At 70.0% G+C, this 56,886-nt stretch carries 49 protein-coding genes, 1 pseudogene and 1 riboswitch (2 of these 51 only partly in view); of the genes and pseudogenes, 28 read left to right on the plus strand and 22 right to left on the minus strand.

The genetic code is table 11. From position 1 onward, the window contains the following. Positions 1–155, plus strand: partial view of a geranylgeranyl reductase family protein gene (locus ACTMVF_RS33095; RefSeq protein WP_441274773.1) — the 3' portion only. The gene continues 1,165 nt to the left of window position 1, outside the view; only the last 155 of its 1,320 coding nucleotides appear in the window; its start codon lies off the left edge, out of view; the stop codon is at positions 153–155. Positions 156–166: 11 nt separating this feature from the next. Here ACTMVF_RS33095 and def read toward each other — a convergent pair whose 3' ends face one another. Next, the gene (def, locus tag ACTMVF_RS33100) at positions 167–793 is read right to left on the minus strand and encodes a peptide deformylase (RefSeq protein WP_441274774.1); all 627 of its coding nucleotides are present in this window, start codon (positions 791–793) and stop codon (positions 167–169) included. Between the two features lie 121 nt (positions 794–914). Here def and ACTMVF_RS33105 point away from each other — a divergent pair, with 121 nt between their 5' ends. Then, positions 915–2,741, plus strand: a complete 1,827-nt coding sequence (locus ACTMVF_RS33105; protein WP_441274775.1) for a hydroxysqualene dehydroxylase — start codon at positions 915–917, stop codon at positions 2,739–2,741. 97 nt (positions 2,742–2,838) lie between these two features. Here ACTMVF_RS33105 and ACTMVF_RS33110 read toward each other — a convergent pair whose 3' ends face one another. Continuing rightward, positions 2,839–3,672 (minus strand): C40 family peptidase, encoded by an 834-nt coding sequence (locus tag ACTMVF_RS33110; protein ID WP_441274776.1) that lies wholly within the window; start codon positions 3,670–3,672, stop codon positions 2,839–2,841. 711 nt (positions 3,673–4,383) lie between these two features. Here ACTMVF_RS33110 and ACTMVF_RS33115 point away from each other — a divergent pair. The 15 genes from ACTMVF_RS33115 (at position 4,384) to recQ (ending at position 22,708) form a co-directional block, all read left to right on the plus strand. Then, positions 4,384–4,743 (plus strand): NADH-quinone oxidoreductase subunit A, encoded by a 360-nt coding sequence (locus ACTMVF_RS33115; RefSeq protein WP_003974383.1) that lies wholly within the window; start codon positions 4,384–4,386, stop codon positions 4,741–4,743. Between the two features lie 13 nt (positions 4,744–4,756). Further along, positions 4,757–5,311 carry a NuoB/complex I 20 kDa subunit family protein gene (locus tag ACTMVF_RS33120; RefSeq protein ID WP_003998928.1) on the plus strand — a complete coding sequence of 185 codons (555 nt, stop codon included), beginning with the start codon at positions 4,757–4,759 and terminating at the stop codon, positions 5,309–5,311. Continuing rightward, positions 5,308–6,069 (plus strand): NADH-quinone oxidoreductase subunit C, encoded by a 762-nt coding sequence (locus ACTMVF_RS33125; RefSeq protein WP_441274777.1) that lies wholly within the window; start codon positions 5,308–5,310, stop codon positions 6,067–6,069. Before ACTMVF_RS33120 ends, ACTMVF_RS33125 begins: the two co-directional genes overlap by 4 nt. Beyond that, a complete protein-coding gene (locus ACTMVF_RS33130; RefSeq protein ID WP_356572273.1) occupies positions 6,066–7,388 on the plus strand; it encodes an NADH-quinone oxidoreductase subunit D in 1,323 nt (440 codons plus the stop codon). Before ACTMVF_RS33125 ends, ACTMVF_RS33130 begins: the two co-directional genes overlap by 4 nt. Beyond that, positions 7,385–8,257, plus strand: coding sequence for an NADH-quinone oxidoreductase subunit NuoE (gene nuoE, locus ACTMVF_RS33135; RefSeq protein WP_441274778.1), 873 nt, complete (start codon positions 7,385–7,387; stop codon positions 8,255–8,257). Before ACTMVF_RS33130 ends, nuoE begins: the two co-directional genes overlap by 4 nt. Beyond that, complete coding sequence (gene nuoF, locus ACTMVF_RS33140; RefSeq protein ID WP_403339129.1) at positions 8,257–9,606, plus strand: NADH-quinone oxidoreductase subunit NuoF; 1,350 nt, start codon at positions 8,257–8,259, stop codon at positions 9,604–9,606. Before nuoE ends, nuoF begins: the two co-directional genes overlap by 1 nt. Continuing rightward, complete coding sequence (locus ACTMVF_RS33145) at positions 9,603–12,107, plus strand: NADH-quinone oxidoreductase subunit G (protein ID WP_441274779.1); 2,505 nt, start codon at positions 9,603–9,605, stop codon at positions 12,105–12,107. Before nuoF ends, ACTMVF_RS33145 begins: the two co-directional genes overlap by 4 nt. After that, on the plus strand, positions 12,104–13,468 hold the full coding sequence (nuoH, locus tag ACTMVF_RS33150; protein WP_441274780.1) for an NADH-quinone oxidoreductase subunit NuoH: 1,365 nt from the start codon (positions 12,104–12,106) through the stop codon (positions 13,466–13,468). The genes ACTMVF_RS33145 and nuoH overlap by 4 nt, the downstream gene beginning before the upstream one ends. After that, the gene (nuoI, locus tag ACTMVF_RS33155; protein WP_128432956.1) at positions 13,461–14,102 is read left to right on the plus strand and encodes an NADH-quinone oxidoreductase subunit NuoI; all 642 of its coding nucleotides are present in this window, start codon (positions 13,461–13,463) and stop codon (positions 14,100–14,102) included. The genes nuoH and nuoI overlap by 8 nt, the downstream gene beginning before the upstream one ends. Then, positions 14,099–14,941 carry an NADH-quinone oxidoreductase subunit J gene (locus ACTMVF_RS33160; RefSeq protein WP_441274781.1) on the plus strand — a complete coding sequence of 281 codons (843 nt, stop codon included), beginning with the start codon at positions 14,099–14,101 and terminating at the stop codon, positions 14,939–14,941. The genes nuoI and ACTMVF_RS33160 overlap by 4 nt, the downstream gene beginning before the upstream one ends. Next, on the plus strand, positions 14,938–15,237 hold the full coding sequence (nuoK, locus tag ACTMVF_RS33165; protein WP_003998919.1) for an NADH-quinone oxidoreductase subunit NuoK: 300 nt from the start codon (positions 14,938–14,940) through the stop codon (positions 15,235–15,237). Before ACTMVF_RS33160 ends, nuoK begins: the two co-directional genes overlap by 4 nt. 15 nt (positions 15,238–15,252) lie before the next feature. Beyond that, positions 15,253–17,217, plus strand: coding sequence for an NADH-quinone oxidoreductase subunit L (gene nuoL, locus ACTMVF_RS33170; protein ID WP_441274782.1), 1,965 nt, complete (start codon positions 15,253–15,255; stop codon positions 17,215–17,217). Between the two features lie 5 nt (positions 17,218–17,222). Next, the gene (locus tag ACTMVF_RS33175; protein ID WP_441274783.1) at positions 17,223–18,794 is read left to right on the plus strand and encodes an NADH-quinone oxidoreductase subunit M; all 1,572 of its coding nucleotides are present in this window, start codon (positions 17,223–17,225) and stop codon (positions 18,792–18,794) included. Then, entirely contained in the window at positions 18,791–20,440 is a 1,650-nt protein-coding gene (gene nuoN, locus ACTMVF_RS33180) for an NADH-quinone oxidoreductase subunit NuoN (RefSeq protein WP_441274784.1), read from the plus strand. Before ACTMVF_RS33175 ends, nuoN begins: the two co-directional genes overlap by 4 nt. Before the next feature lie 222 nt (positions 20,441–20,662). Next, a complete protein-coding gene (gene recQ / locus ACTMVF_RS33185) occupies positions 20,663–22,708 on the plus strand; it encodes a DNA helicase RecQ (RefSeq protein ID WP_441274872.1) in 2,046 nt (681 codons plus the stop codon). Between the two features lie 105 nt (positions 22,709–22,813). On the opposite strand, the gene ACTMVF_RS33190 is transcribed toward recQ, so the two are convergent. The 4 genes from ACTMVF_RS33190 to fahA form a co-directional block, all read right to left on the minus strand. Further along, a complete protein-coding gene (locus ACTMVF_RS33190; protein WP_441274785.1) occupies positions 22,814–23,752 on the minus strand; it encodes a M56 family metallopeptidase in 939 nt (312 codons plus the stop codon). A 205-nt stretch (positions 23,753–23,957) separates the two neighbouring features. After that, complete coding sequence (locus tag ACTMVF_RS33195) at positions 23,958–24,335, minus strand: GntR family transcriptional regulator (protein ID WP_441274786.1); 378 nt, start codon at positions 24,333–24,335, stop codon at positions 23,958–23,960. Next, positions 24,332–25,129, minus strand: coding sequence for a hypothetical protein (locus tag ACTMVF_RS33200; RefSeq protein ID WP_441274787.1), 798 nt, complete (start codon positions 25,127–25,129; stop codon positions 24,332–24,334). Before ACTMVF_RS33200 ends, ACTMVF_RS33195 begins: the two co-directional genes overlap by 4 nt. A gap of 124 nt (positions 25,130–25,253) precedes the next feature. Then, positions 25,254–26,477: a fumarylacetoacetase gene (gene fahA, locus ACTMVF_RS33205; protein ID WP_441274788.1), complete on the minus strand. Its 1,224-nt coding sequence runs from the start codon at positions 26,475–26,477 to the stop codon at positions 25,254–25,256. A 345-nt stretch (positions 26,478–26,822) separates the two neighbouring features. Here fahA and ACTMVF_RS33210 point away from each other — a divergent pair, with 345 nt between their 5' ends. Then, positions 26,823–27,653 (plus strand): HAD family hydrolase, encoded by an 831-nt coding sequence (locus ACTMVF_RS33210; RefSeq protein ID WP_441274789.1) that lies wholly within the window; start codon positions 26,823–26,825, stop codon positions 27,651–27,653. Positions 27,654–27,672: 19 nt separating this feature from the next. On the opposite strand, the gene ACTMVF_RS33215 is transcribed toward ACTMVF_RS33210, so the two are convergent. The 4 genes and pseudogenes from ACTMVF_RS33215 to ACTMVF_RS33230 form a co-directional block, all read right to left on the minus strand. Further along, positions 27,673–28,443: a LysM peptidoglycan-binding domain-containing protein gene (locus ACTMVF_RS33215; protein ID WP_441274790.1), complete on the minus strand. Its 771-nt coding sequence runs from the start codon at positions 28,441–28,443 to the stop codon at positions 27,673–27,675. A gap of 5 nt (positions 28,444–28,448) precedes the next feature. After that, positions 28,449–28,624: riboswitch (cyclic di-AMP (ydaO/yuaA leader) on the minus strand. A 415-nt stretch (positions 28,625–29,039) separates the two neighbouring features. Then, complete coding sequence (locus ACTMVF_RS33220; protein ID WP_441274791.1) at positions 29,040–30,071, minus strand: CocE/NonD family hydrolase C-terminal non-catalytic domain-containing protein; 1,032 nt, start codon at positions 30,069–30,071, stop codon at positions 29,040–29,042. Then, positions 30,055–30,948: a CocE/NonD family hydrolase gene (locus ACTMVF_RS33225; protein WP_441274792.1), complete on the minus strand. Its 894-nt coding sequence runs from the start codon at positions 30,946–30,948 to the stop codon at positions 30,055–30,057. Before ACTMVF_RS33225 ends, ACTMVF_RS33220 begins: the two co-directional genes overlap by 17 nt. Before the next feature lie 136 nt (positions 30,949–31,084). Continuing rightward, positions 31,085–32,610: pseudogene (locus ACTMVF_RS33230) on the minus strand (peptide MFS transporter). A 207-nt stretch (positions 32,611–32,817) separates the two neighbouring features. Between ACTMVF_RS33230 and ACTMVF_RS33235 the strand changes: the two are divergent. The 4 genes from ACTMVF_RS33235 (at position 32,818) to ACTMVF_RS33250 (ending at position 37,660) form a co-directional block, all read left to right on the plus strand. Beyond that, positions 32,818–33,828 carry a polyprenyl synthetase family protein gene (locus tag ACTMVF_RS33235; RefSeq protein ID WP_441274793.1) on the plus strand — a complete coding sequence of 337 codons (1,011 nt, stop codon included), beginning with the start codon at positions 32,818–32,820 and terminating at the stop codon, positions 33,826–33,828. 597 nt (positions 33,829–34,425) lie between these two features. Beyond that, on the plus strand, positions 34,426–35,727 hold the full coding sequence (locus ACTMVF_RS33240; RefSeq protein WP_441274794.1) for a LolA family protein: 1,302 nt from the start codon (positions 34,426–34,428) through the stop codon (positions 35,725–35,727). Positions 35,728–35,799: 72 nt separating this feature from the next. Further along, positions 35,800–36,774, plus strand: a complete 975-nt coding sequence (locus ACTMVF_RS33245; protein WP_441274795.1) for an ABC transporter ATP-binding protein — start codon at positions 35,800–35,802, stop codon at positions 36,772–36,774. Continuing rightward, entirely contained in the window at positions 36,761–37,660 is a 900-nt protein-coding gene (locus ACTMVF_RS33250) for an ABC transporter permease (protein ID WP_441274796.1), read from the plus strand. The genes ACTMVF_RS33245 and ACTMVF_RS33250 overlap by 14 nt, the downstream gene beginning before the upstream one ends. A 16-nt stretch (positions 37,661–37,676) precedes the next feature. On the opposite strand, the gene ACTMVF_RS33255 is transcribed toward ACTMVF_RS33250, so the two are convergent. The 3 genes from ACTMVF_RS33255 to ACTMVF_RS33265 form a co-directional block, all read right to left on the minus strand. Next, positions 37,677–38,264 (minus strand): flavodoxin family protein, encoded by a 588-nt coding sequence (locus ACTMVF_RS33255; RefSeq protein WP_441274797.1) that lies wholly within the window; start codon positions 38,262–38,264, stop codon positions 37,677–37,679. A gap of 163 nt (positions 38,265–38,427) precedes the next feature. Beyond that, positions 38,428–39,669, minus strand: a complete 1,242-nt coding sequence (locus ACTMVF_RS33260) for an amidase (RefSeq protein ID WP_441274798.1) — start codon at positions 39,667–39,669, stop codon at positions 38,428–38,430. A gap of 52 nt (positions 39,670–39,721) precedes the next feature. Then, positions 39,722–40,240 (minus strand): DUF6668 family protein, encoded by a 519-nt coding sequence (locus tag ACTMVF_RS33265; RefSeq protein ID WP_441274799.1) that lies wholly within the window; start codon positions 40,238–40,240, stop codon positions 39,722–39,724. A gap of 270 nt (positions 40,241–40,510) precedes the next feature. Between ACTMVF_RS33265 and ACTMVF_RS33270 the strand changes: the two genes are divergently transcribed. Beyond that, positions 40,511–41,788, plus strand: a complete 1,278-nt coding sequence (locus ACTMVF_RS33270) for a tetratricopeptide repeat protein (RefSeq protein ID WP_441274800.1) — start codon at positions 40,511–40,513, stop codon at positions 41,786–41,788. A gap of 11 nt (positions 41,789–41,799) precedes the next feature. On the opposite strand, the gene ACTMVF_RS33275 is transcribed toward ACTMVF_RS33270, so the two are convergent. The 4 genes from ACTMVF_RS33275 to ACTMVF_RS33290 form a co-directional block, all read right to left on the minus strand. Then, positions 41,800–42,750: a M28 family metallopeptidase gene (locus tag ACTMVF_RS33275; RefSeq protein ID WP_441274801.1), complete on the minus strand. Its 951-nt coding sequence runs from the start codon at positions 42,748–42,750 to the stop codon at positions 41,800–41,802. Between the two features lie 152 nt (positions 42,751–42,902). Further along, a complete protein-coding gene (locus ACTMVF_RS33280) occupies positions 42,903–43,397 on the minus strand; it encodes a VOC family protein (protein ID WP_441274802.1) in 495 nt (164 codons plus the stop codon). A 167-nt stretch (positions 43,398–43,564) separates the two neighbouring features. Beyond that, positions 43,565–44,518 carry an EamA family transporter RarD gene (rarD, locus tag ACTMVF_RS33285; RefSeq protein ID WP_441274803.1) on the minus strand — a complete coding sequence of 318 codons (954 nt, stop codon included), beginning with the start codon at positions 44,516–44,518 and terminating at the stop codon, positions 43,565–43,567. A gap of 167 nt (positions 44,519–44,685) precedes the next feature. Then, positions 44,686–45,540 (minus strand): SDR family oxidoreductase, encoded by an 855-nt coding sequence (locus ACTMVF_RS33290; protein ID WP_441274804.1) that lies wholly within the window; start codon positions 45,538–45,540, stop codon positions 44,686–44,688. 89 nt (positions 45,541–45,629) lie between these two features. On the opposite strand from ACTMVF_RS33290, the gene ACTMVF_RS33295 reads away from it, so the two are divergent. After that, positions 45,630–46,025 (plus strand): winged helix-turn-helix transcriptional regulator, encoded by a 396-nt coding sequence (locus ACTMVF_RS33295; protein ID WP_441274805.1) that lies wholly within the window; start codon positions 45,630–45,632, stop codon positions 46,023–46,025. A gap of 58 nt (positions 46,026–46,083) precedes the next feature. Here ACTMVF_RS33295 and ACTMVF_RS33300 read toward each other — a convergent pair whose 3' ends face one another. The 5 genes from ACTMVF_RS33300 to ACTMVF_RS33320 form a co-directional block, all read right to left on the minus strand. Then, a complete protein-coding gene (locus tag ACTMVF_RS33300) occupies positions 46,084–47,163 on the minus strand; it encodes a 2-oxoacid:ferredoxin oxidoreductase subunit beta (protein ID WP_441274806.1) in 1,080 nt (359 codons plus the stop codon). Next, a complete protein-coding gene (locus ACTMVF_RS33305; protein ID WP_441274807.1) occupies positions 47,156–49,084 on the minus strand; it encodes a 2-oxoacid:acceptor oxidoreductase subunit alpha in 1,929 nt (642 codons plus the stop codon). The genes ACTMVF_RS33300 and ACTMVF_RS33305 overlap by 8 nt, the downstream gene beginning before the upstream one ends. A gap of 314 nt (positions 49,085–49,398) precedes the next feature. Next, the gene (locus ACTMVF_RS33310) at positions 49,399–50,097 is read right to left on the minus strand and encodes a response regulator transcription factor (protein WP_301997759.1); all 699 of its coding nucleotides are present in this window, start codon (positions 50,095–50,097) and stop codon (positions 49,399–49,401) included. Between the two features lie 343 nt (positions 50,098–50,440). Next, on the minus strand, positions 50,441–51,805 hold the full coding sequence (locus ACTMVF_RS33315; RefSeq protein WP_441274808.1) for a sensor histidine kinase: 1,365 nt from the start codon (positions 51,803–51,805) through the stop codon (positions 50,441–50,443). A gap of 143 nt (positions 51,806–51,948) precedes the next feature. Further along, on the minus strand, positions 51,949–53,157 hold the full coding sequence (locus ACTMVF_RS33320; protein WP_441274809.1) for a sensor histidine kinase: 1,209 nt from the start codon (positions 53,155–53,157) through the stop codon (positions 51,949–51,951). Positions 53,158–53,505: 348 nt separating this feature from the next. Here ACTMVF_RS33320 and ACTMVF_RS33325 point away from each other — a divergent pair, with 348 nt between their 5' ends. The 4 genes in view from ACTMVF_RS33325 to ACTMVF_RS33340 are tightly spaced (each overlapping or abutting the next) and all read left to right on the plus strand, a layout consistent with a single transcriptional unit that may run on beyond the window. Continuing rightward, a complete protein-coding gene (locus ACTMVF_RS33325) occupies positions 53,506–53,928 on the plus strand; it encodes an NADH-quinone oxidoreductase subunit A (protein WP_441274810.1) in 423 nt (140 codons plus the stop codon). Next, on the plus strand, positions 53,919–54,569 hold the full coding sequence (locus tag ACTMVF_RS33330) for an NADH-quinone oxidoreductase subunit B (RefSeq protein ID WP_441274811.1): 651 nt from the start codon (positions 53,919–53,921) through the stop codon (positions 54,567–54,569). Before ACTMVF_RS33325 ends, ACTMVF_RS33330 begins: the two co-directional genes overlap by 10 nt. After that, the gene (locus ACTMVF_RS33335; RefSeq protein ID WP_441274812.1) at positions 54,566–56,200 is read left to right on the plus strand and encodes an NADH-quinone oxidoreductase subunit C; all 1,635 of its coding nucleotides are present in this window, start codon (positions 54,566–54,568) and stop codon (positions 56,198–56,200) included. The genes ACTMVF_RS33330 and ACTMVF_RS33335 overlap by 4 nt, the downstream gene beginning before the upstream one ends. After that, positions 56,197–56,886, plus strand: partial view of a complex I subunit 1/NuoH family protein gene (locus ACTMVF_RS33340; protein ID WP_441274813.1) — the 5' portion only. It continues 279 nt past the right edge of the window; 690 of the gene's 969 nt are visible here — the first part of the coding sequence; its start codon is at positions 56,197–56,199; its stop codon lies off the right edge, out of view. Before ACTMVF_RS33335 ends, ACTMVF_RS33340 begins: the two co-directional genes overlap by 4 nt.

Genomic DNA, 56,886 nt, shown 5'->3' on the forward strand with positions numbered 1-56,886 from the left:
CGAAGGTCATGAAGATCGCGGCCCAGCGCGGCCTGACCCACCCGCTGCTGATGAAGTTCACCCTGAAGCTCCTGGCCAACCTCACCGACCCGACGGGCGGCGACGCGATGGACCGGATCATCAACGGGCTGAGCAAGGTGGCACCGAAGGCCTGACCCGGCGGCGACTAGCCGTTGAGGGCCTCGATGTTGGCGGCCCGGCGTGCGAAGACCTTCTCCCGCCGGTCCGCCACCTGCCGCAGCGCGTCCTTGCGTTCGCGCTTGGAGAGCCGGTCCAGGTAGACATGGCCGCTGACGTGGTCGGTCTCATGGGCGAGGCAGCGGGCGAAGTACCCCGTGCCCTCGATCACCAGCGGCTCGCCGTCCTTGTCGTACCCGCGCACCACGGCCCGGTCCGGACGCGGGACCTCCATCACCGCGCCCGGCACGGAGAGGCAGCCCTCGCTGTCGTCGAGCAGCCTGCGCCCGGCCGGGTCGAGCGGCTCCAGCACCGGGTTCACGATGTGCCCGACATGCCGGACTCCGTCGTCGTCCGGGCAGTCGTACACGAACAGCCGCAGATCGACGCCGACCTGGTTCGCCGCCAGTCCCGCCCCGTCGGCGATGTACATCGTCAGGAACATGTCGTCGATGAGCGCGGCGAGATCGGGCCCGAACTCGGTGACATCCCGGCACGGCTTGTGCAGGACCTCTTCCCCCACTTCGGTGATCCTGCGCACCGACCCGCGCCGGGCCTCGGGCGCGAGCGGCGGATACGACTCGACGGGCCTGCCTTGCACGAAAACGCTGGGCATCGCTGTTTCCTTGTTGGCCTAGTCCTGGTTGTCCTAGTGCTGTTGCGCGTTGTGAGGATGCTGTAGCCGGCGAAGAAACGGGCTTCCGACCTCCGCGGACCCTCCCTACGCTCACGGACTCATGACAACAGAACACACGCAGGAGCCCCAGGAGAAGACAGGTCACTCGCGATCCGGCCACTCCCGCAGACGCTTTCTGGCCGGTGCCGGGGGAGTCGCCGGCGCCCTCGCCTTATGGTCGGCGGGAAGCGCCAAGGCGGCGTCGGGCAAGAGCGTCGCCGTCCTCGGCGGCGGAGTCTCCGGCCTGAGCGCCGCCCACGAACTCGCCGAACGCGGCTACACGGTCACCGTCTACGAGTACTACGACACCCTCGGCGGCAAGGCCCGCTCGATGCCCGTCCCCGGCACGGCGGCCGGCGGCCGTGCGGACCTCCCCGCCGAGCACGGCTTCCGTTTCTTCCCCGGCTTCTACCGGAACCTGCCGGACACCATGCGCCGCATCCCCGTCCCCGGCAACGCGAACGGCGTCCACGACAACCTCCGCAGCGGCACCGAGGCCCTGTTCGCTCGCTCCGGCGGCCGCCCCGACCTGCACTTCCCGCTCCGCCGCGCCACCACCCCACCCCGCCCCGGCGACCTCACCCTCAGCTGGATCCGCGACCAGCTCCTCTCGGTGCTGGACCTGGGCACCCGCCTCCCCGCCCACGAGGCCGCCTACTTCGCCGACCGGCTCCTGGTCCACCTCACCAGCTGCGACGCCCGCCGTGAGGAGGTGTGGGAGAAAGTGGCGTGGTGGGACTTCATCCGCGCCGAGGAGATGAGCGAGGAGTACCGGACCGTCCTCGGCATCGGCCAGACCCGCAATCTGGTCGCCACCCGCGCGGAGGTGGCGTCCACCCGAACCGTCGGCCGCGTCATCATCGAGGCCCTGCTCCTGTGGGGCCTGCTCGGCCGCGGCATGGACGGCGACGCCGACATCGACCGCATCCTCAACGCCCCCACCAGCGAGGCCTGGATCGACCCCTGGGAGGCCCATCTGCGCTCCCTCGGCGTCCGATTCGTCCTCGGTACCCAGGCCCACGAGGTCCTCTACGACGGCGGCCGGGTGACCGGCGTCCGCGTCTCGGCCCGCGACGGCTCCGACGAACGGACGGTCACCGCCGACCACTACATCTGCGCGCTGCCCGTCGAGCACGCGCGCGTGACATGGGGCCCCGCCCTGCGCGCGGCCGACCCGCAGCTCGCGAAGTGCGACGCGCTGCAGACGGACTGGATGACCGGCGTGATGTTCTACCTGCGCACGCCCACACCCGTCGTGCACGGCCACATCAACTGCCTCGACTCACCTTGGTCGGTGACCGGCATCGGCCAGGCCCAGTTCTGGGACGGACGGGACTTCTCGCGCGACTACGGCGACGGCCGGGCCCACGACTGCCTCTCCGCGATCATCTCGGAATGGGACAAGCCCGGCATCCTGTACGGCAAGACGGCCAAGGAGTGCACCAAGGAGGAGGTCGTCGCCGAACTCTGGGCCCAGCTGAAGGACGGCCTGAACGACGCCGGCAAGACCACACTCCGGGACGAGGACCGCCTCGGCTGGTTCATGGACCCGGCGGTGACGGGCCTGGGCGGCCCCGACCCGCAGAACCGCGAGCAGCTCCTCATCCACCCCACGGGCACTCTCTACAACCGCCCCACGGCCCGCACCAAGGTCCCGAACTTCTTCCTCGCGGGCGACTACGTCCGCACGGACGTCGACCTGGCGACGATGGAGGGCGCCAACGAATCCGCCCGCCTGGCCGTCAACGCCCTCCTGGAAGCGGACGATTCGGACACCGAGCGCTGCCGGATCTGGGAGCTGTACCGGCCCCCGGAGCTGGAGCCGCTGAAGCGCGTCGACGAGGTGCGCTACAAGCTGGGCCTGCCCAACACCTTCGACCTGGGCTGAGACGGAAGGGTTCTCGGGTGAGCCGATAGGGCTCCCGGCCGAGACGTAAGGGCCGCTGCCCCCGAGCGGCTGCGGCCCTTACGGTGATCCCTGCGACTCAGAGGACGCGCACCGCGCCCGACGCCGGGTACCCGGACAGGTCCTGGATGACGACGCCCTTGGAGGGGTTGGCCGCGTCCAGGTACTGGCCGTTACCGATGTAGACGCCCACGTGGTACGCCGAGCCCTTGCCGCCCCAGTACAGGATGTCGCCGACCTGGATCTGCGAGAGCGGGATGTCGGTGCCGGCCATCGACTGGTCCTGCGAGACCCGCGGCAGGTCGACGCCGACCTGCTTGAACGCGGCCTGGACCAGGCTGGAGCAGTCCCACGCGTTGGGGCCGGTGGCACCCAGGACGTACGCGTCGCCGACCTGTGCCCGGAGGAAGGAGATGACGGTCGCGACGCTGCCGCTGGCGGGAGCGGCCACGTCCGTGCTCGTGCTCGCGGAAGCGGACAGGGTGGTCCGCTCGGCGCTGCGCGAGGCGGCGGCCTCTGCGGCGGCCCGGCGGGCCTCCTCGGCCTTCTTCTTCGCCTCGGCCTTCTTCTTGGCCTCCGCGAGGTCCTTCTTGGCTTCCTTGGCCGCCGCGGCGGCGGCCGCGTCACGCTCGGCGTCGAGCTCGTAGTTCGCCGCCGCCAGCTGAGTGGCGTCCGCGGACTGGGCGAGCTGGTCCGCCAGGTCACCCGTGAGGGTGGGCAGTTCGATGGTCTGCGTAACCGGCTCGGCGGCGTTCGCCGTGGCCGCAGCGCCTGCCGCTGCCATGCTGAGGACGCCACCGGCAACTCCGGCACGCATCGCGATGGTCGTCGATGCGCCGCGGCGGGGCTTCCGGTGGCTACGTATGTGAGCGGTGTGGGACATGAGAACAACCGGTATCAGGGGCTCCTCCATACCTTCAAGAAACGTGGGCTGCGCCACAATTACTCAATCGCGGCCCCAATTTCCCGGTGGGCCGCCCTTTATTGACGCCGTAACGGACATTGCGGACCCCCTCGATCCCGCCCGTGATCACGGACTTTCATCATTAAGTCCGAATTGCCCATCGCCTACCACTTGTTGGGACCGGTGGCCAAGCCCGGTTCTCAGGGTCTCGTGCCGGTGTGGCAGAGGTCACGCAACGGTTACGGCAATGTGCGCGTCCCGTGCCCGGATCCCGCCTCTCGCCGCTCGTGAACGAGTGCACGCGTCCACATCCCGCTGCGAGGCTCCCCCTCATGTGTGAATGCGCCACTATCAAGGCCTCCTGTCCAGGGCCAATTTGCATGCAAGGGAACTCTCTTGATATTGAGACGCCCCTCCCGAGCTGCACCAACGAGCAGAAATGTCACCTCTGGTGATCACCTGGACGCTTCTCGTGTGAAGATCACCGCTCATCCGGCTTCATGATCCTTCGTCAGGTGGTGGAGATCACAAAGCTTGTGCAATACCCCGTGTCGCAGATCACAGAGCGGCGGGCATAAGATGCGAGGCAGTTGGGCTTGTGACCTGCTTCACATGTTCTCGATCTTCGCCGGGACACGCGGGGCTCGTGGGACTGGTGAGGCAGCTGTGGGCCCAGTGCAACCGCCAGCAGTCAGTGCCGACTGAGAGGAGCGAGGAGCGGTGAACGCGTATGCGCCCATCCTCGTACTGGGAGCCCTCGGGGCAGGCTTTGCGATCTTCTCCGTGGTCATGGCCACGCTGATCGGTCCGAAGCGATACAACCGGGCCAAGCTCGAGGCCTACGAGTGCGGTATCGAGCCGACCCCCACGCCGGCCGGCGGCGGGCGCTTCCCCATCAAGTACTACCTGACGGCGATGCTCTTCATCATTTTCGATATCGAGATCGTCTTCCTCTACCCCTGGGCCGTCACCTTCGACGCCCTGGGGATTTTCGGGCTCGTGGAGATGCTGCTCTTCGTGCTCACCGTCTTCGTCGCGTACGCGTACGTATGGCGGCGCGGCGGCCTGGAATGGGACTGAGGGGCCTTAGGACATGGGACTCGAAGAAAAGCTGCCGAGCGGATTCCTGCTGACCACCGTCGAGCAGGCCGCGGGCTGGGTGCGCAAGGCGTCCGTTTTTCCGGCCACCTTCGGCCTCGCCTGCTGCGCCATCGAGATGATGACCACCGGCGCCGGCCGCTACGACCTGGCGCGCTTCGGCATGGAGGTCTTCCGCGGCTCGCCGCGCCAGGCCGACCTGATGATCGTCGCCGGCCGGGTCAGCCAGAAGATGGCGCCGGTGCTGAGGCAGGTCTACGACCAGATGCCGAACCCCAAGTGGGTGATCTCCATGGGGGTCTGCGCCTCCTCGGGCGGCATGTTCAACAACTACGCGATCGTCCAGGGCGTCGACCACATCGTCCCGGTCGACATCTATCTCCCCGGCTGCCCGCCACGGCCGGAGATGCTGATGGACGCCATCCTCAAGCTGCACCAGAAGATCCAGACCTCCAAGCTCGGCGTGAACGCCGAGGAGGCTGCCCGGGAAGCGGAGGAAGCGGCGCTCAAGGCCCTGCCCACGATCGAGATGAAGGGGCTGCTGCGGTGAGCGACGCCAACGGCACCAACGGGGCGAACGGGTCGAACGGGGTCAACCCCGAGAAGGACCTCAGCGCCTCCAACCTCCCCGGCCAGCGCGGCCAAGGCGGAGAGGAGATCCGCGTCCAGCGCGGCATGTTCGGCGCCAACAACGGCGGCGACACCTCCGGCTACGGAGGCCTAGTCCGCTCGGTCCGGCTCCCGGGCCCGGCGAGCCGTCCCTACGGGGGCTGGTTCGACGAGGTCGCCGACGAACTCGAGGGCGCGCTGGAGGAACAGGGACTCCTCCCCGAGAACGCCATCGAGAAGACGGTCGTCGACCGCGGCGAACTCACCTTCCACATCGAACGCGAGCATCTGGTCCGCGTCGCCCGCACCCTGCGCGACGACCCGGCCCTGCGCTTCGAACTGTGCACCGGCGTCAGCGGCGTCCACTACCTCGGCGACAAGGGCCGCGAGCTGCACGCCGTCTACCACCTGCGCTCGATCACCCACAACCGGCTGATCCGCCTTGAAGTCAGCGCCCCCGACAGCGACCCGCACATCCCGTCGCTGGTCTCCGTGTATCCGACGAACGACTGGCACGAGCGCGAGACGTACGACTTCTTCGGCATCGTCTTCGACGGTCACCCGGCCCTGACGCGGATCATGATGCCGGACGACTGGCAGGGCCACCCGCAGCGCAAGGACTACCCCCTCGGCGGCATCCCCGTCGAGTACAAGGGCGCCCAGATCCCGGCTCCGGACCAGCGGAGGTCGTACTCGTGAGCACGCAGTCAGCATCCGCCCGCGAAACCACCGAGGGCACCGTATATACGGTCACCGGTGGCGACTGGGACGAGGTCGTCCAGGCCGCGGCCCGCGCCGACGACGAGCGCATCGTCCTCAACATGGGTCCGCAGCACCCCTCCACCCACGGAGTGCTCCGCCTGATCCTGGAGATCGACGGGGAGACGGTCACCGAGGCCCGGTGCGGCATCGGCTATCTCCACACCGGGATCGAGAAGAACCTCGAGTACCGGACCTGGACGCAGGGCACCACGTTCGTGACGCGCATGGATTACCTGACGTCCTTCTTCAACGAGACCGCCTACTGTCTCGCCGTCGAGAAGCTCCTCGGCATCGAGGACCAGATCACCGAGCGCGCCAAGATCATCCGGGTGCTCCTGATGGAGCTGAACCGGCTCTCCTCCCACCTGGTGTGCATCGCCACCGGCGGCATGGAGCTCGGTGCCACCACGATCATGATCTACGGATTCCGTGATCGTGAAATGATTCTCGACATCTACGAGCTCATCACGGGCCTGCGGATGAACCACGCGTACATCCGCCCCGGCGGACTCGCCCAGGACCTGCCGCCCGGCGCGGTGGACCAGATCCGCGAGTTCGTGAAGAAGATGAAGAAGAACCTCCCGGAGTACGACAAGCTCGCCACCGGGAACCCCATCTTCAAGGCCCGCATGCAGGACATCGGCTACCTCGACCTGGCCGGCTGCATGGCCCTCGGTGCCACCGGCCCGATCCTGCGCTCCACCGGCCTGCCGCACGACCTGCGCAAGGCACAGCCGTACTGCGACTACGAGACGTACGACTTCGAGATCCCGACCGCCGACACCTGCGACTCCTACGGGCGCTTCCTGATCCGCCTGGAGGAGATGCGCCAGTCGCTCGGGATCGTCGAGCAGTGCCTGGACCGGCTGCAGCCCGGCCCGGTCATGGTCGCCGACAAGAAGATCGCCTGGCCCGCCCAGCTCGCCCTGGGACCGGACGGGCTCGGCAACTCCCTCGACCACATCAAGAAGATCATGGGCACTTCCATGGAGGCCCTGATCCACCACTTCAAGCTGGTCACCGAGGGCTTCCGCGTCCCGCCGGGACAGGCGTACGCGGCCGTCGAGTCGCCCAAGGGCGAACTCGGGGTGCATGCCGTGTCCGACGGCGGCACCCGCCCCTTCCGGGTCCACTTCCGAGACCCGTCCTTCACCAACCTGCAAGCCATGGCGGCGATGTGCGAGGGCGGCCAGGTCGCCGATGTCATCGTCGCCGTCGCGTCCATCGACCCCGTGATGGGAGGCGTCGACCGGTGACCACCTCTTCTTCGGAGCGGGGCGTCAGCCTGGGCATGCCCGAACTGCCCGCGCCCGCATACCCGGACGACGTTCGAGAACGGCTCGAGAGGGACGCGCGCGACGTCATCGCCCGCTACCCGGACTCCCGGTCCGCCCTCCTGCCGTTGCTGCACCTCGTGCAGTCGGAGGAGGGCCATGTCACGCGCACCGGGATGCGGTTCTGCGCGGACATGCTGCACCTGACCACGGCCGAGGTCACCGCGGTCGCCACCTTCTACACCATGTACCGGCGCAAGCCGAGCGGTGACTATCAGGTGGGCGTCTGCACCAACACCCTGTGCGCGGTGATGGGCGGCGACGCGATCTTCGAGGAGCTCCAGGAACACCTGGGCGTCGGCAACGGCGAGACCACCGATGACGGCAAGGTCACCCTGGAGCACATCGAGTGCAACGCGGCCTGCGACTTCGCGCCGGTCGTGATGGTCAACTGGGAGTTCTTCGACAACCAGACCCCGGCGAGCGCCAAGCGCCTCGTCGACGACCTGCGCGCGGGGCGGACCGTCGAGCCGACGCGCGGGGCGCGGCTGTGCACCTTCAAGGAGACCGCGCGGATCCTGGCCGGCTTCCCCGACGAGCGGCCCGGGGCCGTCGAGGCAAGCGGCAGTGCGGGACCGGCCTCGCTGGTGGGCCTCCGCCTGGCCAAGGGAGAGACCGCACCCGCGCGCGTGGTCCATCCGCGGGACGGCGGCCCGCATGACGAGCCGCGGGACAGCGCGGTGCACGAGCCGCCGCCGACCGAGCACCTCAGTTCGCATGACGCGCCGCAGGACACATCGGCATCCGACCCAGCCCACCCGGCAGGGCCTACCGCCGAGGAGGGGGAGTGATGACCTTGGCACCCGAGCTGAAAGACACCAGCCCCGAGAAGCTGCTCGCACCCGTGCTGTCGGCCTTCTGGGACGAGGACAGGTCCTGGACGCTGGACGTCTACCGAAGGCACGAAGGATACGAGGGGCTTCGCAAGGCGCTCGCCATGTCGCCGGACGACCTGATCGCGTACGTCAAGGACTCCGGTCTGCGCGGGCGCGGCGGCGCGGGATTCCCGACGGGAATGAAATGGCAGTTCATTCCCCAGGGTGATGGAAAACCGCACTATCTAGTTGTCAACGCCGACGAATCGGAGCCCGGAACCTGCAAGGACATTCCGCTCCTCTTCGCGAACCCGCATAGCCTCATCGAGGGCATTGTCATCGCGTGTTATGCCATCAGGTCTTCGCATGCCTTCATCTATCTGCGTGGTGAAGTCGTCCCCGTTCTGCGGCGGTTGCACGAGGCCGTGCGCGAGGCCTATGCGGCGGGTTACCTCGGCGAGAACATCCTGGGCAGCGGACTCGACCTCGAACTCACCGTGCACGCCGGCGCCGGCGCGTACATCTGCGGTGAGGAGACCGCACTGCTCGACTCGCTCGAAGGCCGCCGTGGTCAACCGCGGCTTCGTCCCCCCTTCCCTGCGGTGGCAGGTCTCTACGCCTGCCCGACTGTTGTGAACAACGTCGAGTCGATCGCGTCGGTTCCCGCGATTCTGCATCGGGGCAAAGACTGGTTCCGGTCGATGGGCAGCGAGAAGTCCCCGGGCTTCACGCTCTACTCGCTCAGCGGCCATGTCGCGAGCCCCGGCCAGTACGAGGCCCCGCTCGGCATTACACTCCGCCAGCTCCTCGAAATGAGCGGCGGGATGCGCCCTGGCCATCGCCTCAAGTTCTGGACACCGGGCGGCTCCTCGACGCCGATGTTCACCGACGAGCACCTCGACGTCCCTCTTGATTACGAAGGAGTGGGCGCCGCGGGTTCCATGCTCGGCACGAAAGCGCTCCAGTGCTTCGACGAGACGACCTGCGTCGTACGCGCCGTCACCCGCTGGACGGAGTTCTACGCCCACGAGTCCTGCGGCAAGTGCACGCCCTGCCGCGAAGGCACGTACTGGCTCGTGCAGTTGCTGCGTGACATCGAGGCCGGCAAGGGCGTGATGAGTGACCTCGACAAGCTGAACGACATCGCCGACAACATCAACGGCAAGTCCTTCTGCGCTCTCGGTGACGGTGCCGCCTCGCCGATCTTCTCCTCGCTCAAGTACTTCCGCGAGGAGTACGAGCAGCACATCACGGGCCGCGGCTGCCCCTTCGACCCGGCCAAGTCGACGGCCTGGGCCGACCACCGCACGGAGGTGAACGCATGACCGTGACCACGAGCGCTCCCTCCGGGGGCGGAGAGGCGGCGGTCCCGCCGGAAGATCTCGTCTCGCTGACCATCGACGGCGTCGAGATCAGCGTGCCCAAGGGCACCCTGGTCATCCGGGCCGCCGAGCAACTCGGCATCGAGATCCCCCGCTTCTGCGACCACCCGCTCCTCGACCCGGCCGGCGCCTGCCGCCAGTGCATCGTCGAGGTCGAGGGCCAGCGCAAGCCGATGGCGTCCTGCACCATCACGTGCACCGACGGCATGGTCGTGAAGACCCACCTCACCTCTCCGGTCGCCGAGAAGGCCCAGAAGGGTGTGATGGAGCTCCTGCTCATCAACCACCCGCTGGACTGCCCCGTCTGCGACAAGGGCGGCGAGTGCCCGCTGCAGAACCAGGCGATGTCGCACGGCCACGCCGAGTCCCGCTTCGAGGGACGGAAGCGGACGTACGAGAAGCCCGTACCGATCTCCACGCAGGTGCTGCTCGACCGTGAGCGGTGCGTGCTGTGCGCCCGCTGCACCCGGTTCTCCAACCAGGTCGCGGGCGACCCGATGATCGAGCTGGTCGAGCGGGGCGCGCTCCAGCAGGTCGGCACCGGTGAGGGCGACCCCTTCGAGTCGTACTTCTCCGGCAACACCATCCAGATCTGCCCGGTCGGCGCGCTGACGTCGGCGGCGTACCGGTTCCGCTCCCGCCCCTTCGACCTCGTTTCCTCGCCGTCGGTGTGCGAGCACTGCTCCGGCGGCTGCGCGACGCGTACGGATCACCGGCGTGGCAAGGTCATGCGGCGGCTCGCGGCCAACGACCCCGAGGTCAACGAGGAGTGGATCTGCGACAAGGGCCGGTTCGCGTTCCGCTACGCCCAGCAGCGCGACCGGCTTCAGACACCGCTCGTACGCAACGCCGAGGGCGACCTCGAACCGGCCTCCTGGCCGGAGGCGCTGCAGATCGCGGCCCAGGGACTGCTCGCCTCACGCGGCCGGACCGGCGTCCTGACCGGCGGTCGGCTCACCATCGAGGACGCTTACGCGTACAGCAAGTTCGCGCGCGTGGCGCTCGACACCAACGACATCGACTTCCGCGCGCGCGTGCACAGCGGCGAGGAGGCCGACTTCCTCGCCGCGCGGGTCGCCGGTCACGGCCGTGACCTCGACGGTACGGGCGTCACGTACACCCTCCTGGAGAAGGCGCCGGCCGTTCTGCTGGCCGGGTTCGAGGCCGAGGAGGAGGCGCCCGGCATCTTCCTGCGACTGCGCAAGGCCTGGCGCAAGCACGGCCAGAAGGTCTTCTCGCTCGCCACGCACGCGACGCGCGGTCTGGAGAAGGCCGGCGGCACGCTGCTGCCCGCCGCTCCCGGCACCGAGACCGAGTGGCTGGACGCGCTCGCGAGCGGTGCCGGCCTGGAGGGGGACGGGGCGAGGGCGGCCGAGGCGCTGCGCACCGAGGGCGCGGTGATCGTCGTCGGTGAGCGACTGGCCGCTGTGGCGGGCGGGCTCACCGCCGCCGGACGGGCCGCGGCCGCGACCGGCGCCCAGCTGGTGTGGATCCCACGCCGGGCGGGGGAGCGCGGTGCCGTCGAGGCCGGTGCGCTGCCGACGCTGCTGCCGGGTGGACGTCCCGCGACCGACCCACGCGCGCGTGAGGAGGTCGCCGCAGTCTGGGGGCTCGCCGAACTCCCGCACCGCTACGGCCGCGACACCGGACAGATCGTCGAGGCCGCCGCAACGGGCGAACTCCAGGCCCTGCTGGTCGCGGGCGTCGAAGTCGCCGACCTGCCCGATCCGGCACGCGCGCGTGAGGCGCTCGCCGAGGTCGGCTTCGTGGTGTCGCTGGAGCTGCGGCCCGGTGAGGTGACCGAGCTCGCCGATGTCGTGCTGCCCGTCGCCGCGGTCGCCGAGAAGGCGGGAACCTTCCTCAACTGGGAGGGCCGGGTGCGGTTCTTCGAGGCCGCGCTCAAACCCGACCACATGACCCGCCGCCTGGCCCCGACCGACGCGCGCGTGCTGCAGATGCTGGCCGACGCCATGGACGTACACCTGGGTCTGCCGGATCTGCGCACCACGCGCGCGGAGATCGACCGGCTCGGCGCCTGGGACGGACCGCGGGCCACCGACCCCCTGGAGATCGCGGCCCAGTTGCCGCGACCGGCCGCCGGTGAGGCCGTTCTGGCCGGGCACCGGCTGCTGCTCGACCAGGGCCTCCTCCAGGCGGGCGACGAAGCGCTCGCCGGCACCCGGCACGCGGCCCACGCGCGCTTGTCGGCCGCCACGGCCGCCGAGGCCGGCGTCAAGGACGGCGACATGCTTGCCGTGACCGGCACCGCCGGAGTCGTCGAACTCCCGCTGCAGATCACGGAGATGCCCGACCGGGTGGTGTGGCTCCCGCTGAACTCCGTGGGCAGTGGCGTCGCCTCCGACACCGGGGCGCTGCCCGGCTCACTCGTCCGCATCGGCCCGGCGACCCTCGGGTCCGAGGCCCCTCAGGAGGTGGAGGCATGAGCCCTTTCCTCGCCGCTGAAGACCTCTCGATGTTCGGCCGCGACCCCTGGTGGCTGGTCGTCATCAAGGCGGTGTTCTGCTTCGCCTTCCTGATGGTGACCGTGCTGTTCTCCATCGTCTGGGAGCGCAAGGTCGTCGCCTGGATGCAGCTGCGCATCGGCCCCAACCGGCACGGCCCCTGGGGAATGCTCCAGTCGCTCGCCGACGGCATCAAGCTGATGCTCAAGGAAGACGTCATCGTCAAACGCGCGGACAAGGTGGTCTACGTCCTCGCCCCGATCGTCGCGGCCATCCCGGCCTTCATGGCGATCGCGGTGATTCCCTTCGGCCCGGCCGGCAACGAGATCTCGATCTTCGGTCACCGCACCACCATGCAGCTCACCGACCTGCCGATCGCGATGCTCTACATCCTCGCCGTCGCCTCGGTCGGTATCTACGGCATCGTGCTGGCCGGTTGGAGTTCCGGATCGACGTATCCGCTGCTCGGTGGCCTGCGGTCCTGCGCCCAGATGATCTCGTACGAGATCGCCATGGGCGCCGCCTTCGCCTCGGTGTTCCTCTACTCCGGGTCGATGTCGACCTCGGCGATCGTCGAGGCGCAGCAGGATCGCTGGTACATCGTCCTGCTGCCGGTCTCCTTCCTGATCTACATCGTGACGATGGTCGGCGAGACCAACCGCGCCCCGTTCGACATGCCGGAATCCGAGGGCGACCTGGTCGGCGGCTTCAACACCGAGTACTCGTCGATCAAGTTCGCGATGTTCATGCTCGCCGAGTACGTGAACATGGTGACGGTCTCGGCGGTGTCCGTGACGCTCTTCCTGGGCGGCTGGCGGGCGCCGTACCCGGTCAGCACCTTCTGGGAGGGCGCGAACCACGGCTGGTGGCCGCTGCTCTGGTTCGTGATCAAGGTCCAGCTGCTGCTGTTCTTCTTCATCTGGCTGCGCGGCACGCTGCCTCGCGTCCGCTACGACCAGCTGATGAAGCTCGGCTGGAAGGTCCTCATCCCGGTCTCCGTCGTGTGGCTGATGCTCGTCGCGACCGTGCGGACTCTCCGGAACGAGAACTACGACTTCGCCGACATCGCCCTCTACGTCGGTGGCGGCGTCCTCGCGCTGCTGCTCCTCTCCTTCGTCGCGGACATGTTCCGCGAGCGGACGAAGGCGGGCGCCCAACCCGTCGAGGAACCCGCCGGCTTCGACGCGATGGCGGGCGGATTCCCCGTCCCGCCACTGCCCGGACAGGAGCTTCCACCGGTGCCTCGGCGCCGCTCGCGCCGCGAGCGGGAGCTGATTGTCAGTGGTGGGCCCGATACTCAGAGTGATGGATCTCTGGATGGAAAGGAGGCGTCCGATGGCTGAGGAACCCAAGGAGACCAAGCCCGGTTTCATGAACCCCGTCGCAGGCTTCGGCGTGACCTTCAAGGCCATGTTCAAGAAGCGGCTGACCGAGCAGTACCCGGAGCAGCAGAAGACCACCGCTCCCCGCTTCCACGGACGGCACCAGCTCAACCGCCATCCGGACGGCTTGGAGAAGTGCGTCGGCTGCGAGCTGTGCGCCTGGGCCTGCCCCGCCGACGCCATCTATGTGGAGGGCGCCGACAACACCGACGAGGAGCGCTACTCGCCGGGCGAGCGGTACGGCCGCGTCTACCAGATCAACTACGCCCGTTGCATCCTGTGCGGCCTGTGCATCGAGGCGTGCCCCACGCGCGCGTTGACGATGACGAACGAGTTCGAGCTGGCCGACTCCAGCCGCGCCAACCTCATCTACACCAAGGAGCAACTGCTCGCCGGTCTCGAGGACGGCATGGTCGACACCCCGCACGCCATCTACCCGGGGACCGACGAGCAGGACTACTACCGGGGTCTGGTGACGGAGGCCGCGCCCGGCACCGAGCGCCAAGTGGCCCTATCCAAGGGCGAGGTCCCGCAGGAGGCCGCCACAACCTTCGGTGAGGACGAACCGGCGTCCGAGAAGGTGATCGGCCGATGACCGAGCAACTCGCCGCCTACTCCACCTCCACCGGAGAGGCCTTCCAGTTCTGGATCCTCGGCACCGTCGCCGTCATCGGCGCCCTGTGCACCGTCTTCATGAAGAAGGCCGTGCACAGTGCGCTCTGTCTCGCCGGGACCATGATCATCCTGGCGGTCTTCTACCTCGCCAACGGCGCCTACTTCCTGGGCATCGTGCAGATCGTCGTCTACACCGGCGCGATCATGATGCTGTTCCTGTTCGTGGTGATGCTCGTCGGCGTCACGGCCGCGGACTCCCTGAAGGAGACCATCAAGGGCCAGCGCTGGCTGGCCCTTCTCTGCGGGCTGGGCTTCGGCATCCTGCTGGTCGGAGGCATCGGCAACGCCTCGATCACGGAGTTCAACGGCCTCGCCCAGGCGAATGCGAACGGCAATGTGGAGGGCCTCGCGGTCCTCCTCTTCACCAAGTACGTGTTCGCCTTCGAGATCACCGGTGCCCTCCTGATCACGGCCGCCGTCGGCGCCATGGTGCTCACCCACCGCGAGCGCACCGAGCGCGCCAAGACGCAGCGCGAGCTGTCCGAACAGCGCGTCCGCGAAGGCAAGCACGTCCCGCCGCTGCCGGCGCCCGGCGTGTACGCCCGGCACAACGCGGTCGACATCGCGGGCCTGCTGCCCGACGGCACCCCCTCCGACCTCACGGTCAGCAAGACGCTGCGCGAGCGCGGCCAGATCCGGGACGTGTCCACCGAGGCGCTCAACGACCTCAGGGCTCTGGAACAGCGCGCGGAGGAGCGGCTGGAGCGGACCGCGATCGAGCCGTCGACCTTCAAGCGGCCCGAGGAGGCGTCCAAGTGAACCCCGTCAACTACCTCTACCTGGCCGCCCTGTTGTTCACGATCGGCGCCACCGGCGTGCTGATCAGGCGCAACGCGATCGTCGTCTTCATGTGCATCGAGCTCATGCTCAACGCCTGCAACCTCACGCTCGTCGCCTTCTCCCGGATGCACGGCAATCTCGACGGCCAGATCATCGCCTTCTTCACGATGGTCGTCGCCGCCGCGGAGGTCGTGGTCGGGCTCGCGATCATCGTGTCGCTGTTCCGTTCCCGCCACTCGGCCTCGGTCGACGACGCCAGCCTGATGAAGCTCTAAGGGGTCGGAAGAATCGTGGAGAACCTGATTGCGCTGCTGGTCGCGGCGCCATTGCTCGGAGCGGCCGTACTGCTGTGCGGCGGCCGGCGTCTCGACGCCGTCGGCCAGTGGATCGGCACGCTCCTGTCGTTCGTCTCCTTCGTCTTCGGCGTGATCCTCTTCGCCGACCTGCTGGGCAAGGACGCCGAACACCGCACCCTCACCCAGCACCTCTTCAGCTGGGTCCCGGTCGAGGGCTTCCAGGCGGACATCGCCTTCCGCCTCGACCAGTTGTCGATGACGTTCGTGCTGCTGATCACCGGCGTCGGCTCGCTGATCCACCTGTACTCGGTCGGGTACATGGAGCACGATGAGCGGCGCCGCCGCTTCTTCGGCTATCTGAACCTGTTCCTCGCGGCGATGCTGCTGCTCGTCCTCGCCGACAACTACCTTCTGCTCTACGTCGGTTGGGAGGGTGTCGGTCTCGCGTCCTACCTGCTGATCGGGTTCTGGCAGCACAAGCCGAGCGCCGCCACGGCCGCGAAGAAGGCCTTCCTGGTCAACCGCGTCGGCGACATGGGCCTGTCGATCGCGATCATGCTGATGTTCCTCTGGTTCGGCACCTTCGCCTTCGGGCCGGTGCTCGGCAGCCACGAGGAGGTCGGGCTGGTCGGTGACGCGACCGAGGGCCAGCTCACCGCCATCGGCCTGATGCTGCTGCTCGCGGCCTGCGGCAAGTCCGCCCAGGTGCCGCTGCAGTCCTGGCTCGGGGACGCGATGGAGGGCCCGACCCCGGTCTCGGCCCTTATCCACGCCGCGACGATGGTGACGGCGGGCGTCTACCTGATCGTCCGCTCCGGCGCCATCTTCAACGCCGCGCCGGACGCGCAGCTGGTGGTCACCATCGTCGGTGCCGTCACGCTCCTGTTCGGTGCGATCGTCGGTTGCGCGAAGGACGACATCAAGAAGGCGCTGGCCGGCTCGACGATGTCGCAGATCGGCTACATGATCCTCGCCGCGGGCCTCGGCCCCATCGGCTACGTCTTCGCGATCATGCACCTGGTGACGCACGGCTTCTTCAAGGCCGGGCTGTTCCTCGGCGCCGGCTCGGTCATGCACGGCATGAACGACGAGGTCGACATGCGCAAGTACGGCGGCCTGCGCAAGTACATGCCGGTCACCTTCGTCACCTTCGGCCTCGGCTACCTCGCCATCATCGGCTTCCCGGGTCTGTCCGGCTTCTTCTCCAAGGACAAGATCATCGAGGCGGCTTTCGCCAAGGGCGGCACCGAGGGCTGGATCCTGGGCAGTTGCGCGCTCCTCGGCGCGGCCATCACGGCGTACTACATGACGCGCGTGATGCTGATGACGTTCTTCGGCGAGGAGCGCTGGCGCCACGCCCCGACCCCGTCCCCGGCCGAGCCCGGCGTGGAACCCGCCACCGAGACGCGCGGCGAGCACGCGGAGCCGCACCCGCACGAGTCACCCAAGGTCATGACGATCCCGATGATCGTGCTGGCCGTCGGGTCCGTGGCCGGCGGCGCGTTCTTCAGCATCGGCGACCGCTTCATGCACTGGCTGGAGCCCATCACCGGACACGCCCACGGCCACCCGCCGATCGGCGCGGCAGCGGTCACCGGCGCGACCGTGGCATGCATGGTCATCGGTGTCGCCCTCGCCTACGCCCAGTACGGCCGCCGCCCGGTCCCGGCCGTCGCCCCGCGCGGGTCGCTGCTCACCCGGGCCGCCCGGCGCGACCTGCTCCAGGACGACTTCAACCACGTCGTCCTCGTGCGCGGCGGCGAGCACCTCACGCGCTCCCTGGTGTACGTCGACCACACCCTGGTCGACGGCGTCGTCAACGGTACGGCGGCCTCGATGGGCGGCCTCTCCGGACGGATGCGCAGGCTGCAGAACGGCTTCGCGCGGTCGTATGCGGTCTCGATGTTCGGCGGTGCGGCGATCCTCATCGCCGCGACCCTGCTGATGAGGGCGGTCTGATACCGATGTCCTTTCCTCTGCTGACAGCGACGGCGGTGCTCCCGGCGATCGGGGCGATCGCCACGGCCGCCGTACCGGCCGCCCAGCGCACCGCCGCCAAGTGGCTGGCGCTGCTCTTCTCGCTCGCCACGCTCGCCCTCGCGATCACCGTCCTGGTCCGCTTCGACCCGGGCGGCGACCGCTACCAGCTCACCGAATCCCACGCCTGGATCGCGGACTTCGGGGTCCGTTACGAACTCGGCGTGGACGGCATCGCGGTCGCGCTGATCGCGCTGACGGCGCTGCTGATCCCGTTCATCATCCTCGCGGGCTGGCACGACGCCGACCCGCTGGAGACCGGCAGCAGCCGATGGCGGCCGACTCAGGGCTTCTTCGCCCTGATCCTGGCCGTCGAGGCGATGGTGATCCTCTCCTTCGAGGCCACCGACGTCTTCCTCTTCTACATCTTCTTCGAAGCCATGCTCATCCCGATGTACTTCCTCATCGGCGGCTTCGGGGACCGTGCCCACGAGCACGGCGAGAAGGTGGCGGCGACGCAACGCTCGTACGCGGCCGTGAAGTTCCTGCTCTACAACCTGGTCGGCGGTCTGATCATGCTGGCCGCGGTGATCGGCCTCTATGTGGTCGCCGGGAACTTCAGCCTCCAGGAGATCGCCGAGGCCCGCGCCAACGGCACGCTCGACATGGCGACGAACACCGAACGCTGGCTGTTCCTCGGCTTCTTCTTCGCCTTCGCGGTGAAGGCGCCGCTGTGGCCGCTGCACACCTGGCTGCCCAACGCGATGCAGGAGGCCACCACACCGGTCGCCGTCCTCATCACCGCGGTCGTCGACAAGGTCGGCACCTTCGCGATGCTCCGCTTCTGCCTCCAGCTGTTCCCGGAGGCCAGCAAGTGGGCGACGCCCGCGATCCTCGTACTGGCGCTGATCAGCATCATCTACGGGGCGCTGCTCGCGGTCGGCCAGCGCGACATGAAGCGCCTGATCGCCTACGCGTCGATCTCGCACTTCGGCTTCATCATCATGGGCATCTTCGCGATGACCAGCCAGGGCCAGTCCGGCGCGACGCTCTACATGGTCAACCACGGCATCTCCACAGCCGCGTTGATGCTGGTGGCCGGCTTCCTGATCTCGCGGCGCGGCTCACGGCTCATCGCCGACTACGGCGGGGTGCAGAAGGTCGCGCCGGTGCTCGCCGGTACCTTCCTGATCGGCGGCCTGGCGACCCTGTCGCTGCCGGGACTGGCGCCCTTCGTGAGTGAATTCCTGGTCCTGGTCGGCACGTTCACCCGCTACCCGGTGATCGGTATCATCGCCACCTTCGGCATCGTGCTCGCCGCCCTCTACACCCTCGTCCTCTACCAGAGGACCATGACCGGCCCGGTGAAGGCGGAGGTCTCCGCGATGCCCGACCTCAGGGTGCGCGAGCTCGTGGTCGTCGCTCCGCTGGTCGTACTGCTGATCTTCCTGGGCGTCTACCCGAAGCCCCTCACGGACATCGTCAACCCGGCGGTCAAGCAGACCATGTCCGACGTACAGAAGAAGGACCCCCAGCCCGAGGTGGAGGCGGCCAAGTGAGCGCATCAGTCGTCCACAGCCTGTGGACAACCGCGGCCGACCCGATCTCGAAGATCGACGCGCCGAAGATCGAGTACGGACAACTGTCACCCACCCTGATTGTCGTCGGCGCGGCGATCATCGGGGTGCTGATCGAGGCGGTCGTCCCGCGCAAGGCGCGTTACTACACGCAGGTGTTCATCTGCGTCGTGGCGCTCGTCGCGGCCTTCGCCGCGGTCGTGGCGCTGGCGGCCGGCGGGTACGCCACGACCAAGGCGGGCATCGCCGCGATGGGCGCGATCGCCGTCGACGGACCGGCCCTCTTCCTGCAGGGCACGATTCTGCTGGCGGGCCTGGTCGGCCTGTTCACGTTCGCCGAACGGCGGCTCGACCCGGCGGCGCACGGCAACCGGGTCGACTCCTTCGCCGCGCAGGCCGCGTCCGTGCCGGGCAGCGACAGCGAGAAGGCCGCCGTGAAGGCCGGGTTCACCACCACCGAGGTGTTCCCGCTGCTGATGTTCGCCGTCGCCGGCATGCTGATCTTCCCGGCGGCCAACGACCTGCTGACACTCTTCATCGCCCTGGAAGTCTTCTCGCTCCCGCTGTACCTGATGTGCGCGCTGGCGCGCCGCAAGCGGCTCATGTCGCAGGAGGCCGCGGTCAAGTACTTCCTGCTGGGTGCCTTCGCGTCCGCGTTCACACTGTTCGGCATCGCGCTGCTGTACGGCTACTCGGGCTCCGTCTCGTACGCGGCGATCGCGCAGGTCGTCGACGGTACGGTCCCGGACGTCACCCCGGCGCTCGCGGACACGATGGGCAACGACGCGCTGCTGCTCGTCGGCGCCGCGATGATCGTCATGGGCCTGCTGTTCAAGGTGGGCGCGGTGCCGTTCCACATGTGGACGCCGGATGTGTACCAGGGTGCGCCGACGCCGGTGACCGGGTTCATGGCGGCGGCGACGAAGGTGGCGGCGTTCGGTGCGCTGCTGCGTCTGCTGTACGTCGTCCTGCCCGGCCTGCGCTGGGACTGGCGGCCGGTCATGTGGGGCGTGGCGATCATCACCATGCTGGGCGGCGCGATCGTCGCGATCACGCAGACCGACATCAAGCGACTGCTGGCGTACTCGTCGATCGCGCACGCGGGCTTCATCCTCGCGGGTGTCATCGCGACCACGCCGTCCGGGGTGTCGTCCGTCCTCTTCTACCTGGGCGCGTACTCGTTCGTGACGATCGGCGCGTTCGCGGTGGTGACGCTGGTGCGCGACGCCGGCGGTGAGGCGACGCACCTGTCCAAGTGGGCCGGTCTGGGGCGTCGTTCGCCGCTGGTGGCGGCCGTGTTCGCGGTGTTCCTGCTGGCCTTCGCGGGCATTCCGCTGACGTCCGGCTTCGCCGGGAAGTTCGCCGTGTTCAAGGCGGCGGCGGAGGGCGGGGCCGGCCCGCTGGTCGTGGTGGGTGTGATCTCGTCCGCGATCGCCGCGTTCTTCTACATCCGTGTCATCGTGCTCATGTTCTTCAGCGAGCCGAAGCCGGAGGGGCCGACGGTCGCGGTGCCGTCGCCGCTGACGATGACGGCGATCGGGGTCGGTGTGGCGGTCACGCTGGTGCTCGGTGTGGCACCGCAGTACTTCCTGGATCTGGCGAGTACGGCGGGGGTGTTCGTGCGCTGACGCGGCGCTCGCTCGTACGGCCTGTCTGTACGGCAGCGGCCCGGCTCCCTTGGGGGATGCCGGGCCGCTGTGATGTGGAGGGGCCTGCCGCTCGCCGGTCACTCAAGGCTGTCAGCCGATCACGAACAGGTGAGGCTGAGCCTGTGGATAACTCCGGTGCTGTCGGTGGCGACCCCTATCGTGGATGCAGTGGTCGAGGGACGACGTGCGGGGGACATGGCGATGGGTGCGACGGGCGGGATCAGCGAGATGCCAAGGGTGACCGAGGCGGCAGGGGCTGCCGCGAGCGAGGCGCTGGCCGCGCTGCACCGGGTTTTCGGGTACGACGCATTCCGGGGCGAGCAGGAAGCGGTCATCGAGCATGTCGTGGCGGGCGGCGACGCCGTCGTGCTCATGCCGACCGGCGGCGGAAAGTCGCTCTGCTATCAGATCCCCTCCCTGGTCAGACCCGGTACGGGAGTGGTCGTCTCCCCGCTCATCGCGTTGATGCAGGACCAGGTGGACGCGCTGCGGGCGCTCGGCGTGCGGGCCGGGTTCATGAACTCCACGCAGGACTTCGACGAGCGGCGGGTGGTGGAGGCGGAGTTCCTGGCGGGCGAGCTGGACCTGCTCTACCTCGCACCGGAGCGGCTGCGGCTCGACTCGACGCTGGACCTGCTCTCCCGCGGCAAGATCGCGGTGTTCGCGATCGACGAGGCGCACTGCGTGTCCCAGTGGGGCCACGACTTCCGCCCCGACTACCTGGCCCTCTCCCTGCTCGGTGAGCGCTGGCCGGACGTGCCGCGGATCGCTCTCACGGCGACGGCCACGCATGCGACGCACCAGGAGATCACCCAGCGGCTGAACATGCCGACGGCCCGGCACTTCGTGGCGAGCTTCGACCGGCCCAACATCCAGTACCGGATCGTGCCGAAGGCGGACCCCAAGAAGCAGCTGCTGGGCTTCCTGCGCGAGGAGCACGCGGGCGACGCGGGCATCGTGTACTGCCTGTCGCGCAAGTCGGTGGAGGCGACGGCCGAGTTCCTCAGCCGCAACGGCATCGAGGCGGTTCCGTACCACGCAGGCCTGGACGCGGGCACGCGCGCGGCGCACCAGTCCCGGTTCCTGCGGGAGGAGGGCCTGGTCGTGGTGGCGACCATCGCCTTCGGAATGGGCATCGACAAGCCGGACGTGCGGTTCGTCGCCCACCTCGACCTGCCCAAGTCGGTCGAGGGCTACTACCAGGAGACGGGCCGCGCCGGCCGGGACGGGCTCCCCTCCACGGCCTGGATGGCCTATGGCCTCAACGACGTCATACAGCAGCGCAAGCTGATCCAGTCGGGCGAGGGCGACGAGGCGTTCCGGCGCCGGGCCGCCTCGCACCTGGACGCGATGCTGGCATTGTGCGAGACGGCTCAGTGCCGACGTGGTCAGTTGCTCGCCTACTTCGGCCAGGACCCGGATCCGGTGGGCTGCGGCAACTGCGACACCTGCCTGACACCGCCGGAGACGTGGGACGGCACCGTCGCGGCGCAGAAGGTGCTGTCGACGGTGGTGCGGCTGCAGCGGGAGCGGGGGCAGAAGTTCGGGGCGCTGCAGATCGTCGACATCCTGCTGGGGCGGCGCACCGGCAAGGTCATCCAGTTCGATCACGATCAGCTGTCCGTGTTCGGCATCGGCGAGGAGCTGGGCGAGGGCGAATGGCGGGGTGTCATCCGGCAGTTGCTGGCCCAGGGGCTGCTCGCGGTCGAGGGGGAGTACGGGACGCTCGTGCTGACGGAGGCCAGTGGGTCGGTGCTGCGGCGGGAGCGGGAGGTGCCGCTGCGGAAGGAGCCGAAGAAGCCGGTGACCTCGCGGTCGGCGTCGGGGTCGGGTTCCGCGGGCTCCGGGCGTGGCGAGCGCAAGGCGAAGGCCGCGGTGGCCGAGCTGCCGGAGGAGCTGGTGCCGGCCTTCGAGGCGCTGCGGGCGTGGCGTGCCGAGCAGGCTCGGGAGCAGGGTGTTCCGGCGTATGTGATCTTCCATGACGCGACGTTGCGGGAGATCGTGACCGTGTGGCCCGCGTCCGTGCGGGAGCTTGGCGGCGTCAGCGGCGTGGGGGAGAAGAAGCTGGCGACCTATGGGGAGGGGGTGCTCGAGGTGCTGGGCTCGATGCGGGGGGAGCCTGATGCGGGGGCGTCGGCCGAGGCGGATCCAGGGGCTCCGGGGGCAGACCACGGGGCAGGCCACGGGGCGGGCCTCGGGGCGGATGACTGGCCTGAGATGGATGCGGAGCCGGAGGACTGGGCCTAGCGGCCGGCAGCGGCACGGCGCTTGGCGTGGGCGTGGGCGCGGGGCGGGCGCGGCGCTGAGGCTGGGCGAGGGGTGTCGCGCAGGGACGCCAGGCCGGCACGACGGTCAGGCCAGCGCCGTCAGCCCTGGAGCGAAGGTGATCAGCAGCGGCAGCAGCGGCACCAGCGCCGCCAGCGTCGTCGTGAGGGCCCGGTGGCGGCGGCCCAGACGTGGCGGGGGCTGGAGGAGGCGGTTGACGCGTTCGCCCAGGAGACGGTGGGTGGACGCGCAGGAGAGGACGCCCCGGTGCTGGTTGAGTTCGATCAGGGCCAGCGCCGTCGTCAGGTGACCGCAGCGACGGGACGCCGTGTCGTCGGCGGCCAGTTCGACCAGGCGGTGGGTCTGGTCGCAGAAGTGGGCGAACAACGGGATTCGGGGGAATCCGGTGGCAAGCGCGGTGGAGAGGTGCAGCAGCCAGTCGTGGCGGGCCTGGGCGTGGCCACGCTCATGGGTGAGGACGGCGTCGAGCTGGTGGTCGGTCAGGCGGCGCAGGGCGCCCGTGGTGACGATGAGCTGGGGCGGGCTGCCAGGCATCCACCAGGCGTCGGGATACTCGTCCTCCAGCACCAGGAGCGGGCCGCGCGCCGAGCCGAGGCCGGCGGGCAGGTCGGGGGCGCGTTCGCGCAGGTGGGCCCTGGCCTGGCCGCGTCGCCGGCGCGCCTCGACGAGCTCGCGGGCCAGCATCGCGGTCGTCCAGGCGGCCCCGCAGGCCAGCAGCACGCTGAGGGTGGCCGCCCAGGCGGGCGCGGCCGAGAGGTCGTACGCCTCGGTCACCGACGGCGGCGCCGGAGCGAAGAGCTGGGCGCGTACCGCGCCGAAGAATGCGGCGGTTCCCAGGGCCAGGGCCGTCAGGCAGCACAGCAGGACGGTGGCGACCAGGCACTGCCACACCCAGAGCGCGACCACGGGTTCCTGTTCGGGCCAGGTGGCCCGGGTCAGCGCTCGGGGGACGGGTACGGCGGCCGTCAGGGCGACGATGCTCAACAGGAGCAGGCAGACGGTCATGCCAAGGGCTCCGGATCCTGGTCAGGGAAGGTGCGGGGGCGGCTGTACGGGGCGGTGGGCGAGGAACACACCCTCCGCCGCCAGTCAGTATGACGGCGACGGCCGCCGGAGTCAGGGGGTAGGAGCCGCCGAACTCGCCTGCGGGCACCGTGCGGACGCCGACATGGACGCCATCCGGCAGCCCGGCATCGCCGTGCGCCACGGCCTACGCGCGCAGCGCCTCCCGGACCGCCGTCATCACCTCCGTGTCGTCCGCCCCCAGCGCACGCGCCTGATCTGCGAACTGCCGCGCAAGGGCAGCCAGTTCGGCGCGATCCGGACGGTGGACGCCCGCGGGGAGGGGGGCGACGCGGGTGCCCGCGCCTCGCCGGGTGCGGATCAGGGACGCTGTCTCCAGTTCGCGGTACGCCCGTGCCACGGTGCCCGTGGCGAGCCCCAGGTCGGCTGCCAACTGCCGCACCGTCGGCAGACGTTCGCCCTCCGAAAGGCGGCCGGTGGAGATCAGGGCGGCGAGCTGGGCGCGGATCTGTTCGTACGGCGGGACCGGGCTGGTCGTGTCGACGCGCAGGCCTGCCCCGCTCATCGGCGGCCGGTTCCGCCGGCGCCGGCCCGACGGCCCCGCCATGCCGTCGCCCGCGGCGAGATGATCGTGAACAGGCACCACGGCGCCATGAGCAGGGCCAGCAGGCCCAGCGGCCACAGCACCACGTTCGCGGCGGTCCCCACGGCACCGTCGCAGGTCGTGCTCATCAGCGCGCCCGATGCCGTCGACGCCGCGCCCAGCAGGGACGACGAGACCACCAGGCCCCAGGCGGCGACGATCGCCAACGTCCGGTCGCGACGGGACTGTTCGTCGCCGGGGCGGGTCGCGATGCGCCGCAGGGACCAGCCGCAGGCGGCCGTGGACAGAGCGAGGGAGGCCAGGATGGGAAGGCCGTAGTAGAGGCCGGGCCACGGTGAGTGCGACTCGGTCACGCCCCGGCACGTCACCGTGAGCGCGCGTCCCGCACGGCCCAGGTCGTCCGACGACGCCACCGCGGCCGCGGCCGTCAGCAGGACGACCAGTGCGGCCGCGAGGCCGAGCAGCAGGGGAGTCATCCGGGGCGGTACGTAGTCGCGGACCCGGCGTGGAGTGAGGACCGCCGTGCGTACGGCACCCCGGCGCGGCGCGGTCAGTGCGTCGCCCAGCAGCACCCCCGCCACCGCGCACAGACCGAAGGCGAGGATGGCGTAGAGGGAGCCCTCCCCGTTGTCCAGGGGCAACAGCCAGCGGGAGGCCAGCACTCCGACGGCCAGGCCCGTCCAGCGGGCGTAGCGGTCGACGGGTGCGCGGGACGCGGGCGCCGACGCGGAAGGGCGCGAACCGAGTTCGAGCATGACAGACACAGACCCCCGTGGAGACGACATGAACGCAGACATGCACGCAGAACATGTACGCAGACTTGTACTCACCGCTTGTATCAAGCGGTGAGTACAAGATGCGCCCTCCTGGCGCTTTGTGTCAACTGCTTGCTACAACTCGCCCGGTGACCTCCCCCAGCCCCACCCGGGCACCGCCCGGCCCCGGCGCCCAGGCGGACAGTGTCACCACGTCGCCGTCCTCCAGGAACGTCCGCTTGCCGTCCGGGAGTTCGAGGGCGTCGCGCCCGTTCCACGTCAGCTCCAGCAGTGACCCGCGCTCGCGTTCCGTCGGGCCGCTCACCGTGCCCGAGCCGTACAGGTCGCCGGTGCGCAGCGAGGCGCCGTTCACCGTCATGTGGGCGAGTTGCTGGGCGGCCGTCCAGTACATGGTGGAGAACGGGGGCTCGGAGACCACGTGGCCGTTGATCGAAACGGAGATCCGCAGGTCGTAGCCGCCGGGTTCCGTCTCGGAGCCCGAGTCGTCCAGGTACGGCAGCAGCGGGTGCGTCCGCTCCGGCGGCGCCACACGTGCCTCATCGAGCGCGTCCAGCGGGGTGATCCACGCCGACACCGAGGTGGCGAAGGACTTGCCGAGGAACGGACCGAGGGGGACGTACTCCCAGGCCTGGAGGTCGCGTGCCGACCAGTCGTTCAACAGGCAGAGGCCGAAGACGTGTTCCCGGAAGTCGCCCAGCGCCACCGGCTTGCCCATCTGCGACGGCACGCCGACCACGAAGCCGACCTCGGCCTCGATGTCCAGGCGGACCGACGGGCCGAAGACCGGGGCCGGGTCGGCGGCGGCCTTGCGCTGGCCGGACGGTCGTACGACATCCGTGCCGGAGACGACGACCGTGCCCGAGCGGCCGTGGTAACCGATCGGCAGGTGCTTCCAGTTGGGGGTCAGGGAGTCCGCCGCGTCGGGGCGGAAGATCTGGCCGACGTTCCGGGCGTGGTTCTCGGAGGCGTAGAAGTCGACGTAGTCCGCGACCTCGAAGGGGAGGTGCAGGGTCACTGAGGACAGCGGGTGGAGGAGGTCCGCGATGGCCTCCTGGTGCGCCGGGACCGTCACCCACGCCGTCAGCGCGCGCCGTACGTCCGACCAGGTGGTGTGGCCCGCGGCGAGCAGCGGGTTCAGCGAGTCCTGCGCGAGCAGCGGGGCGTACGGCGAGCCGAGCGCGTACGCCGCCTTGCCCGCGTCGAGGACGTGGTCGCCGAGCCGGACGCCGACCCGGTGTGCGGAGTCCGAGCCGGGGAGGGAGAAGACGCCGTACGGAAGGTTGTGCGTGCCGAAGGGGTCGCCCTCGGGGAGATCGAAGGGGGGCATGGGGTGCTGCCTCACTCTCATACGCTCCGTATGCCATTGCCATGTGGTCGGGCACACGTTACGGGTGAGTCGCCTGTCTTGGGCAGTGCGGAGCCCGCGTCGCCGAAGTCGACGAATCTCCTGGTCGGGGCAGTCGGCCGACGTGTGTCCAACCGCACGGACATCACCGTCAAGGAGCTTGCGAGCACCACGTGGGGGTGAAATCGCAAAAGGGGGAGGGCAGTTGCGGCGTGGAAGGGAAAGCGGAAACAGCAGCGGAACCGGAACTGATGTCAACGCATGTGAACACAGCAGCCGTCCGGTTCGCATCGAGTCGATGGGGCGTCCTGTCCGTATTCTCTGATCATGGCCCCACCCATCGCATATTCACTCATTGCCACTGACCTGGACGGGACGCTGCTGCGCGGCGACGACACGCTCTCGGACCGGTCCCTCGACGCGCTCGCGCTGGTGGCGGCGGCCGGTGCCCAGCACCTCGTCGTGACGGGGCGGCCGGCGCCCAGAGTGCGGCCGCTCCTCGATGTCCTGGGCAGCACGGGGCTCGCGGTGTGCGGACAGGGCGCGCAGTTGTACGACGCCGGCGCGGACCGTCTGCTCTGGTCCATCACCCTGGACCGGGAGTTGGCGGAGACCGCGCTCGGCAAGATCGAGGCCGAGGTCGGGGAGGTATACGCGGCCGTCGACCAGGACGGCGTCGACGGGCTCACGCTCATCGAACCCGGGTACCTGATGCCCCACCCCACCCTGCCCGCCGTACGCGTCCGGCACCGCGACGACCTGTGGTGCGAGCCGATCAGCAAGGTGCTGCTACGGCATCCCACCCTGTCCGACGACGAGTTGGCGGCGACGGCGCGCGCGGTGGTCGGTTCTCTCGCCACGGTCACCATGTCGGGGCCCGGCACCGTCGAACTCCAGCCATGCGGCGTCACCAAGGCGACCGGTCTGGCGCTCGCCGCCGAGCATCTCGGTCTCGGCGCGCACCAGACCATCGCCTTCGGTGACATGCCCAACGACATCCCGATGTTCGACTGGGCCGCCCGCGGCGTCGCGATGGCCAACGCGCACCCCGAACTCAAGGCGGTCGCCGACGAGATCACCCTCTCGAACGAGGACGACGGCATTGCCGTCGTCCTCGAGAGGCTGTTCACGGGGATCTTGACCGATATCGCCCAGTGAGGGTCTTCAGCGAGAGCTCTTAGTAAGGGCCGTTCACGTTGTCGATCGAGCCGTACCGCGCGGCCGCGTAGTTGCACGCGGCCGTGATGTTCGCGACCGGATCGAAGGGGTCGTAGACCGTCCCCGGGACGTGGTAGGCCGCGAAGGTGGGGTCGATGACCTGCAGGAGGCCCTTGGACGGCGTGCCCGCCGCCGCGTTGGAGTCCCAGTTGTTGATGGCGGCCGGGTTGCCCGACGACTCGCGCATCACGTTGCGGTAAATGCCGTCGTACGACCCGGGGATTCCGTTTTGCGCCATGATGTCCAGCGCGTTGCGGATCCAGCCGTCGAGGTTGTCCGGGTACGACTTCACGGAGGCCGTGGTGGCGTGGGCGACGGCGGACTTCTTGGCCGGTGCGGACGTCTTCTCGGCCTTCTTGCTCGCCGTGGCGGCCTTCGTCGCCCGGACCTTCAGGTCGACGCCCGGGTGGATCAGCCGGGGGTTGTCGCCGATGGACTTGCGGTTGTCCTTGTAGAGCTGCCGCCAGCCACCCTGCGCGTCGTACCGGTCCGCGATGCCGTAGAGCGTGTCGCCCTTCTTCGTGGTGTACGTGACGGACTTGGCCTTCGCTGCGGATGGCGCGGACTGTGGTGCCGACTGCGCGACGGCGGGGGCCTGGGCCGGCTGTGCGGCGCTCGCGGTGGTCGCGCTCAGGAGCGGGAGCGCGAGGGCTGCGGTACCGGTTCCGGCTGCGACGACGTGGCGGGTGAGCGGGTTGGTTCTGGGGCGGCGGTGCTTGCCTCGGGCCATGGCGCTGTTCCTCTCCGACGCCTGCGAGGTGAGCTGTCGGGTTCGGGCGGGAGATGCCCGGCCGCGCCGCCGTGCGGTAGCGCGAACTTCACCCCGAGCCGGTTCGGTGCGCCATCAAGGCGTCCGGTCCGGCGACTTACCTGGGTCCCCCGCTCCTGCCGTGCGTGAGTGAGTGCGTGGGTGGGTGGCTCGGGCGGCGGCAGGATTCGGCGTCCGCCCGACTGAGCGGGAACGTATGCGAGAGCACACGCCCGGAACAAGTGCCATGGTCACCTGTCATGCCGGTTGACCATGGTCTGATGCGTATGGGGTGCTTGATCCTTTGCGGTTGCCAAGCCTCAACTTGCGCTTGACGCAAGGAAGGAAGGGGGTGGGTCCGGTGGGGCGTGCGACTGGGTGCGAGTGACCCAATTCACTGGCGTCCACAAGAGCGGCAAATCGGGCAATGGCTCCAACTCGTCGTCAACCGGCCGTCCGTTGGGTCTGTTTCTCCCATGTCCGGTGGAATAGCACCTCTTCGTCCTTCGCGCAGATGGCCTCGTTGAAGGTGATGAAATGCCCCTTTTCGCAGCTGATCTGCGAGCACGTCCGCACTGTCACGTTCCATGCCGTCTTCGGGCGGTGCAACCGGATCGACCAGTCCGAGCGGGTACGGGCCGACAACCCGAGCGAGTACGGGCCGACAAGAGGTACGACTCGTCGATGGTGTACGTCTCCAGCGCGTCCTCGGTGAACTCCAGGCCGTCGGGGTACACGCGCGTGCCGCCGTACCGGGGGTCGACCTCCAGGCGCCACTCGCCCTTGGCGACGTCCCGCACGACGAGCCGCTCGGGGCGCGGTTCGTCCAGCGTGATGGGGGAGTTCACGCCGAGCGGCTCCGCCTGCTCCGGTTCCTCGAAGGTGATCACCGTGTCGTCCGCTGATTCGTCCAACGCGCGCAGGCGTACCGGAAGTTCCAGGGAGCTGCCTGCCGGTTCCAGCGTGAAGCCCGCCGCCGAGTCCGGCTGGAGCCAGACCCACGGCCAGTACGCGGAGGAGACGGCGAGGCGGATGCGGTGACCGGGCGGGAAGGCGTGGCCGATGCCGTGCAGCTCGAAGGTGACGGCCTCGGTGGCACCCCGCTCCCACGGCACCGTACGGTCCCGGCCGTGGCGCGCCGACAGGTTCAGCACGCCACGCGTGACCAGGGTCGAGGCGCCGTCGGGTGCCACGTCGCAGAGCCGGGCGACGACCTGCCCGCTCGGCACCTCCGAGGTCAGCCGCAATCGCACCTTCGGTCGTCCCAACACCCATCCCAACACCCAGGTCACCTCACCCACTTCGAAGTCGAAGCAAGCCGATCGCGCGTCCTCCTCCCGCTGGTCGGGCGGCAGGTCGGCGTCATTGCAGAAGGGGAAGAAGCGGCCGGCGTCGATACCGGTGTGCATGGGGGAGCGCGCGTGGACGGGCGCGCCCTGGCAGGCGTACGTCACGCCCCGCACGTGGGGAGAGGGCCAGGCCGGCTCGCCCACCCAGCGGCCCGGCAGCGTGGGGTACACCGTGGCCGGGCGGTGGGAGTCGCTGACGTAGACGCGCGGCAGGGGGTCGGACAGACGCCGGTGTCCTCGCCCTTCAGCCAGTGGTCCCACCGGCGCAGCGTCTCCTGGAGGAAGCCGATCGCCGGGCCCGGCGGCAGGCCCCGGTCCGGGACTGGTGCGACCAAGGGCCGATCAGGCCGCGGACGCGGTCGGCGGGCAGGTGCTCGACGAGGCGCAGGACCGTGTCGCGGTACGGGTCGTGCCGGCCGCCCACCGCGAGTACGGCGGCGTCGATCGCGCCGTAGTCCTCGCAGACGCTGCCGTGGCGCCAGTAGTCGTCGCGGGTCTGATGGCCGAGCCAGGTGTGCAGGAACGGTTCGACGGATTCCAGCCGCCCCAGCCACATGTCCCGCCAGGCGTCGCCGACATACAGCGGGTCCGGTGGGCGGGCGACGAAGGCGAGCATGGTCGACGCCCAGGCGTGCATGTCGACGGCGAGGACGGAACCTCCGAGGTAGTGCGCGTCGTTGTCATAGCGATCGTCCGTCGAGCGGACCGTGACGATCGCCTTGAGCGGCTCGGGCGCGAGGGCCGCGATCTGGAGGGAGTTGAAGCCGTCCCGGGAGATGCCGAACGTGCCGACCCTGCCGTTGCACCAGGGTTGGGCCGCCAGCCAGTTGACCACCTCGACCCCGTCGGCTAGCTCCGTCGCCGAGTACTCGTCCCTCCGCATGCCCTCGCTGTTGCCGTGCCCCGGATGTCCACGCGCACGGAGGCGTAGCCGTGGCCGGCGTACCGGGGGTGGCGTTGGTGGTCGCGGCGTGCGGTCCCAGTAGGTCAGGCGGTACGGCAGGTATTCGAGGAGCGCCGGTACGGGCTCGTCCGTCAGTGGGCGCCACACGCGCGCGTACAGCAGAGTCCCGTCCTGGAGCGGGATCCAGATGTCCTCGTGATTCGTCTCGTGGGGGAAGGACGTACGGATGTGCATGAGCGGGATCCCCGTCTGGTCGGTGCGCCCGGTGCGCCCGGTGCGACGTGTCCGGTCGGTGCATGGGGTGCGTCGTGTCCGGTCGGCGCTCGGGATGCGTTGTGTCGGGCCAGTGCACGGTGTGCGTGGTGTCCGGTCAGTGCACTGGGCGCATCGTGCGGCGCAGCCAGGGTGCCGCGGCCGTCATGGCCAGTCCGGCGGCCACCGCGATCGCGCCGTTGAGGCCGAGGTAGGCGGGCTGGGAGACGTCGTCGTAGAGCTTGACCGCTTGGGCCTGGATGCCGTTGGCGAGGGCCAGGGACAGGAACCAGAGGGACATGGTCTGACCGGCGAAGGCGGCCGGGGCGAGCTTGCTCGTGGCCGACATGCCGGAGGTCTCCAGGAGGATGTCGCCGAGGTCGAGCAGCAGGTACGAACCCACGATCCACCAGACGGAGACGAGGTGGTCGTCGGAGGAGTGGTCAGGCGGCCCCGAGGCCGGCAGCGCCGTCAGGAGGAAGGACAGGCCGCCGAGTACGACCCCTATCGCGATCTTGTTGGAGGCGTGCGGCTGTCCGTGCCCCATCCGGACCCCCAGCGCGGCGACGACTGGCGCGAGGGTGACCTCGAAGGCGCCGAGGGCGGAGGCGTACCAGCCGGCGGGGAAGTCGAAGCCGAGGATCGATGTCTCGGCGTCCGTCGAGGACGGCAGCGTCATCGTCGAGTACGCCTGGAAGGGGATGAGGTCGAAGACCGCCGAGGCGGGGGAGAGGACGCTGTACGGGCGGAGACGACCGCGTTCCTCGGGGGTCACGCGCGGGCCGGCGAACATCACCGCGAAGTAGACGGCCGGGGCGATCACGGAGACGAGGGTCAGCAGGTCTACGAAGCGGTCCATGGTGAGTCGGCCGGCGGCGGCGAGGAGGACGGCGACCGCGGCGGTGGCGACGAGGCCCGTGGCGATCAGGCGGAGCGCCCGGCGCATGGCCTGCGGGGACAGCGCGAACTCGGCGGTGTGCTTGCGTCCGGCCAGGTGGCGACGGCCGACGACGTACTGCACCAGGCCGAACGTCATGCCGATCGCGGCCGCCCAGAAACCCCGGTGCCAGCCCCTGTGGTCGCCGAGCCAGCCGGTGATCAGCGGGCCCGCGAAGGCGCCGATGTTGATCGCCATGTAGGAGAAGGCGAACCCGGCGTCCCGGCGGTCGTCGTCGGTGCGGTACTGCTTGCCGGCCATGGTGGCGACGTTGGGCTTGAACAGGCCCGTGCCCGCGCTGATCAGGCCGAGGCCGACCCAGGTCATGTCGGCGGTCGGCACCGCCATGGCGTAGTGGCCGCAGGTGATGAGGATGCCGCCCCACAGCACCGCGCGGTACGAGCCGAGGACGCGGTCGGCGAGCCGGCCGCCGGCGACGGTGACCAGATGGACGAGGGTGCCGTAGGCGGCGGAGACGGAGGCCGCGGAGACGGAGGCGGCGGTTCCGGCCGACATGCCCAGCCCGCGGTGGGCGACCGTGTCCGCGAAGTACAGCACGAGGATGGCCTGCATGCCGAGGAACGAGAAGCGCTCCCAGACCTCCAGGCCGGAGAGCGTGAGCAGGCCTCTGGGCCGGCCGAAGACGGCGTGGTCGGAGCGGGTCGGGGGCCGCTCTCGGGCTCGATATCGACTTCGGTTCGGGACACGGACCGGTACTTCCCTATAAGTCGATGGATATCCGGCCTTATCACGTGATCAAAAACATACCGGTCGTGATCCAATACCGCCCATGGTGGACGGGTGGGCGGCATCAGTGATCGAAACGTGACCGGATACGCTGACTTGAGTGATGGCAGCGACCTATCGACAAACCGTGTGACCGCCAGAAGACACCAGCAGACAGGAGACCCCTCGTGACCGTCGTCGGGCCGTTCGGGCTGAGCGTGCGGGACCAGGCTCTGGAAGCCGATGTCCAGGCCGGATTGGCGGCTGTCGAGGAGGGATTGCTCGAAGCCACCAAGAGTGAGGTCCCCTTCATCACGGAGGCCGCCCAGCACCTGGTGCGGGCGGGTGGAAAGCGGTTCCGGCCGCTGCTCGTGATGCTCACTGCCCAGTTCGGGGACCGGTATGCGCCGGGGGTCGTGCCGTCGGCGGTGGTGGTGGAGCTGACCCATCTGGCGACGCTGTACCACGACGACGTGATGGACGAGGCGGCGGTACGGCGGGGTGTCGACAGCGCGAACACCCGCTGGGGGAACTCGGTCGCCGTGCTGACCGGGGACTTCCTGTTCGCGCGCGCCTCGCACATCCTGGCCGACCTCGGGCCCGAGGCGGTGCGGGTGCAGGCCGAGGCGTTCGAGCGGCTGGTCACCGGGCAGATCCTGGAGACCGCGGGGCCGCAGGACGGGCGGGATCCGGTGGAGCACTACCTCGATGTGCTGAGTGGGAAGACCGGGTCGCTGGTGGCGGTGTCGTGCCGGTTCGGGGCGATGATGTCCGGCGCCGATGAGACCGTGGTCGATGTGCTGACCCAGTACGGGGAGCGGCTGGGGGTTGCCTTCCAGCTGGCGGATGACGTGCTGGACATCGCCAGTGACTCCCATGAGTCCGGGAAGACGCCGGGGACGGACCTCCGGGAGGGGATTCCCACGCTGCCGGTGCTGCGGTTGCGGGAGCGGGCCGAGCGGTTGGGGCTCGCGGACGACATCGCGTTGTGCGAGTTGCTGGACTCCGATCTGAGCGACGACGCGCGGCTTGCGGAGGCGTTGGCTCAGCTTCGGGTGCATCCGGCGTTGGAGCAGGCTCGGCGGGACACGGTGCGGTATGCGGAGGATGCGCGGGCTGCGTTGGCGCCGTTGCCGGACATTGATGCCAAGGCTGCGTTGATGGAGTTGTGCGACGCGGTGGTGCATCGGGCCGGGTAGGTTTTCGCCCCCGCCGCCCTTACCCGTCCCCTCCTGAAGGGGCTCCGCCCCTTCGACCCCGCCAGGGGGCTGGCGCCCCCTGGGCCCCCGCTTCGGCTCTGCGGGCCTTGTCCTGAAACTCCCCCAGAGGGGCCCCAGACGGGCTGGAATGCCTGGGCCGGCGTCGGAAAGTCCTGTGAAGGCAGCTCGCAGTCGTCACCGCTGTGGGGGCACAGCCTCACCGGCATCGGCATCGGCATCGGCACCGGCACCGTGAAGGACCCCGCCCTCCTCAACACCCTGAAGGCCGAGCCGAATTCGTTCTACGCCGACCTCCACCGGCCTCCGAGCTCCCTGCGGGAGGCGGTTCCCCGTCCAACCCCTACGGGTCGGGGGAGTCGCAGCCTCCCCGTGTCATACCCCAGGTGTACGCGGAGTTGGCTCCGCAGGCTGACGAATCTCCCTGGCCGATTTGGTCATATGGACACCACGGAAATCACCACTCCTCACCGATTCGGGTGAGAATGGCGGCTCAAGGTGGACGAGTGCGGGGTCGAGAGACTCGCGGGCGAGGAAACGAGACGGACAGCCGCCGCCGACGACGGAGGTAAGGCACACATGGCACCGTACGCATCGGACGACAGTACGACCGCCGGGGAGGTCGACGACCTGCGCGCCGGACGGCGCAAGGCCGCGCGGTACGTCGTCCCGGTCGCGGTCGTGGGAGTCGCGGCGGCGACCATCGGGCTCGTCCCGGCGATCGCCGACTCCGGCGACCCGGACCTGCCGGAGATCACCGCGCAGCAACTCATCGAGAAGATCGCCCAGTCGGACGTACAGCAGCTGTCCGGGACCTTCAAGATCACCACCGATCTGGGTCTGCCCGACCTCGGCGGCCTGGAGTCGAGCCTCGCGTCCGGCGCCATGGGCTCGGGCTCGGGCGACGGATCGTCCGCCGACCCGTCCGCCAAGCTCACCGAGCTGGCGTCCGGCACGCACACCCTGCGCGTCGCCCTCGACGGCGAGGACAAGCAGAAGCTCTCCCTGCTGGAGAACGCCTCCGAGTACAGCCTCATCCACAACGGCAAGGACATCTGGGGCTACGACAGTAAGTCGAACGAGGTCTTCCACGGCACCGCCGACGAGCCGGGGGCCGGGAAGGGCCAGGGGAAGGACAAGGGGAAGGGCGAGCAGGGCGCGCCCGAAGAGGTGCCCGCCACTCCCAAGGACCTCACCGAGGAAGCCCTCAAGGCGGTGGACGACACCACCTCCGTCACCGTCGACGGCACCGCGCAGGTCGCCGGCCGGGACGCGTACCGGCTGCTCATCAAGCCCAAGCAGTCCGGGACCACCGTCGGTGCCATCACGGTGGCCGTGGACGCCAAGACCGGCATGCCGCTGAAGTTCACGCTGACCCCGTCCAGCGGCGGCGCGGCCGTGATCGACGCGGGCTTCACCCAGGTCAGCTTCGCCAAGCCGGCCGCCTCCACCTTCGACTTCACCCCGCCCAAGGGCGCGAAGGTCACCGAGCAGGACGAGCTGGAAAAGGCCGCTCCGGAGCACGGCGGCACCAAGTCCGAGGACGAGTTCCGCAAGGAGCTCGAGAAGGAGTTCGGCGGCCCGAAGTCCGAGGGCAAGTCGGGCAAGTCGGCCGAGGGCGGTCCCGAGGTCATAGGCGAGGGCTGGAACTCCGTGGCCGTCTTCGACACCGGCGGCGAGGGCATCCCCTCCGGCGCCGAGGTCGGCGGCGACATGGGCGGCTTCCTCGACTCTCTGGGCGACAAGGTCACCGGGAAGTTCGGCTCGGGCACGGTCTTCAAGACCCGCCTGATCAACGCCCTGGTCACGGACGACGGCAAGGTCTACGTGGGCGCGGTCGACAAGGATGCGCTCGTGAAGGCGGCCGACTCGGCGAAGTAGGCCGTAACCAACCGCCGTACGCGCAGGTAGGCGCACGTACGCGCATCACGAGGCGAGGAGCCTGAGGAGCCCATGGAGGAACTGCCCGCCGCGGAGGCCGACGAGCACGACAGCGTCGGTACGGTGATCGCCACCCGTGCGCTCACCAAGCGCTACCGCGGTGGGCAGCTCGCCGTGGACGGTCTCGATCTGGCTGTCCCGGCGGGCAGTGTCTTCGGCTTCCTCGGTCCGAACGGCTCGGGCAAGACCACCACCATCCGCATGCTGATGGGGCTCATCGAGCCGACCTCCGGTACCGCGCGCGTGCTCGGGCAGCCCATGCCCCGGTCCGCGCGCGCCGTGCTGCCGTATGTCGGCGCGCTCATCGAGGGGCCCGCCCTGTACGGCTTCCTCTCCGGCCGCGACAACCTCCTCCGCTACGACGCCGCCGATCCGACGGCCGATCCGCGCACCCGGCGCGCCCGCGTCGCTGCCGCGCTGGAGCGGGTGGGCCTGACGGCCGCCGCGGGCAAGAAGGCCAAGGCGTACTCGCTCGGCATGAAGCAGCGGTTGGGTCTCGCGGCCGCGCTGCTCCAGCCGCGCAGGCTGCTCGTCCTCGACGAGCCGACCAACGGCCTCGACCCGCAGGGGATGCGTGAAATACGTTCCCTGATCAGGGAGTTGGCGTCCGACGGCACGACCGTCTTCCTCTCCTCCCACCTCCTCGACGAGATCGAGCAGGTCTGTACGCACGCGGCGGTGATGGCGCAGGGCCGGCTGATCACCCAGGGCGCGGTGGCGGAGCTGGCGGCCGGGATGCGTGGCCGGCTCGTCGTGACCACGCCCGACACCGGGGACGCGGCCCGGGTGCTGAAGGAGCAGGGAGCCGGAGACGTCGTCATCGTCGAGGACCGGGTGACCGCCGAACCTCCGGATCGTGATCTCGCCGAGGTCAACGCGGCGTTGGTGACCGCCGGAGTACGGGTGCGTGGCTTCGGTGTCGAACGGGCCTCGCTGGAGGACGCGTTCGTGGCACTCACGGGGGAGGGGTTCGATGTCGCAGGCTGAGGTCGCCCGGCAGAGTGGCACGATCGAAGGCGTCCGAAAGGCCAGTCCGCTGTGGACCTTCGGCCTCCTGCGCAGCGAACTGCTCACCACGTTCCGGCGCTGGCGCACCCTCGCGCTGCTCGCCGTCCTGGCCGCCGTGCCGATCCTGGTCGGGATCGCCGTGAAGATCGAGACGAGCGACGGCGGGCCCGGCGGCCCCGGCGGGGGTGGCGGCGGTCCGGCGTTCATCTCGCAGATCACCAACAACGGCCTGTTCCTGGTCTTCACCGCACTGGCCGCGACGCTCCCGTTCTTCCTGCCGATGGCGATCGGCGTCATCGCGGGCGACGCGATAGCGGGCGAGGCCAACGCCGGCACCCTGCGCTATCTCCTCGTCGCCCCCGCCGGACGCTCGCGCCTGCTCCTCACCAAGTACGCGACCACGATGGCCTTCTGCCTGGTGGCCACCCTCGTGGTCGCGGTCTCGGCACTCGCGGTCGGGGCGTTGCTCTTCCCGCTCGGCGACCTGACGACCATCTCCGGCACCCGGATCAGCTTCGCCGAGGGCCTGGGCCGCGCCCTGCTGATCGCCCTGGTCGTCGCCGCCTCACTCATAGGCGTGGCGGCCCTCGGCCTGTTCGTCTCGACGCTGACCAGCAGCGGCATCGCGGCGATGGCGACGACCGTCGGCCTGCTGATCACCGTCCAGATCCTCGACCAGATACCCCAACTGCACGCCATCCAGCCGTACTTCTTCTCCCACTACTGGCTGTCCTTCGCCGACCTCATGCGCGACCCCGTCTACTGGGACGACCTGGTCAAGAACCTCGGCATCCAGGCCCTGTACGCCGGGGTGTTCGGCTCGGCGGCGTGGGCGCGGTTCACGGCGAAGGACATCACGGCCTGAGCGGCGCCGGAGACGCTCAGCCGGCCTCGTACGGGAAGCGGGCGAGCGGTGCCTCCTGTGCGAAGAACGTCTTGGCGCGCGCCAGTGCCTCCGTGTCGTTCAGTATGTCGCCACGCCTGCTGCCGTTGCCGAACAGGACGCCGCCGAAGCGCATCCCCAGGTACGCGGCCGAGTTGTTGAGCGTGCCGACGAGCGGGTCGGCCACCTCGGTCTCCGGGTGCGCGAGCGCGGTGACACCCCACAGGGTGCGCCCGGCCAGCGTCGCCTTGAAGTCGATGCCGGGGGTGCGCAGCCAGCCCGACCAGTAGTCCAGGTAGCGCTTGGTGAGACCGGACACCGAGTACCAGTACAACGGCGAGGCGATCACGATGTCGGTGGCGGCGAGTGTGGCGTCGAACAGCAGCGCGGGAGCGCTTCCGGTGGCAGGACGAACATGGTCGCTGTCGCGCCGAAGGTCCACGAAGTCCGGCAGCGGGTGCTCGGCGAGACTGATCCACTGCTGCTCGACGCTCTCCGGCAACTGCTCGGCGGCCGCGCGGGCCAGGAGCTCGGTGTTGCCCTCGCTGCGGCTGCTGCCCAGGACGAACAGGAAACGGCGGGTCATGAGATCCCCCAGATGGTCGGCGTACGGCAATTACTCGCATGTGCATTATATGCATACGCAAGTAGCTGCGCACCAGGGGTCCCTGCCTTCCGCCCAGGGCCTGCTGTCTCCTGGCCTGCCGTCTCCTGGCCAGCCTGCCGTCTCCTGTCCAGGGCCCGCCGACTCAGTCGTACGTCTCCGCTGCCCGCGCCACATCCAGCAGCAGCCCCTCCTGCCCGTGCGCCGCCACCACCTGCAATCCGACCGGACACCCGTCGGGCCCGAACCCCGCCGGGATGCTGATCGCCGGATGCCCGCTCAGGTTGAACGCCCAGGTGAGCGCGGTTGAGTACCGCTCGCCGGGGCCTTCGTGGCCGTGCGGCGGGATCGGGGCGGTCGGCGTCAGCAGCAGCCGGGCGCCGGAGAAGAGGGCGGCCAGGCGGCTGTCGTTCGCGGCCCGGATGCGGTGGGCCGGCGCGGGGTCGGCGCCGGGGGTTCGCAGGGCCAGCCATGCGGGCGCCGGGTCGTCGAGGCGGAGCCGAGCCCGTGGGCGTACGAGTCGTATCGCACCCGCCTCGGCGAGCCGTACGGCCGCGGAGTGGGCGACGGCGACGATGTCCGGGTCGGGGGAGGCGAAGCCGAGGTCGGGGGACCACACGGCGGTCGGGGCGTCGTGCTCGCCGGGCACCCCGTCCATGTCCGGACCGTCCCCCGGCGCCGCCGCCCGTTCTGCCCCCGACACGACGGCCCAGTACGCCGCCGCATCCTCCGCGGTCCTCGCCAGCACCCCCGGCGCCATGAGCCCCGTACGGTCGGCCGACGGCAACCGCCCGTTGCCGGCCTTCAGCCCGACGACCCCGCACCACGCCGCCGGAATCCGCACCGACCCGGCCCCGTCGCTCCCGGTCGCAAGCGGAACCAGCCCTGCGGCCACCGCCGCCGCGGAACCGGCGGAGGAGCCGCCCGGCGTACGGTCGTACCGCCAGGGGTTGACCGTACGGCCGTACCGGCCAAGTCCCCAGGTCTGCCAGGGAGTTCCCGGCCCGGGCACGGATGTCGCCCCCACCGCCACGCACCCGGCCGCGAGCAGCGGACCCGCCGCACGCAGCCCATGCCGCCCCTTGACCCCGATCGGCACGCCGGCCAACGGCAGCCGCTCGCCCGCGGCGACTCGTGCGTCCACCTCGCGGGCCCGCTGAAGCGCCTCTTCGCCCCACACCTCGATGAAGGCACACAGGACGGGATCGGCCCGCTCGATCCGTTCGAGCGCCGACGCGACGACATCGACGGCACGCAAGGCTCGTGAGCGTACGGCTGCGGCGATGTCCACGGCGGACGGAGGGGGAGTCCCGGGGCCGGAATCGGGGCCGGGGCCGGAATCGGGGCCGGAGCTGGGATCGGGGCCGGAGCCGGTGACGGGTGTCATGGGGTGATTGTCAGTCAGGCCGCACTCGGCGGAAGCGCCCGGTCAGCGCCCGTCAGCGCCCGGCCAGTCGGGCCAACGCCTCGGTCTCCCGAGGCGGCTGTCCGCTCAGGTGGCCGAGCCGCCAAGCTGGCACCCACGGCACCCGGTACACGTCGATGGCCGATTCGATCACCTTGACGCGCTCGGCGAGCGGCCGCGGAAGCCGCCCCGGCGCGTCCGCGACGAGAACGACGGCATCGAGATCGAGCCCGTGCGGGGCCTCCCCGCGCCGGAAGACCTCAAGGGCGTACAGGGCGGCGGCCAGCCCGGCCGCATGCGTACGGGCGACCAGCAGCACCGACGGCGGATCGGCGGGCCCGGGCCAGGCACGCCCGCAGTCGTGACCGCCGTACACCGCGGCGAGCGTGGAGACACCCGCCCCGCCGTGCGTGCCGATCCAGGAAAAGCGGCGGGGCGCGGGGGCGGAAGGGGAGCGCGGCGGCGGTTCCTCCGGTAGGGCCACGGGCCCGCGGATCCAGATCTCCGGCCCCGGTTCCGGCCGCCCCTGCTGCACGTGCATGTCAGTCCGCATGCCCGCACTCCTCCCTCGTCACGCCACTGATCTTCGCGTCAGGCATGAGAACGCTGTGACGTGGCACAAGCTCCTGGAACGAGTCTGTGACGCCACGGTGACGTCCGCGCCGCGCGCGGCCGGAGAGACTCGACAGTACGTGTACGACGTGTACGACGTGTATGACCGGACCTTGACGCCGGGGAAGCGGAGCCCGACGGCGGGAGGGAGCACCATGGATCCCGAACGTGCCGTCCACGCACTCCCCGACGCATGCGAGTGAGGGAAGCGATGTCTCTACTGAGCCGCGCGAAGAAGCGGGAACAGAAACGCGCCGCGGCCTCGGCGGCCCCCGCGGCCGCGCCGATCGACGTGCGCGTCCCCGCCGTCGGTCCGGGCGCCGGCGGCGCGTCGATCGGCGGCGTCCCCGTCACCGCGGCCCCGGGCGAGGAGATCCAGCAGACCGTCCTGACCCACCTCCAGCGCATCGCCCTCGCCGCCGGACACGCCGTGCACGCCACGGTGCACGACGAGCGCATCGGTTACGTCGTCGAGCTGCGGGTGGACGCGGACGGCGCCAGCCACTTCACCGCCGAGCCCGTACGGACGGCTCCGCCGGGGGCAGCGGGAGCGCCGGGGGAGTCCACGGCGCCGGGAGATGCCGTACGGCTGCCTGCGGAGCCGCCCGCGCCCTCCGCGCCCTCCGTCCCGTTCACGCCGCCCGCCCCGGCCGCGACACCGCACCGGGACAAACCCACGCATGTCCTACGCCCCCTGCCGAGCGCTGTGCAGGATGCCTCACCCACGTTCCCGTTGCGCGCGCTGCCCGAGCCGGTGCGGGACGCCGTGCCCGGCACGGTCGCGCCGCCGCTGGGGGAGTTCGGCCCACCGCCCGTGATGGACGCGAGGCCGCTGCCGACCGGCGTGCCGCAAACCGACCCGCCGCGGACCGTCGTACCGCGGACCCTCGTACCGCAAGCCGACGAACCCGAGCCCCTCTTCGTCTCCGACCCTGATCCCGCGCCCACCCCGCCCCGCGGCTTCGACGCCGTCGCCGAAGCCGTCCTCGGTGACGGGGCGCCCGCCATCACCGCCGACGCCTCCCCCTTCGCGGAACCGTTGGCGCGGATCAACGAGGCCGTGGCGGCGGGGCGGACGGCGGAGGCGGCGGAGCTTGCGGAGCGGACCGTGGCGGAGGCGTCCGCGGTGCTGGGGCCGGCACATGCCGAGGTGCTCCGGATGCGCGAACTCGCCGCGTACGCCGCCTACCTGGCGGGCGACCCGGTGCACGCGTTCGGTCTCTCCCTGGCCGTGGCCCGGGCCCACCACCGCAACCGTGACGCGGAGGCGGCGTACAGCAGTCTCCAGGGCGCGGCCACGGCCTGGCGGGCCGTGCGGGATCCGGCGCAGGGGCTCGACCTGGGCCGGGACCTGCTCGACCTGTGGGCCGAGCTCACGGCCGAGGGCGGTCCGGCCGCCGAGGACATCGAGGAGCTGGAGTCGGCCCGCGCCCGCATGGACCGCCTCACCGCCCGAGCCGCCAAGTCGGCTGAACCGCCCGCCAGTTGACGAGTCGTGTGTTACTCGGACAGCTCCCAGACCGCGTGCGCGACGGCGTCGCTGTTCCGGTTGAGGGCGGTGTCGTTGATGTTGGACGTGGTGTCGCAGGACGAGTGGTAGCAGCGGTCGAAGGCCTGCCCCGACGTACCGCCCCACTTGGCCGCCTGCGCCGCGGTCTTCGTACGGCTCGCCCCCGTGAACAGCCCGCCCACCGGGACGCCCGCGCTCTTGAACGGCGCGTGGTCGGAGCGGCCGTCGCCCTCGGTCTCGATCTCGGTCGCGACGCCGAGGCCGGCGTAGTAGTCCTTGAAGGTCTTCTCGATCGCGGGATCGTCGTCGTAGACGAAGTAGCCGGGGTTCGGCGAGCCGATCATGTCGAAGTTCAGATAGCCGCTGATCTTCGCGCGGTTGGCGGAGGAGAGGTTGTTGACGTAGTAGCGGGAGCCGACGAGCCCCAGCTCCTCCGCGCCCCACCAGGCGAACCGCAGATGCTTGGTGGGCTGGTAGTCGGCGCGTGACACGGCGAGCGCGGTCTCCAGGACGGCCGCCGAGCCGGAGCCGTTGTCGTTGATGCCGGGGCCGGAGGAGACGCTGTCGAGGTGCGAGCCGGCCATCACGACCTGGTTGGTGTCGCCGCCGGGCCAGTCGGCGATCAGGTTGTAGCCGGTGCGGCCGGAGGACGTGAACTGCTGGATCGTCGTCGTGTATCCGGCGGCGTCCAGCTTGGCCTTCACATAGTCGAGAGAGGCCTTGTAGCCGGGGCGGCCGTGGGCGCGGTTGCCGCCGTTGGCGGTGGCGATGGACTGGAGCTGGGTGAGGTGGGCCTTGACGTTCGCGACGGGTATGTCGGGTGCGGCGGCGGCCTCGATGTCGGCCTCGGACGCCGCGTCGGCTATGGATCCGCTGGTCAGGAGCGTGGCGGTCGCGACTGCGGCGGCCGCCGGCACGCGCCAGGAGACGGGGAGCTTCATGTGGGGGGCTCCGAATTCCAGGCGGACCCCCGTGGGGTGGCCACAGGGGATCCACGGTGAATGGGGTGCCTGGATGGTGGAGGTGAGCCTGACTCTCCGTCAAGAGTGCTATTCGGACGCGGAGTTCTCCTAGGGAAAACCCTGCGTTCCGCTCACTGCACGCAGAACTCGTTCCCCTCCGGATCCGCCATCACCACCCACTCCCCGCCCGGCTCCTTCACCTGCCGCAGCACGCTCGCCCCCAGTGCCTCCAGCCGTTCGACCTCACGCTCGCGCTCCCCGGCCGGCGCGTGCAGATCGAGATGGAGCCGGTTCTTGACGGTCTTCGCCTCCGGCACACGCTGGAACAGCAGCCGCCGCCCCCGCCCGGTTCCGCTGTCCGGGTCGTACGGGTCGTCCGGATGCCGTACGGCCACCAGATCCCGGAAGGCCAGGCGGGCGTGGAACTCGACGACGGCCTCCCGCGGCACCGCGCCGAGCTCCAGCAGCCGCTCGATGAGGGCGTTGTTGTCCTCGACCTCGTAGTGCAGCGCGGCGGCCCAGAAGTCGGCCTGCGACTGGGGGTTGGCGGAGTCGATGACGAGCTTCCAGTGGAGCGGGGCGGGGGTGGGCGCGGGGGTGGACGTGGATCCGGGTGCCTGAGTCATGCGACCACTCAACGGGGTGGGTGAGCGGGGTGGCAATGAGAATCGCCGGTGATGGCTCAACGCCGGTCCGGGTATTTCAGCCCGTCTGGGGGTGCCCCCTCTGGGGGAGTTTGAGGACGCGGCCCGTTCAGGGCCGAAGCGGGGGTCTGGGGGCGGCAGCCCCCAGATCAAGCGTCCACCGCAGCAGACGTCGGCTTCTCGACCCGAGCCACGCCGACCTCGGCCGACCTGCTCCTTCGCGCGGAGCGCCACGCATCCGCCGTGAGCAACGTCAACGCCAGCCACACCAGCGCGAACCCGGCCCACCGCTCGGCCGGCATCGCCTCGTGGAAGTACAGGATGCCGAGCAGGAACTGGAACACCGGCGCCAGGTACTGCAGCAGCCCCAGCGTCGACAACGGCACCCGTATCGCCGCCGCGCCGAAGCAGACGAGCGGCAGCGCGGTGACGATGCCGGTGGCCGCGAGCAGCGCCACATGCCCGGGCCCCTCAGACGTGAACGTCGACTCCCCGCGCACCGTCAGCCACGCCAGATACGCCACGGCGGGCAGGAACTGGATCGCGGTCTCCGCGGTCAGCGACTCGACCCCGCCGAGATTGACCTTCTTCTTCACCAGCCCGTACGTGGCGAAGGAGAAGGCGAGGACGAGAGAGATCCACGGGGGCCGCCCGTATCCGACGGTCAGCACGACCACGGCCGCGAAGCCGACCCCGACCGCCGCCCACTGCACCGGCCGCAGCCGCTCCTTCAGCAGCAGCACGCCGATCGCGATGGTGACGAGCGGATTGATGAAGTACCCGAGCGACGCCTCGACGACATGGCCCGTGTTCACGGACCAGATGTACAGGCCCCAGTTGACGGTGATCACGGCGGCGGCCACGGCGACGAGAGCCAGCCGCCGCGGTTGCCGTACCAGCTCACCCGCCCAGGCCCAGCGCCGCACGAAGAGCAGCGCGATCGCCACGAAGACGAGGGACCAGGCCATCCGATGGGCGAGGATCTCGACCGCCCCGGCGGGCTTCAGCAGGGGCCAGAAGAGGGGAACGAGCCCCCACATCCCGTATGCCGCGAAGCCGTTCAGCACTCCTATGTGCCGCTCACCGCCCGACTTCCCCGTCACGGCCCCTCCTTCATGCCCTCACCCGGCCGTGCTCTTACGACGGCTCGCACGAAGGTAACGCCGAACGCCCCCGCGTGTCATGCCCGTATCGCCATACGGTCATGACACGCGGGGGTGGAGTGCGCGAGGTGCGCGGGGTGGAGCACGCAAGGTGCTCTCGGTGGAGCTCAGCCCTTGATCGCGGCCGCGATCGCGTCGGCGATCGGAGTGGTCGGACGGCCGGCCAGGCGGGACAGGTCCCCGCTGTCGACGACCAGCTCACCCTTCTCGATGCTGGTGTCCACGCCGGCCAGGATCGCGGGGAGCGGCTCGGGCAGCCCGGCGCCGGTCAGGATGCCGACGAGGTCCTCGGCGGAGACGGCGTTGTTGGCGATCTCCTGGCCGCTCTGCCGGCTCAGCTCGGCGGCGTACTCGGCGAAGCTCCACGCGACGTCGCCGCCCAGCTCGTACGTCTTGTTCTCGTGCCCCTCGCCGGTCAGTACGGCCACGGCGGCGGCCGCGTAGTCGGCGCGGGCGGCGGAGGAGACGCGGCCGTCGCCGGCGGCGTGGGTGACGGCGTTGTACTGAAGGACCGGGGCGAGGTTCTCGGTGTAGTTCTCGTGGTACCAGCCGTTGCGCAGCAGCACGTACGGCAGGCCGGACGCCAGGAGCGCCTTCTCGGTGCCGCGGTGGTCGTCGGCGAGCGCGGCCGTGAGGCTGCCGGGGGCGCTGGTGTAGGCGAGGAGTGCGACGCCGGAGGTCTTGGCGGCGTTGATGACGACCTGGTGCTGGCCGACGCGGTCGTTGCCGACCTCGCTGCCGGATATGAGCAGGACCTTGTCGCCGGCCGCGAACAGCGTGTCGAAGGTGTCGGGGGTGTTGTAGTCGGCGACCGCGATCTTCACGCCGCGCTCGGCCAGGTCGGCGGCCTTCTCCGGGCTGCGGACGACGGCGGTGACCTGGTCGGCCGGAACCTTCTCCAGCAGCTGCTCCACGACGTGGCGGCCCAGGTTTCCGGTGGCTCCGGTGACGACGATGCTCATGGTCAGAACTCCTTGTGGGGTGCGTTGGCACTAACCCTAGGAGGTGCGCTAACTCAGCGAAAGTACCCACTTTGAAGTAAGGTACTGGCATGGCAGTGAGTAACGGTACGAGTAACGGTGTGCGTAACGGTGAGGAGATGTGCCCTTACCGCCTGGTCCTGGAGCACGTCACCAGCCGCTGGGGCGTCCTCGTGCTGATCGAGCTCCTGGAACGCCCCTACCGCTTCGGCGAACTGCGCCGCGCGATCGGCCGGGTCAGCGAGAAGATGCTCACCCAGACCCTCCAGACCCTGGAACGCGACGGCCTGGTCCATCGCGACGCGAAGCCGGTGATCCCTCCGAGGGTCGACTACTCCCTGACCGACCTGGGCCGCGAGGCGGCGCAGCAGGTACGGGGGCTGGCGCTGTGGACCAGTGAGCGGATGGGAGAGGTGCAGAAGGCGCGCGAGGCGTACGACGCGCGCAAGGCCGAATCCCGTACCTGAAGGTGAGGGCCCGGTGCCGTACGGCACCGGGCCCTCAACCGCGTTCCGGACGCGCCGGTCAGCCCACCACCGTCCAGGTGTCCCCACCTGCCAGCAGCGCGGCCAGATCCCCCTTGCCGTTCTGCTCGATCGCCGTGTCCAGCTGCTCGGACATCTGGGTGTCGTACACCGGCCGCTCCACCGAGCGGAACACGCCGATCGGTGTGTGGTGCAGGGTGTCCGGGTCGGCCAGGCGGGACAGGGCGAAGGCCGTGGTCGGGGACGCGGAGTGGGCGTCGTGGATCAGGATCTGCGACTCGTTCTCCGGTGTCACCGTCACCACCTTCAGGTCGCCGCTCTGCGCGTCGCGCACGACGCCCCGCCCGCCGTCGGTCCCGAAGCGGATCGGCTGCCCGTGTTCCAGGCGGATCACCGCCTCATCGGCCTGCTGTTTGTCCTTGAGGACCTCGAAGGCGCCGTCGTTGAAGATGTTGCAGTTCTGGTAGATCTCGATCAGCGCCGTCCCCTGATGGGCGGACGCCTCGCGCAGGACCTGGGTGAGGTGCTTGCGGTCGGAGTCCACCGTGCGCGCCACGAATGACGCCTCCGCGCCGATCGCCAGCGAGACCGGGTTGAAGGGCGCGTCCAGCGAGCCCATCGGCGTCGACTTGGTGATCTTGCCGACCTCGGAGGTCGGGGAGTACTGGCCCTTCGTCAGGCCGTAGATCCGGTTGTTGAACAGCAGGATCTTGAGGTTGACGTTGCGCCGCAGGGCGTGGATCAGGTGGTTGCCCCCGATCGACAGGGCGTCGCCGTCACCGGTCACCACCCACACGCTCAGGTCGCGCCGCGAGGTGGCCAGGCCCGTCGCGATCGCGGGGGCGCGACCGTGGATGGAGTGCATGCCGTACGTGTTCATGTAGTACGGGAAGCGGGACGAACAGCCGATGCCCGAGACGAAGACGATGTTCTCCTTGGCCAGCCCCAGCTCCGGCATGAAGCCCTGGACCGCGGCGAGGATGGCGTAGTCACCGCAACCGGGGCACCAGCGCACTTCCTGATCGGACTTGAAGTCCTTCATGGACTGGCGGGCCTCGGCCTTGGGGACGAGCGAGAGCGCCTCGATCGTGCCCGTGCCTTCCGTGGACGTCTCAGCCATCGATGGCCTCCTTGAGCGCCTTGGCGAGCTGTTCCGCCTTGAACGGCATGCCGTTGACCTGGTTGTACGAGTGGGCGTCCACCAGGTACTTCGCCCGGACCAGGGTGGCGAGCTGACCGAGGTTCATCTCGGGGATCACCACCTTCTCGTAGCGTCCGAGTACCACGCCCAGGTTGCGCGGGAACGGGTTCAGGTGACGCAGATGCGCCTGCGCGATGGACTCGCCGGCCGTGCGCAGGCGGCGGACCGCCGCGGTGATCGGGCCGTACGTCGACCCCCAGCCCAGCACCAGCGTCTTCGCCTCGTGCGGGTCGTCGACCTCGAGGTCGGGCACCTCGATGCCGTCGATCTTGGCCTGGCGGGTGCGGACCATGAAGTCGTGGTTGGCCGGGGCGTAGGAGATGTTGCCCGTGCCGTCCTCTTTCTCGATGCCGCCGATCCGGTGCTCCAGGCCCGGCGTGCCCGGGATCGCCCACGGCCGGGCGAGGGTCTGCGGGTCGCGCTTGTACGGCCAGAAGACCTCGCTGCCGTCCTCCAGGGTGTGGTTCGGCCCCTGTGCGAACTGCACGGTCAGGTCCGGCAGCTCGTCCAGCTCCGGGATCCGCCAGGGCTCCGAGCCGTTGGCCAGATAGCCGTCCGACAGCAGCATCACCGGAGTGCGGTACGTCAACGCGATCCGCGCCGCCTCCAGGGCCGCGTCGAAGCAGTCGGCCGGCGTGCACGGCGCGACGATCGGTACCGGGGCCTCGCCGTTGCGGCCGAACATCGCCTGGAGCAGGTCCGCCTGCTCGGTCTTGGTCGGCAGTCCGGTCGAGGGCCCGCCGCGCTGGATGTCGATCACCAGCAGCGGCAGCTCCAGCGAGACGGCCAGCCCGATGGTCTCGGACTTCAGGGCCACACCGGGACCGGAGGTCGTGGTCACCGCCAGCGAGCCGCCGAAGGCCGCGCCCAGCGCCGCACCGATGCCGGCGATCTCGTCCTCGGCCTGGAAGGTCCGTACACCGAAGTTCTTGTGCCGGCTCAGCTCGTGCAGGATGTCCGAGGCCGGGGTGATCGGGTACGAGCCCAGGAACAGCGGCAGGTCCGCCTGGCGGGACGCGGCGACCAGTCCGTAGGACAGGGCGAGGTTCCCGGAGATGTTCCGGTAGGTGCCGACCGGGAAGGCGGTCGTCGCCGGGGCGATCTCGTAGGAGACGGCGAAGTCCTCGGTCGTCTCGCCGAAGTTCCAGCCCGCGCGGAAGGCGGCGATGTTGGCGGCCGCGATGTCGGGCTTCTTGGCGAACTTCGACTTCAGGAACTTCTCAGTGCCCTCGGTGGGCCGGTGGTACATCCACGACAGCAGGCCCAGCGCGAACATGTTCTTGCTGCGCTCGGCCTCCTTGCGGGTGAGGTCGAACTCCTTCAGCGCCTCCACCGTCAGCGTCGTCAGCGGCACCGGATGGAGGCTGTAGCCGTCCAGCGACCCGTCCTCCAGCGGTGAGGCGTCGTAGCCCACCTTCTGCATCGCCCGTCTGGTGAACTCGTCCGTGTTGACGATGATCTCCGCGCCGCGCGGCAGATCGCCGATGTTGGCCTTCAGGGCCGCCGGGTTCATCGCGACCAGCACGTTCGGTGCGTCGCCCGGGGTCAGGATGTCGTGGTCGGCGAAGTGCAGCTGGAAGGAGGACACGCCCGGAAGGGTGCCGGCGGGGGCGCGGATCTCCGCCGGGAAGTTCGGCAGTGTCGACAGGTCGTTGCCGAAGGACGCCGTTTCCGAGGTGAAGCGGTCGCCGGTGAGCTGCATACCGTCGCCCGAGTCCCCCGCGAAACGAATGATCACCCGGTCCAGCCGGCGGACGTCCTTTGTCCCTGCCGGTTTGCGCTGCTCTCCCACGACGGCTTCGTCGGCCTGCTCCGCTGGGCTACTGACCTGGCTGGTCACTGAACTTGACCTCCCTTGATGCGGGTGTCCGGGCATGGCCTTCCCGCAAGCCTTCCCAGGATCAACCCTACGTCCGCAAAGGTCGCCCTCCCCGGGCCATTCGCATGACGGACATCGATTTGAGACGGTTCGCCACCCTGACTTGTCATGATTTACACGCCCCCCGACGCCTTCCCTGAAGACGCTCCCTGTTCTTCGTTCGGTTGCCGCGTTCTCGCCTGCTCCTTTGGGGCCGCGGGAGTGATCGCCCGCGGCGGTCATCGACAGTGGGCACCCAGAGTGGTCACCCACTTGACTGTCACGGTGTCAGGCCGTCAGGAGTTCAGATAGGTGAGAACCGCGAGGACGCGCCGGTGATCCCCGTCGCTCGGGGACAGCCCGAGCTTGAGGAAGATGTTGCTGACGTGCTTCTCGACGGCGCCGTCGCTCACCACCAGCTGCCGGGCGATCGCGGAGTTGGTCCGCCCCTCGGCCATCAGCCCCAGGACCTCCCGCTCCCGCGGCGTGAGCCCCGCCAGTACGTCCTGCTTACGGCTGCGGCCCAGCAACTGGGCGACGACCTCCGGATCGAGGGCCGTACCCCCTTGGGCCACCCGCACGACCGCGTCCACGAACTCCCGAACCTCCGCCACCCGGTCCTTGAGCAGATAGCCGACTCCACGGCTGGAACCGGCCAGCAGCTCCGTGGCGTACCGCTCCTCCACGTACTGCGACAGCACGAGCACCCCGAGTCCGGGGTGGGCCTTCCGCAGCTGCACGGCCGCCCGCACCCCTTCGTCGGTGTGCGTCGGCGGCATCCGCACGTCCGCGACCACCACGTCCGGCAGCTCGCCCTGTCCGTCCAGCTCCGTGATGGTCTTGATCAGCGCCTCGCCGTCACCCACCCCCGCCACGACCTCGTGCCCACGGTCGGTCAACAGCCGGGTCAGCCCCTCCCTGAGCAGCACCGAATCCTCGGCGATGACCACCCGCACCCTGTCCTCCACGATCCCCGGCCCCCCGAGCCTTGGCATTCGGCCGAGCGTGCCCCGGCCCTGTCGTCCCTCGCGACCTCAGTATCCCGCGATCGACTCTTCGCCACCGGGCCTGTGGAAAACCCGCTCGACCGCGTTCGAATCGCGCGGGCACGAAGGAGGCGCATCAAGGCGCATGCTCGGGAACGCTCGGCACTCCGAGGGGCCAGGGCCGTGGACCGGGCGGGGACTGGGCCGGGCGGGGACTGGGCCGGGGGCGGGGACGGGAGCTGCGGAAGGGGGGGCGCAGCGCACTCGCCCCCGATCCACCCGCACAAGGCAGATCAGGGGCGAGCCGCTGAGACGCCTCCGCGGCCGGGCTGCACCGTCCTCCGTGGCCGGGCTACACCGTCCGCCAAGGCAGCTCCGCCGTGACCCGGGTGGGCCCGCCCACCGGCGAGTCGACCACCAAAATCCCGTCCACCGCGTCCAGCCGCTCGGCGAGCCCAGCCAACCCCGAGCCGCTGGAGGCGCTCGCGCCGCCGACGCCGTTGTCCACGACCTGCAACATCAGCCGGTTCTCCACCCGCCACACATCCACCGCCGCCCACGTGGCCCGCGCATGCTTGCTGATGTTCTGCAGCAGCTCCGACACCGTGAAGTAGGCGATCCCCTCGATCGCCGGCACCGGCCGCTCCTCAAGGTCGACCTGGACCTCCACCGGCACCGTGCACCGCGAGGCCACCGCCGACAGGGCCGCATCCAGACCCCGGTCGGTCAGGACCGCCGGATGGATCCCGCGTGCCAGATCGCGCAGCTCCTGAAGCGCCGTCTTCACCTCGCCGTGCGCCTCGTCGACCATCCGTGCCGCCGCCTGCGGGTCCTCCGTCAGCTTCTCCTTCGCGAGGCCCAGATCCATGGCCAGGGCCACCAGGCGGGCCTGGGCGCCGTCGTGCAGATCGCGCTCGATGCGCCGCAGGTCGGCAGCGGCCGTATCGACCACGACACCTCGGTCGGACTCCAGCTCCACCACGCGCGTGGCCAGCCGCGACGGCCCGAGCAGGCCGTGCACCAGCAGCCGGTCCACCATCGTCAGTGCCCGCACGATCCACGGAGTCGCGAGCGTGAACAGCAGCCCCACCAGCGCGGTGACCGTGATCTCGAAGGGGTTGTCGAGGTAGATGTGGTGGGTCTCGTCGCCGTACAGCTGAAGGCCGTCCTGACCGACGTACGCCGGGAAGACCCAGAACCACAGCGGATACGTCAGCAGCGCCCAGCCGTACGCCCACACGTTCAGGGCGACGACGAAGGAGAACACCGCCCACGGGAAGTGCAGCACCGCGTACAGCGCGCTCCGCCACGACGTCCCGCTCTTCAGTACGGCGCCCATCCACGCCATGAAGCCGCTCCGGCGCATCCGCAGCGGCTCCGGGTCGGCCACGTCCAGGTCCAGCAGCGCACGCGCGCGTGCCCGCTCCAGCGCGCCGAAGCCACGGCAGCCGGCCAGGCCCGCCGCCAGCACCGGGATGCCGAGGAACGTCACCAGCAGGCCCGCGCCCAGCGACACCATCGTGATGGCGTACACGAACAGCAGGATGCTGATCGGCAGGCTCAGCAGCACGTACCCGAACTCGCGCCAGCTGCGTGCCTCGAACGGTGCCCGCAGCCCGGCCGGCAGCCGGTGCCGTCGTTCGCCGCCGTGCTCGGGAAGGCCGCTCTCGGCGTAACCGAGCCCGTGCCCGTAGCCCTGTCCGTACTCCGTGGCCATCGGCGTCGTCCGTTCTCCTCGTCCCGTCAGCCCCGCCGCCGGGGCTGTGCCGTCGTATCTCCACCCTGCTCGACCGCAGGTCCAGGAACCATGGAGGCCGTCGGCGTCTCGAACGGGGGGTTTTCCCTACCCCGGCCCGGCGCTCAGCCCTGTCCGGGGGCGCGGTCCCGCCAGGGCAGCTCCGCCGTCACGGTCGTCGGACCGCCCTGCGGTGAGTCGATGACGAACAGGCCGTCCACTGCGTTCATCCGGTCGGCGAGCCCGCGCATGCCCGTGCCGCCGTCGAGGCTCGCGCCACCGCGACCGTCGTCCCACACCTGGATCAGCAGCCGGTCGTCCGACCGCCAGACGTCCACCGACGCCGACTTCGCCCCGCTGTGCTTGCTGATGTTCTGCAGCAGCTCGGAGACGGTGAAGTAGGCGATGCCCTCGATGGCCGCCACCGGTCTGGACACCAGGTCGACGGTCACCTTCACCGGCACCGTGCAGCGGGAGGCGACCGCCGAAAGGGCGGCGTCCAGGCCGCGGTCCGTCAGGACGGCCGGATGGATGCCCCGGGCGAGATCCCGTAGCTCCTGCAGCGCCAGTTTCACCTCGCCGTGCGCCTCCTCGACCATGGCCGCCGCCGAGTCGGGATCCTCGAGGAGCTTCTCCTTGGCCAGGCCCAGCCCCATGGCGAGGTTGACCAGACGGGCCTGCGCGCCGTCGTGCAGGTCGCGCTCGATGCGCCGCAGATCGGCCGCCGCGGTATCCACGACGACCCCCCGGTCCGACTCCAGTTCGGCGATCCGGCGCTCCAGCTCGTCGGAGGGCGACAGCAGGCCGCGCACCATCGCCCGGTCCGCGTTCGCCAGACCCCGCGCGATGAACGGCAGCACCGGCCACAGCACGAACAGCGAGGTCAGCGTGATGGTGAAGGTGAGGATGCCCCAGGGCAGGCGGATGAAGTCGTACAGGATCGTGCGCCAGCCCACCGGGTCCTTCAGCGCCAGCCACAGCTGCGGGAAGAAGCCGTTTCTGCCCCCACGCAACGGCAGCGGACTCGGCTCGTCCACCCGCACCCCGAGCAGCGCACGCGCGCGTGCCCGCTCCAGCTTGCCCAGTTGCCGCGCGCCCATGAGCCCGGCGGCGAGCACCGGGAACCCGATCACCGTCATGGTCAGCCCGGCACCGGTGAACAGCACCGTCACGACGTAGGTGAAGCCGAGCAGCGACATCGGAAGGTTCGCCAGGAGGTGCGTGATCTCCTTCCAGGTGTGCCGGTCGTAGGCGAAACGGGCGGGCGGCAGCGGCGGCTGCTCGCTGTCGGACCACCCGGAGGCGTCCCGCGAAGGGCTGGGGCGTTCGGTCATATGGGCTAGCGTGCCGCGCCGCGCGTCGCCGCGCCATGAGGCGGGCCGCCCTCGCCTACGGGGGAAATCCCCACCCCCCGATCCGGCGGGGCATCGGGCCGTGTGACCGGCCGGCGCCGGGCCGTCGCATCTCGAGGGGATCTCAACGCGTGACGGGCTGCTTACGGTGTCTTTAGCAGGGCCTAGACTCCCGTGCGTACAGATCGTCGAACAGCGGTGTTCACGAGATCACAAGCAGCAGGACACTGGTGACAGGGACTGGTTCCAGGGACTGGTTCGGGTTCCGGTTCCGGGACCGGTCCTGGGTATCGGTCATGAGGTCACGAGGCCAGGGAGCGAGGGGCGGACGTGTCGGAACAGACCGTCGTCGTCGCGGCGGACGCGCGTTACGTCGTCGTCTCGGCGGACTACTTCCAGTCCTACTCGGTCGTCGGACTGCTGGCCGTCGTCGGCGTGCTGTTCGTCGCCGTCGCCTTCGGGGCGGGCCGCCTGTTGCGCCCCGTGGTCCCCACACCCGAGAAGCTCCTGACGTACGAGTGCGGCGTCGACCCCGTCGGCGAGGGCTGGGCCCACACCCAGGTCCGCTACTACGTCTATGCCTTCCTCTACGTGATCTTCGCCATCGACTCGATCTTCCTGTTCCCCTGGGCGACGGTCTTCGCCGCCCCGGGCTACGGCGCGACCACGCTCGTCGAGATGTTCATCTTCCTCGGCTTCCTGGCCGTGGGCCTGCTCTACGCATACAAGAAGGGCGTCCTGGCATGGACGTGACGCCAGACACCGAGGGGCAGCCGGTTCTGCTGCCGGAGCCGAAGCGGCTGGGCGCGCTCGCCCGCCTCGCCCCGGAGCCGATGAAGGTGATCCTGAACTGGGGACGCCGCTACTCGCTCTGGGTCTTCAACTTCGGTCTCGCCTGCTGCGCGATCGAGTTCATCGCCGCGTCGATGGCCCGCCACGACTTCATCCGCCTCGGCGTGATCCCGTTCGCGCCCGGCCCGCGCCAGGCCGACCTGATGGTCGTCTCCGGCACGGTCACGGACAAGATGGCCCCGGCCGTGAAGCGCCTGTACGAACAGATGCCCGAGCCGAAGTACGTCATCTCGTTCGGGGCCTGCTCCAACTGCGGCGGCCCGTACTGGGACTCCTACTCCGTCACCAAGGGCGTCGACCAGATCATCCCGGTGGACGTGTACGTCCCCGGCTGCCCGCCGCGCCCCGAGGCGCTGCTCCAGGGGATCCTGAAGCTCCAGGAGAAGATCGCGCGGGAGTCGCTGGGGGAGCGGTACGCGGGTGCGGCGGGGCGTCCGTCGACGGCCGCGCTGCAAAGCGGGCTGGTGAAGGCGCCTGCTGCGCCGGGGGCCGGTGGTGCCGGCGGTAGTGCTGATGGCGGCGCGGGGGAGGCCGACCGATGACGACCATCGGCTGGCTGCCCGCCCCCGTCGAGGACGTGTTCGGCCCCGAGGCCACGGCCGAGGAGTCGTACGAGGTCCTGACGGTCGACGTGCCCCCCACGTCCTGGATCGCGGCGCTGGAGGCGGCCCGCGACGAACTGGGCTGCACCTACTTCGACTGGCTGAGCGCGGTTGACGAACCGGGCACGGGCTTCCGAGTCGCGGCCCACGTCGCCGCCCTGGCCCCGGTGCGACGCCTGCTGGTCCGTACGACGGTCCCGCACGAGGCACCGACGCTGCCCTCCGCGGTCGGCGTGTACGCGGGCGCGGCCTGGCACGAACGCGAGACGCACGAAATGTTCGGCGTGGCGTTCACCGGCCACCCTGCCCTGGACCACCTCCTCCTCCCGGACAACTTCGAGGGCCACCCCCTCCGCAAGGACTTCGTCCTGGCGGCCCGCGTCGCCAAGGCCTGGCCCGGCGCCAAGGAACCCGGGGAGCCTGCGGCGGGTGCGGCACACGGCGCCCCGAAGCGCCGCCAGATGCTGCCCCCCGGCGTTCCCGACCCGAACGAATGGGGCCCCCTGAAGGGCCAGCTCCCCCCTGCCCCGGCCCGCCCGGCCAGGGGCGCGGCGGGACGCGCGGCGGGGGAGCGCCCGGCGCGGGCGGCCGGAGAGCGTCCGGTGCGGCGTGCTCGTACGACGGCGGAGGGTTCGGCCAGCCAGACGGAGACGCCGGGGGCTGAGGCAACGGCTGCTGGAGCAACCGCGGCTGGAACTCCGGCTGGTGGAACTCCGGCGGCGGGTGCGGTGCGGCGTGCTCGTACGGCGGCGGAAGGGTCGGCGAGTCAGCAGGGGGCGGATACGGCGGCTGGGGCGCCTGCCGCTGGTCCGGCGCGGCGTACTCGTACGGCGGCGGAAGGTTCGGCCAGCCAGGCGGCTGCGGCTGGAGCCGAGCCCTCGGCGGAGACGGGCGCGTCTTCGGCGGCCGACGACACGTCCCCGACCCCGTCCGGTACTCCGGCAGCGCCGCGGCGCGCGCGCAGCGCGAGCGAAGGCTCGGCATCGCAGCGCCCCGGAACAGGCACCGCTCCCGCCGGCCCTCGCCGATCGCGCAGCGCCTCCCAGGGCTCCGCCAGCCAGCGGGCGGCGTCCGAAGCGCCGTCGTCCGATGCGGCGGCGTCCGAAGCGCCGGCGTCCGACACAGCGGCGTCAGACGCGCCGTCGGCGAATGCGGCCGACGAAGCCGCTACGCCCTCGCCCCCACCGGCCACCGCGAAGCCCCCCGCGGCCCCCCGCAGCCCCGACGCCCCGTGGCACCACGCCCGCCCGGCCTTCCACGAGCCGGAACACGGGCGACGAGCCGAGCCTGAGCCGCGCCCCGCGACCGAGCAGCAGCCCGCGTCGCCCCCGGAACAGCCCGAGCCCGGCAAGCCCGGCCAAGAGGCCACCGAAGCTCGGCAGGCCACCGGTGCCGCTCCCACCCCGAAGCCCGGCGTCTCCGACTCCGCAGCCACCCCCGAAGCGCCCGAAGCCTCTGAAGCTCCGGAAGCCCCCGAGGCTCCCGAACGCTCCGACGACTCCGAAGCCCCCACCGCCGACCGGACAGACTCCACCGACGACCGCACAGACCCCGCAGGAGGCCCGCAGTGAACGACGCGCTCGACGTCACCCTGCGACTCCTGATCGTCTTCGTCGTCTTCCTCACCTTCCCCCTGATCATCGGCCAGACCGAGCACAAGGTGATGGCCCACATGCAGGGCCGGCTCGGCCCGATGTACGCCGGCGGCTTCCACGGCTGGGCCCAGCTCGTCGCCGACGGCGTGAAGTTCGCGCAGAAGGAAGACGTCGTCCCGGCGGGCGCGGACCGCCGTATCTTCCAACTCGCTCCCGCAGTGGCCCTCCTCCCGTACCTGCTCGTCCTCCTCGCCATTCCCATCGGCCCGGGCGAGGGCGCGGTCGGTGAGGTCATCGACGCGGGCATCTTCTTCGTCCTGGCTGTCATGGGCGTGGGCGTCCTCGGCTCGCTCATGGCCGGCTGGGCTTCAGCCAACAAGTTCTCCCTCCTCGGCGGCCTACGCACCGCCGCCCAGCTCCTCGCCTACGAACTCCCGATGCTCCTGACGGCCGCTTCCGTGGCGATGGCGGCCGGAACCGTCTCCCTCCCCGGCATCCTCGACGCCTTCGAGTGGTGGTGGCTGCCCTGGCAGATCGTCGGCGCGATCGTCTTCTTCGTCGCCGGACTGGCCGAGCTGCAGCGCCCGCCGTTCGACATGCCCGTCGCCGACTCGGAGATCATCTTCGGCGCCTACACCGAGTACACCGGCCTGCGCTTCGCT

Origin of the sequence: Streptomyces sp. SD31 (assembly GCF_052068475.1) — a bacterium.
Lineage (GTDB): Bacteria > Actinomycetota > Actinomycetes > Streptomycetales > Streptomycetaceae > Streptomyces.

Excerpts from the sequence above, each read along its gene's own strand:
- def (WP_441274774.1), bottom strand. The coding sequence starts at position 793 with ATGCCCAGCGTTTTCGTGCAAGGCAGGCCCGTCGAGTCGTATCCGCCG.
- ACTMVF_RS33105 (WP_441274775.1), top strand. The coding sequence starts at position 915 with ATGACAACAGAACACACGCAGGAGCCCCAGGAGAAGACAGGTCACTCG.
- ACTMVF_RS33110 (WP_441274776.1), bottom strand. The coding sequence starts at position 3,672 with ATGGAGGAGCCCCTGATACCGGTTGTTCTCATGTCCCACACCGCTCAC.
- ACTMVF_RS33120 (WP_003998928.1), top strand. The coding sequence starts at position 4,757 with ATGGGACTCGAAGAAAAGCTGCCGAGCGGATTCCTGCTGACCACCGTC.
- nuoF (WP_403339129.1), top strand. The coding sequence starts at position 8,257 with ATGACCTTGGCACCCGAGCTGAAAGACACCAGCCCCGAGAAGCTGCTC.
- ACTMVF_RS33145 (WP_441274779.1), top strand. The coding sequence starts at position 9,603 with ATGACCGTGACCACGAGCGCTCCCTCCGGGGGCGGAGAGGCGGCGGTC.
- nuoH (WP_441274780.1), top strand. The coding sequence starts at position 12,104 with ATGAGCCCTTTCCTCGCCGCTGAAGACCTCTCGATGTTCGGCCGCGAC.
- nuoI (WP_128432956.1), top strand. The coding sequence starts at position 13,461 with ATGGCTGAGGAACCCAAGGAGACCAAGCCCGGTTTCATGAACCCCGTC.
- ACTMVF_RS33160 (WP_441274781.1), top strand. The coding sequence starts at position 14,099 with ATGACCGAGCAACTCGCCGCCTACTCCACCTCCACCGGAGAGGCCTTC.
- ACTMVF_RS33175 (WP_441274783.1), top strand. The coding sequence starts at position 17,223 with ATGTCCTTTCCTCTGCTGACAGCGACGGCGGTGCTCCCGGCGATCGGG.
- recQ (WP_441274872.1), top strand. The coding sequence starts at position 20,663 with ATGGGTGCGACGGGCGGGATCAGCGAGATGCCAAGGGTGACCGAGGCG.
- ACTMVF_RS33190 (WP_441274785.1), bottom strand. The coding sequence starts at position 23,752 with ATGACCGTCTGCCTGCTCCTGTTGAGCATCGTCGCCCTGACGGCCGCC.
- ACTMVF_RS33195 (WP_441274786.1), bottom strand. The coding sequence starts at position 24,335 with ATGAGCGGGGCAGGCCTGCGCGTCGACACGACCAGCCCGGTCCCGCCG.
- ACTMVF_RS33200 (WP_441274787.1), bottom strand. The coding sequence starts at position 25,129 with ATGCTCGAACTCGGTTCGCGCCCTTCCGCGTCGGCGCCCGCGTCCCGC.
- fahA (WP_441274788.1), bottom strand. The coding sequence starts at position 26,477 with ATGCCCCCCTTCGATCTCCCCGAGGGCGACCCCTTCGGCACGCACAAC.
- ACTMVF_RS33210 (WP_441274789.1), top strand. The coding sequence starts at position 26,823 with ATGGCCCCACCCATCGCATATTCACTCATTGCCACTGACCTGGACGGG.
- ACTMVF_RS33215 (WP_441274790.1), bottom strand. The coding sequence starts at position 28,443 with ATGGCCCGAGGCAAGCACCGCCGCCCCAGAACCAACCCGCTCACCCGC.
- ACTMVF_RS33225 (WP_441274792.1), bottom strand. The coding sequence starts at position 30,948 with ATGCACATCCGTACGTCCTTCCCCCACGAGACGAATCACGAGGACATC.
- ACTMVF_RS33240 (WP_441274794.1), top strand. The coding sequence starts at position 34,426 with ATGGCACCGTACGCATCGGACGACAGTACGACCGCCGGGGAGGTCGAC.
- ACTMVF_RS33245 (WP_441274795.1), top strand. The coding sequence starts at position 35,800 with ATGGAGGAACTGCCCGCCGCGGAGGCCGACGAGCACGACAGCGTCGGT.
- ACTMVF_RS33250 (WP_441274796.1), top strand. The coding sequence starts at position 36,761 with ATGTCGCAGGCTGAGGTCGCCCGGCAGAGTGGCACGATCGAAGGCGTC.
- ACTMVF_RS33255 (WP_441274797.1), bottom strand. The coding sequence starts at position 38,264 with ATGACCCGCCGTTTCCTGTTCGTCCTGGGCAGCAGCCGCAGCGAGGGC.
- ACTMVF_RS33260 (WP_441274798.1), bottom strand. The coding sequence starts at position 39,669 with ATGACACCCGTCACCGGCTCCGGCCCCGATCCCAGCTCCGGCCCCGAT.
- ACTMVF_RS33265 (WP_441274799.1), bottom strand. The coding sequence starts at position 40,240 with ATGCGGACTGACATGCACGTGCAGCAGGGGCGGCCGGAACCGGGGCCG.
- ACTMVF_RS33270 (WP_441274800.1), top strand. The coding sequence starts at position 40,511 with ATGTCTCTACTGAGCCGCGCGAAGAAGCGGGAACAGAAACGCGCCGCG.
- ACTMVF_RS33275 (WP_441274801.1), bottom strand. The coding sequence starts at position 42,750 with ATGAAGCTCCCCGTCTCCTGGCGCGTGCCGGCGGCCGCCGCAGTCGCG.
- ACTMVF_RS33280 (WP_441274802.1), bottom strand. The coding sequence starts at position 43,397 with ATGACTCAGGCACCCGGATCCACGTCCACCCCCGCGCCCACCCCCGCC.
- ACTMVF_RS33290 (WP_441274804.1), bottom strand. The coding sequence starts at position 45,540 with ATGAGCATCGTCGTCACCGGAGCCACCGGAAACCTGGGCCGCCACGTC.
- ACTMVF_RS33295 (WP_441274805.1), top strand. The coding sequence starts at position 45,630 with ATGGCAGTGAGTAACGGTACGAGTAACGGTGTGCGTAACGGTGAGGAG.
- ACTMVF_RS33300 (WP_441274806.1), bottom strand. The coding sequence starts at position 47,163 with ATGGCTGAGACGTCCACGGAAGGCACGGGCACGATCGAGGCGCTCTCG.
- ACTMVF_RS33310 (WP_301997759.1), bottom strand. The coding sequence starts at position 50,097 with ATGCCAAGGCTCGGGGGGCCGGGGATCGTGGAGGACAGGGTGCGGGTG.
- ACTMVF_RS33315 (WP_441274808.1), bottom strand. The coding sequence starts at position 51,805 with ATGGCCACGGAGTACGGACAGGGCTACGGGCACGGGCTCGGTTACGCC.
- ACTMVF_RS33320 (WP_441274809.1), bottom strand. The coding sequence starts at position 53,157 with ATGACCGAACGCCCCAGCCCTTCGCGGGACGCCTCCGGGTGGTCCGAC.
- ACTMVF_RS33330 (WP_441274811.1), top strand. The coding sequence starts at position 53,919 with ATGGACGTGACGCCAGACACCGAGGGGCAGCCGGTTCTGCTGCCGGAG.
- ACTMVF_RS33335 (WP_441274812.1), top strand. The coding sequence starts at position 54,566 with ATGACGACCATCGGCTGGCTGCCCGCCCCCGTCGAGGACGTGTTCGGC.